Origin of the sequence: Halocynthiibacter styelae (assembly GCF_016123485.1) — a bacterium.
Classification (GTDB): domain Bacteria; phylum Pseudomonadota; class Alphaproteobacteria; order Rhodobacterales; family Rhodobacteraceae; genus Halocynthiibacter; species Halocynthiibacter styelae.
This window is the reverse complement of the sequence record NZ_JADCKQ010000002.1, coordinates 339,666-395,746: the sequence shown is the minus strand read 5'-3', so window position 1 is coordinate 395,746 and position 56,081 is coordinate 339,666. Positions and strand designations below refer to the sequence as shown.

Annotated in this window: 59 protein-coding genes, 1 tRNA gene and 1 riboswitch (2 of these 61 cut by a window edge); of the genes, 25 read left to right on the top strand and 35 right to left on the bottom strand. The window is 55.0% G+C overall.

Features of this window, described 5'->3' with window-relative positions:
* The 3 genes from H1D41_RS04170 to H1D41_RS04160 all read right to left on the bottom strand — a co-directional run.
* Positions 1-621: the beginning of a TRAP transporter large permease gene (locus tag H1D41_RS04170; protein WP_228847723.1), read on the bottom strand. 732 nt of this gene lie to the left of the window's left edge; the window shows 621 of its 1,353 coding nt (coding positions 1-621); its start codon is at positions 619-621; the stop codon falls past the left edge of the window.
* Positions 621-1,121 (bottom strand): TRAP transporter small permease, encoded by a 501-nt coding sequence (locus H1D41_RS04165; protein ID WP_107495798.1) that lies wholly within the window; start codon positions 1,119-1,121, stop codon positions 621-623. Before H1D41_RS04165 ends, H1D41_RS04170 begins: the two co-directional genes overlap by 1 nt.
* Before the next feature lie 83 nt (positions 1,122-1,204).
* Positions 1,205-2,227, bottom strand: coding sequence for a TRAP transporter substrate-binding protein (locus H1D41_RS04160; protein WP_228847722.1), 1,023 nt, complete (start codon positions 2,225-2,227; stop codon positions 1,205-1,207).
* Between the two features lie 171 nt (positions 2,228-2,398).
* On the opposite strand from H1D41_RS04160, the gene paaG reads away from it, so the two are divergent.
* The 4 genes from paaG to H1D41_RS04140 are packed head-to-tail and all read left to right on the top strand — an operon-like array spanning position 2,399 to position 5,577.
* Complete coding sequence (gene paaG, locus H1D41_RS04155; RefSeq protein WP_228847721.1) at positions 2,399-3,196, top strand: 2-(1,2-epoxy-1,2-dihydrophenyl)acetyl-CoA isomerase PaaG; 798 nt, start codon at positions 2,399-2,401, stop codon at positions 3,194-3,196.
* Complete coding sequence (gene paaI / locus H1D41_RS04150; RefSeq protein WP_228847720.1) at positions 3,193-3,648, top strand: hydroxyphenylacetyl-CoA thioesterase PaaI; 456 nt, start codon at positions 3,193-3,195, stop codon at positions 3,646-3,648. Before paaG ends, paaI begins: the two co-directional genes overlap by 4 nt.
* 13 nt (positions 3,649-3,661) lie before the next feature.
* Positions 3,662-4,969, top strand: coding sequence for a phenylacetate--CoA ligase PaaK (gene paaK / locus H1D41_RS04145; RefSeq protein WP_228847719.1), 1,308 nt, complete (start codon positions 3,662-3,664; stop codon positions 4,967-4,969).
* A gap of 14 nt (positions 4,970-4,983) precedes the next feature.
* The gene (locus tag H1D41_RS04140) at positions 4,984-5,577 is read left to right on the top strand and encodes a TetR/AcrR family transcriptional regulator (RefSeq protein WP_228847774.1); all 594 of its coding nucleotides are present in this window, start codon (positions 4,984-4,986) and stop codon (positions 5,575-5,577) included.
* Here H1D41_RS04140 and H1D41_RS04135 read toward each other — a convergent pair.
* Positions 5,572-6,003, bottom strand: a complete 432-nt coding sequence (locus tag H1D41_RS04135; protein ID WP_228847718.1) for a PACE efflux transporter — start codon at positions 6,001-6,003, stop codon at positions 5,572-5,574. The genes H1D41_RS04140 and H1D41_RS04135 overlap by 6 nt on opposite strands.
* Positions 6,004-6,081: 78 nt before the next feature.
* On the opposite strand from H1D41_RS04135, the gene H1D41_RS04130 reads away from it, so the two are divergent.
* Positions 6,082-6,642: a MarR family winged helix-turn-helix transcriptional regulator gene (locus H1D41_RS04130; protein ID WP_228847717.1), complete on the top strand. Its 561-nt coding sequence runs from the start codon at positions 6,082-6,084 to the stop codon at positions 6,640-6,642.
* On the opposite strand, the gene H1D41_RS04125 is transcribed toward H1D41_RS04130, so the two are convergent.
* From H1D41_RS04125 to pcaF, 8 genes are read right to left on the bottom strand one after another with little or no spacing between them, the layout of a single operon-like run.
* Positions 6,625-7,212 carry a GNAT family N-acetyltransferase gene (locus tag H1D41_RS04125; RefSeq protein WP_228847716.1) on the bottom strand — a complete coding sequence of 196 codons (588 nt, stop codon included), beginning with the start codon at positions 7,210-7,212 and terminating at the stop codon, positions 6,625-6,627. The genes H1D41_RS04130 and H1D41_RS04125 overlap by 18 nt on opposite strands.
* 59 nt (positions 7,213-7,271) lie before the next feature.
* Positions 7,272-8,030, bottom strand: coding sequence for a Phenylacetic acid catabolic protein (locus H1D41_RS04120; protein ID WP_228847715.1), 759 nt, complete (start codon positions 8,028-8,030; stop codon positions 7,272-7,274).
* 56 nt (positions 8,031-8,086) lie between these two features.
* Positions 8,087-9,160: a 2Fe-2S iron-sulfur cluster-binding protein gene (locus H1D41_RS04115; RefSeq protein ID WP_228847714.1), complete on the bottom strand. Its 1,074-nt coding sequence runs from the start codon at positions 9,158-9,160 to the stop codon at positions 8,087-8,089.
* 24 nt (positions 9,161-9,184) lie between these two features.
* A complete protein-coding gene (paaD, locus tag H1D41_RS04110; protein ID WP_228847713.1) occupies positions 9,185-9,658 on the bottom strand; it encodes a 1,2-phenylacetyl-CoA epoxidase subunit PaaD in 474 nt (157 codons plus the stop codon).
* 1 nt (position 9,659) lies between these two features.
* A complete protein-coding gene (gene paaC / locus H1D41_RS04105) occupies positions 9,660-10,427 on the bottom strand; it encodes a 1,2-phenylacetyl-CoA epoxidase subunit PaaC (protein WP_228847712.1) in 768 nt (255 codons plus the stop codon).
* Positions 10,427-10,711: a 1,2-phenylacetyl-CoA epoxidase subunit PaaB gene (gene paaB / locus H1D41_RS04100; RefSeq protein ID WP_228847711.1), complete on the bottom strand. Its 285-nt coding sequence runs from the start codon at positions 10,709-10,711 to the stop codon at positions 10,427-10,429. The genes paaC and paaB overlap by 1 nt, the downstream gene beginning before the upstream one ends.
* Before the next feature lie 21 nt (positions 10,712-10,732).
* Entirely contained in the window at positions 10,733-11,725 is a 993-nt protein-coding gene (paaA, locus tag H1D41_RS04095; RefSeq protein WP_228847710.1) for a 1,2-phenylacetyl-CoA epoxidase subunit PaaA, read from the bottom strand.
* Between the two features lie 13 nt (positions 11,726-11,738).
* Positions 11,739-12,941 carry a 3-oxoadipyl-CoA thiolase gene (gene pcaF, locus H1D41_RS04090; protein WP_228847709.1) on the bottom strand — a complete coding sequence of 401 codons (1,203 nt, stop codon included), beginning with the start codon at positions 12,939-12,941 and terminating at the stop codon, positions 11,739-11,741.
* A gap of 236 nt (positions 12,942-13,177) precedes the next feature.
* Between pcaF and H1D41_RS04085 the strand changes: the two genes are divergently transcribed.
* From H1D41_RS04085 to H1D41_RS04060, 6 genes are all read left to right on the top strand, one after another.
* On the top strand, positions 13,178-13,846 hold the full coding sequence (locus H1D41_RS04085; RefSeq protein ID WP_228847708.1) for a Crp/Fnr family transcriptional regulator: 669 nt from the start codon (positions 13,178-13,180) through the stop codon (positions 13,844-13,846).
* Between the two features lie 78 nt (positions 13,847-13,924).
* Entirely contained in the window at positions 13,925-14,137 is a 213-nt protein-coding gene (locus H1D41_RS04080; protein WP_107495785.1) for a YgaP family membrane protein, read from the top strand.
* 68 nt (positions 14,138-14,205) lie between these two features.
* Complete coding sequence (locus H1D41_RS04075; RefSeq protein WP_228847707.1) at positions 14,206-15,090, top strand: MBL fold metallo-hydrolase; 885 nt, start codon at positions 14,206-14,208, stop codon at positions 15,088-15,090.
* Between the two features lie 10 nt (positions 15,091-15,100).
* Positions 15,101-16,774 (top strand): bifunctional protein tyrosine phosphatase family protein/NAD(P)/FAD-dependent oxidoreductase, encoded by a 1,674-nt coding sequence (locus H1D41_RS04070; protein ID WP_228847706.1) that lies wholly within the window; start codon positions 15,101-15,103, stop codon positions 16,772-16,774.
* Between the two features lie 146 nt (positions 16,775-16,920).
* Complete coding sequence (locus H1D41_RS04065) at positions 16,921-18,648, top strand: SulP family inorganic anion transporter (protein ID WP_228847705.1); 1,728 nt, start codon at positions 16,921-16,923, stop codon at positions 18,646-18,648.
* Positions 18,649-18,742: 94 nt separating this feature from the next.
* Positions 18,743-19,585 carry an alkaline phosphatase family protein gene (locus H1D41_RS04060; protein ID WP_228847704.1) on the top strand — a complete coding sequence of 281 codons (843 nt, stop codon included), beginning with the start codon at positions 18,743-18,745 and terminating at the stop codon, positions 19,583-19,585.
* Between the two features lie 168 nt (positions 19,586-19,753).
* Here H1D41_RS04060 and H1D41_RS04055 read toward each other — a convergent pair whose 3' ends face one another.
* Positions 19,754-20,428, bottom strand: a complete 675-nt coding sequence (locus tag H1D41_RS04055) for a hypothetical protein (RefSeq protein ID WP_228847703.1) — start codon at positions 20,426-20,428, stop codon at positions 19,754-19,756.
* A 774-nt stretch (positions 20,429-21,202) separates the two neighbouring features.
* Here H1D41_RS04055 and H1D41_RS04050 point away from each other — a divergent pair.
* Genes H1D41_RS04050 through H1D41_RS04040 form a run of 3 tightly spaced genes read left to right on the top strand, consistent with a single transcriptional unit; the run spans position 21,203 to position 24,545 of the window.
* Positions 21,203-22,759: a recombinase family protein gene (locus tag H1D41_RS04050; RefSeq protein WP_267473581.1), complete on the top strand. Its 1,557-nt coding sequence runs from the start codon at positions 21,203-21,205 to the stop codon at positions 22,757-22,759.
* The gene (locus H1D41_RS04045; RefSeq protein WP_228847702.1) at positions 22,759-23,658 is read left to right on the top strand and encodes a ParB/RepB/Spo0J family partition protein; all 900 of its coding nucleotides are present in this window, start codon (positions 22,759-22,761) and stop codon (positions 23,656-23,658) included. The genes H1D41_RS04050 and H1D41_RS04045 overlap by 1 nt, the downstream gene beginning before the upstream one ends.
* A complete protein-coding gene (locus tag H1D41_RS04040) occupies positions 23,655-24,545 on the top strand; it encodes a plasmid partitioning protein RepB C-terminal domain-containing protein (protein ID WP_228847701.1) in 891 nt (296 codons plus the stop codon). The genes H1D41_RS04045 and H1D41_RS04040 overlap by 4 nt, the downstream gene beginning before the upstream one ends.
* Before the next feature lie 332 nt (positions 24,546-24,877).
* On the opposite strand, the gene H1D41_RS18390 is transcribed toward H1D41_RS04040, so the two are convergent.
* From H1D41_RS18390 to H1D41_RS04015, 6 genes are all read right to left on the bottom strand, one after another.
* Positions 24,878-26,413, bottom strand: coding sequence for an ATP-binding protein (locus tag H1D41_RS18390; protein ID WP_228847700.1), 1,536 nt, complete (start codon positions 26,411-26,413; stop codon positions 24,878-24,880).
* Entirely contained in the window at positions 26,406-27,074 is a 669-nt protein-coding gene (locus H1D41_RS04030; protein ID WP_228847699.1) for a response regulator transcription factor, read from the bottom strand. The genes H1D41_RS18390 and H1D41_RS04030 overlap by 8 nt, the downstream gene beginning before the upstream one ends.
* Positions 27,075-27,122: 48 nt before the next feature.
* Positions 27,123-29,162, bottom strand: coding sequence for a VIT and vWA domain-containing protein (locus tag H1D41_RS04025; protein WP_228847698.1), 2,040 nt, complete (start codon positions 29,160-29,162; stop codon positions 27,123-27,125).
* Positions 29,163-29,180: 18 nt separating this feature from the next.
* Entirely contained in the window at positions 29,181-30,602 is a 1,422-nt protein-coding gene (gene xrtT, locus H1D41_RS04020) for an exosortase T (protein ID WP_228847697.1), read from the bottom strand.
* 169 nt (positions 30,603-30,771) lie between these two features.
* Positions 30,772-30,894, bottom strand: a complete 123-nt coding sequence (locus H1D41_RS18285; RefSeq protein WP_267473580.1) for a hypothetical protein — start codon at positions 30,892-30,894, stop codon at positions 30,772-30,774.
* Positions 30,895-31,549: 655 nt separating this feature from the next.
* On the bottom strand, positions 31,550-32,203 hold the full coding sequence (locus H1D41_RS04015) for a leucine-rich repeat domain-containing protein (protein ID WP_228847696.1): 654 nt from the start codon (positions 32,201-32,203) through the stop codon (positions 31,550-31,552).
* Between the two features lie 190 nt (positions 32,204-32,393).
* Here H1D41_RS04015 and H1D41_RS04010 point away from each other — a divergent pair, with 190 nt between their 5' ends.
* Positions 32,394-33,614 (top strand): TsoY family (seleno)protein, encoded by a 1,221-nt coding sequence (locus H1D41_RS04010; protein WP_228847695.1) that lies wholly within the window; start codon positions 32,394-32,396, stop codon positions 33,612-33,614.
* 98 nt (positions 33,615-33,712) lie between these two features.
* On the opposite strand, the gene H1D41_RS04005 is transcribed toward H1D41_RS04010, so the two are convergent.
* The 3 genes from H1D41_RS04005 to H1D41_RS03995 are packed head-to-tail and all read right to left on the bottom strand — an operon-like array spanning position 33,713 to position 35,924.
* The gene (locus H1D41_RS04005) at positions 33,713-34,513 is read right to left on the bottom strand and encodes a substrate-binding domain-containing protein (protein WP_228847694.1); all 801 of its coding nucleotides are present in this window, start codon (positions 34,511-34,513) and stop codon (positions 33,713-33,715) included.
* Positions 34,510-35,226, bottom strand: coding sequence for an ATP-binding cassette domain-containing protein (locus H1D41_RS04000; RefSeq protein ID WP_228847693.1), 717 nt, complete (start codon positions 35,224-35,226; stop codon positions 34,510-34,512). Before H1D41_RS04000 ends, H1D41_RS04005 begins: the two co-directional genes overlap by 4 nt.
* Positions 35,220-35,924, bottom strand: coding sequence for an ABC transporter permease (locus H1D41_RS03995; protein WP_228847692.1), 705 nt, complete (start codon positions 35,922-35,924; stop codon positions 35,220-35,222). Before H1D41_RS03995 ends, H1D41_RS04000 begins: the two co-directional genes overlap by 7 nt.
* Positions 35,925-36,180: 256 nt before the next feature.
* On the opposite strand from H1D41_RS03995, the gene H1D41_RS03990 reads away from it, so the two are divergent.
* Both H1D41_RS03990 and H1D41_RS03985 read left to right on the top strand, forming a co-directional pair.
* Complete coding sequence (locus tag H1D41_RS03990; RefSeq protein WP_228847691.1) at positions 36,181-36,738, top strand: hypothetical protein; 558 nt, start codon at positions 36,181-36,183, stop codon at positions 36,736-36,738.
* A gap of 292 nt (positions 36,739-37,030) precedes the next feature.
* Positions 37,031-37,342 (top strand): hypothetical protein, encoded by a 312-nt coding sequence (locus H1D41_RS03985; RefSeq protein WP_228847690.1) that lies wholly within the window; start codon positions 37,031-37,033, stop codon positions 37,340-37,342.
* 55 nt (positions 37,343-37,397) lie between these two features.
* Here the strand turns inward: H1D41_RS03985 and H1D41_RS03980 are convergent, their stop codons facing one another.
* From H1D41_RS03980 to H1D41_RS03970, 3 genes are read right to left on the bottom strand one after another with little or no spacing between them, the layout of a single operon-like run.
* Positions 37,398-38,048, bottom strand: a complete 651-nt coding sequence (locus tag H1D41_RS03980) for a GntR family transcriptional regulator (protein WP_107495770.1) — start codon at positions 38,046-38,048, stop codon at positions 37,398-37,400.
* 43 nt (positions 38,049-38,091) lie between these two features.
* On the bottom strand, positions 38,092-38,769 hold the full coding sequence (locus H1D41_RS03975) for a M48 family metallopeptidase (RefSeq protein WP_228847689.1): 678 nt from the start codon (positions 38,767-38,769) through the stop codon (positions 38,092-38,094).
* Complete coding sequence (locus H1D41_RS03970) at positions 38,766-39,653, bottom strand: alpha/beta fold hydrolase (RefSeq protein ID WP_228847688.1); 888 nt, start codon at positions 39,651-39,653, stop codon at positions 38,766-38,768. Before H1D41_RS03970 ends, H1D41_RS03975 begins: the two co-directional genes overlap by 4 nt.
* A gap of 182 nt (positions 39,654-39,835) precedes the next feature.
* Between H1D41_RS03970 and H1D41_RS03965 the strand changes: the two genes are divergently transcribed.
* Entirely contained in the window at positions 39,836-40,159 is a 324-nt protein-coding gene (locus tag H1D41_RS03965) for a TIGR02300 family protein (protein WP_107495767.1), read from the top strand.
* A 139-nt stretch (positions 40,160-40,298) separates the two neighbouring features.
* Positions 40,299-40,374 (top strand) — tRNA-Ala (locus tag H1D41_RS03960).
* A 959-nt stretch (positions 40,375-41,333) separates the two neighbouring features.
* Here H1D41_RS03960 and H1D41_RS03955 read toward each other — a convergent pair.
* The 8 genes from H1D41_RS03955 to H1D41_RS03920 form a co-directional block, all read right to left on the bottom strand.
* Complete coding sequence (locus H1D41_RS03955) at positions 41,334-41,711, bottom strand: hypothetical protein (RefSeq protein ID WP_228847687.1); 378 nt, start codon at positions 41,709-41,711, stop codon at positions 41,334-41,336.
* A 660-nt stretch (positions 41,712-42,371) separates the two neighbouring features.
* A complete protein-coding gene (locus tag H1D41_RS03950; protein ID WP_228847686.1) occupies positions 42,372-43,820 on the bottom strand; it encodes an NAD-dependent succinate-semialdehyde dehydrogenase in 1,449 nt (482 codons plus the stop codon).
* A 66-nt stretch (positions 43,821-43,886) separates the two neighbouring features.
* The gene (locus tag H1D41_RS03945) at positions 43,887-45,569 is read right to left on the bottom strand and encodes a BCCT family transporter (protein ID WP_228847685.1); all 1,683 of its coding nucleotides are present in this window, start codon (positions 45,567-45,569) and stop codon (positions 43,887-43,889) included.
* Positions 45,570-45,659: 90 nt separating this feature from the next.
* Positions 45,660-47,123 carry an aldehyde dehydrogenase gene (locus H1D41_RS03940; protein ID WP_228847684.1) on the bottom strand — a complete coding sequence of 488 codons (1,464 nt, stop codon included), beginning with the start codon at positions 47,121-47,123 and terminating at the stop codon, positions 45,660-45,662.
* A gap of 20 nt (positions 47,124-47,143) precedes the next feature.
* On the bottom strand, positions 47,144-48,181 hold the full coding sequence (locus tag H1D41_RS03935; RefSeq protein ID WP_228847683.1) for an LLM class flavin-dependent oxidoreductase: 1,038 nt from the start codon (positions 48,179-48,181) through the stop codon (positions 47,144-47,146).
* Positions 48,182-48,185: 4 nt separating this feature from the next.
* Entirely contained in the window at positions 48,186-49,103 is a 918-nt protein-coding gene (locus tag H1D41_RS03930) for a flavin reductase family protein (RefSeq protein ID WP_228847682.1), read from the bottom strand.
* On the bottom strand, positions 49,096-49,908 hold the full coding sequence (locus tag H1D41_RS03925) for an alpha/beta fold hydrolase (RefSeq protein ID WP_228847681.1): 813 nt from the start codon (positions 49,906-49,908) through the stop codon (positions 49,096-49,098). The genes H1D41_RS03930 and H1D41_RS03925 overlap by 8 nt, the downstream gene beginning before the upstream one ends.
* Positions 49,880-50,482 carry an amino acid synthesis family protein gene (locus tag H1D41_RS03920; protein ID WP_107495404.1) on the bottom strand — a complete coding sequence of 201 codons (603 nt, stop codon included), beginning with the start codon at positions 50,480-50,482 and terminating at the stop codon, positions 49,880-49,882. The genes H1D41_RS03925 and H1D41_RS03920 overlap by 29 nt, the downstream gene beginning before the upstream one ends.
* Positions 50,483-50,587: 105 nt before the next feature.
* Between H1D41_RS03920 and H1D41_RS03915 the strand changes: the two genes are divergently transcribed.
* The 4 genes from H1D41_RS03915 (at position 50,588) to H1D41_RS03900 (ending at position 53,155) form a co-directional block, all read left to right on the top strand.
* A complete protein-coding gene (locus H1D41_RS03915; protein ID WP_228847680.1) occupies positions 50,588-51,271 on the top strand; it encodes a GntR family transcriptional regulator in 684 nt (227 codons plus the stop codon).
* 1 nt (position 51,272) lies between these two features.
* Entirely contained in the window at positions 51,273-51,560 is a 288-nt protein-coding gene (locus H1D41_RS03910; protein WP_228847679.1) for a DUF1330 domain-containing protein, read from the top strand.
* An 11-nt stretch (positions 51,561-51,571) separates the two neighbouring features.
* Complete coding sequence (locus H1D41_RS03905) at positions 51,572-51,958, top strand: carboxymuconolactone decarboxylase family protein (RefSeq protein ID WP_228847678.1); 387 nt, start codon at positions 51,572-51,574, stop codon at positions 51,956-51,958.
* 375 nt (positions 51,959-52,333) lie between these two features.
* Positions 52,334-53,155 carry a propanediol utilization protein gene (locus H1D41_RS03900; RefSeq protein ID WP_228847677.1) on the top strand — a complete coding sequence of 274 codons (822 nt, stop codon included), beginning with the start codon at positions 52,334-52,336 and terminating at the stop codon, positions 53,153-53,155.
* Here H1D41_RS03900 and H1D41_RS03895 read toward each other — a convergent pair.
* Positions 53,135-54,583, bottom strand: coding sequence for a cobyric acid synthase (locus H1D41_RS03895; RefSeq protein WP_228847676.1), 1,449 nt, complete (start codon positions 54,581-54,583; stop codon positions 53,135-53,137). The two genes, H1D41_RS03900 and H1D41_RS03895, sit on opposite strands and share 21 nt — an antisense overlap.
* 21 nt (positions 54,584-54,604) lie before the next feature.
* Complete coding sequence (cobO, locus tag H1D41_RS03890) at positions 54,605-55,225, bottom strand: cob(I)yrinic acid a,c-diamide adenosyltransferase (RefSeq protein ID WP_107495487.1); 621 nt, start codon at positions 55,223-55,225, stop codon at positions 54,605-54,607.
* 54 nt (positions 55,226-55,279) lie between these two features.
* A riboswitch (cobalamin riboswitch) is annotated at positions 55,280-55,491 on the top strand.
* 87 nt (positions 55,492-55,578) lie between these two features.
* Here cobO and H1D41_RS03885 point away from each other — a divergent pair.
* The gene (locus H1D41_RS03885) at positions 55,579-55,953 is read left to right on the top strand and encodes a DUF1636 family protein (protein ID WP_228847675.1); all 375 of its coding nucleotides are present in this window, start codon (positions 55,579-55,581) and stop codon (positions 55,951-55,953) included.
* Positions 55,946-56,081: the 5' portion of a cobalamin biosynthesis protein CobW gene (gene cobW / locus H1D41_RS03880; RefSeq protein WP_228847674.1), read on the top strand. The gene runs 899 nt beyond the window's last position; the window shows 136 of its 1,035 coding nt (coding positions 1-136); it begins with the start codon at positions 55,946-55,948; the stop codon falls past the right edge of the window. Before H1D41_RS03885 ends, cobW begins: the two co-directional genes overlap by 8 nt.

Here is a 56,081-nt window from a genome sequence, read left to right as displayed (position 1 = left end):
TTTGCGCCAGACGGTGTAGCGCACCGCGAGGAGGTAAAAGAAGATGCCAAGCGCGCCGGGGATGATCCCCGCCATGAACAGCTTACCAATCGAGGTTTCTGTCAGCAGGCCATAGATCACAAGGATCACTGACGGCGGGATCAGGATGCCAAGGGTGCCGCCCGCCGCAATAGACGCAGTGGACAGTTCATCAGAATAGCCATAGCGACGCATTTCCGGCATGGCCACTTTCGACATGGTGGCTGCGGTTGCAAGGGACGATCCACAGATCGCAGAAAACCCGCCACAGGCCGCAACAGTCGCCATGGCAATGCCACCGCGGAAATGACCAAGAAAGGCGTTCGACACCGCATAAAGTTCCCGTGCCATACCGCCTTTGTTCACAAACAGACCCATCAGGATGAACAGGGGCACAACGGACAGGCCGTAATCCTGGGCGGTATCCGTGATTTGGCGCCCGACAACGGACATGGCGGCTTTCATACCGCGTTCGGACAAAAGATCACCGCCGCGTTCCCAGACGATGCCAAAGGTGCCGACAAGGCCCATCGAAAACACAATTGGGATCCGCAGCAAAACAAGGATCAGAACAAGGGCAAAGCCAATAAGTGCAGCAGTCATTACGCGCGCTCCAGCAATCGAGGGGCAAAGAGGGTAAGCAGGCCGGTTCCAACCATCACGATGCCAGAAAGGGCAACGGACAGGGCGATAAACCAGCCGATATAGAATTGCGGGATCGCAAGATATTCGGTGACATCACCGTAATCACGCCAGCGTTCCGCAAGGATCCAGATCCGTTGCGCGGGCCAGTACATCAACGCGCCGCACAGGACATAGCCCAGCCCGTCACGGATATTGTGCAGACGCCAGCGGAAGAACAGGCTGTCCATCAGATCGACGGCAATATGCCCGGCCTGGGCGGACACCTGCGGCAGAACCGAAAATACGACAATCGCCATCAGGATGCGGGTCAGCTCGGTCGCGGCTTCGATCGGGGAATTAAAGACAGACCGCAACACAACATCAAAGAAAGTCATGGTCATCAGGGCAAAAAGCGCCAGACAGGCGAGCACAACCGGAAAGGGGCTCAGCCAGCGGATGGCGGATATAACGGGTTTCATGGGGGCCTCACTGGCTGGCAGGCTGGACTGCGGCTTGGTCGCTCCGGCGGGTTGCGCCGCCGGAGGTGTTCGTTTCAGGCGGCTTAGTTCGCAGCCATCTCGGATTTCACCATCTCATGTGCAGCGGCGGCGTCGATGCCTGCTGCGGACAGTTCTTCGAGAACGGATGCGGTCACGGCTGTGGTGATGTCAGCGAATTGCGCCAGATCAGCTTCGCTTGCGGCGTTGATCGCATTGCCTTCGGTTGTCAGCGTGGCTTCACGGCCCACAGTGTCGATTTCATCCCAGATTGCGCCAAGGGCACGGGACAGCGGTTCGCCGAATACTTCGTCTTCCAGCTTCTGCTGCAGATCTTCCGGCAGGTCTGCGAATGTGTCTTCGTTCATGATGAAAGCGAAAGATCCACGGTACAGGCCGCCTGGCAGCTCATACACATTCTGCGCAACTTCAGTCAGTTTGAAACCACGGCGGCTTTCCATTGGCATAACCACACCGTCAGCGGCGTTAGACGCCAGCGTTTCGTATACTTTCGGTGCAGGCACCTGAATGCCGGTCGCGCCCAGGGCTGCGCCCACGTCACCACCAACGCCGCCAGGAATACGCACTTTCAGACCTGCAATTTCGGACATTTCTGTCACAGGCGTGGAAGAATGCAGCTGTGCCGGGCCGTGGGTGTGCAGGGCGATCAGTTTCACGCCGCGGTGTTCATTCGCAGCGGCCAGATGCGCTTCATGGGTGCGCCAGTAGGCAACAGAAGCAGCCTCAGCAGAACCTTCATAACCCGGCAGTTCGATCAGTTTGGTCGCAACAAATCGACCAGGCTGATAGCCGTGGAAGATGATAGAAACGTCCGCAGCACCATCCTGGATCAGGTCCATCTGCGCAGGCGGCGGGGCCAGGCCCATTTTCAGTTCTGCCGTCACCTGACCGTCGGTGGCTTCTTCTACCATCTCAACAAATGTCGGCCACATGCGGGCGTTGATGCCATGTGTGGGCGGGGCCCAGCTGGAAATGGTCAGCGTATAGTCAGCCGCGAAGGCAACGGTGCTGGTCAGTGCCATTGTTGCACCTGCAACGATGCTGGCGAATTTAGTGAAATTGGTCATTTATTCCTCCCAAATGTGGTCAGGTGGTTCACCCGTCTGTGGCAAGTGACTGCCGTAGAATTCCGTTCCGGGTCATCGAAAGATTCTCCCGTTTCGATGGCCTGAGGAATTTATTGACCAACCGTTCGGTTTATGCAAGAAAATTATCAAATTCAGCTTGCGGAAGACATAATGAACCTCTCAGACAGCCAGACCGTCCTTGTTGAAACCCATGAAAACTGGGTTGAAATCACACTGAACCGCCCCGATCGCCTGAACTCCTTTAACGAGGAAATGCACCTTGCTTTGCGCGCCGCACTCGAATCAGCGCGGGACGGTGGGGCACGTGCGGTGCTGTTGACAGGCGCGGGCCGGGGCTTTTGCGCCGGGCAGGATCTGTCGGATCGTGATCCGTCAAAGGCTGACAAACCCCGCGATCTGGGCGAAACCGTTGCAACCTTTTACGCGCCGCTTGTGCGCCTGATCCGTTCGCTGGAATTTCCGGTGGTTTGCGCGGTGAATGGCGTGGCGGCGGGGGCGGGCGCGAACCTCGCCCTGGCCTGTGACATCGTTCTTGCAACGGAAAGCGCGAAGTTTATCCAAAGCTTTGCCAAAGTCGGCCTGATCCCGGATACCGGCGGGTCCTGGCATTTGCCGCACCTGGTTGGCGAAGCCCGCGCCAAAGGCCTGGCTTTTACCGCCGAGCCATTGCCCGCGAAAAAGGCTGAAGACTGGGGGCTGATCTGGAAAGCCCTGCCAGATGACAGCTTTATGGACACCGCCCGCGAAATGACCGCGAAGTTTGCCAATGGGCCGACCCTTGGCCTTGGCCTGACAAAATCCTGCATTCAGGCCGCCTGTGTGAACACGCTGTCTGATCATCTGGATCTGGAAACAGAAGCCATGCGCACCTGTGGTAACTCTGATGATTACCGCGAAGGCGTGGCCTCTTTCCTTGAAAAACGCGCACCGGAGTTCAAAGGAAAATGACCTTAACACCAAAGGAACGCGCTGAAAAATCCGCGCAGGCCATGTGGTCCGGTGATGGGGCCAGCACGTGGATCGGGATGGAACTTGAAGATGTTGATGAAGGCTGCGCCCGTCTTGGCCTGACCGTGCAGCGTCACCACACCAACGGCCATAAAACCTGCCACGGCGGCGTCAGCTTTTCCTTGGCAGACAGTTGTTTTGCCTTCGCCTGCAATTCCCGCAATCAAGCGACTGTCGGGCAGCATGCGATGATCAGTTACCTGAAACCCGCGTTTGAGGGCGACCGTCTGACTGCGGAAGCGCGTGAGATTTCCCTGACCGGTCGTTCCGGCGTTTATGACGTCCGGGTTCAGAACCAGAAAGGCGATGTGATCGTGGAATTCCGGGGCATGTCCCGCGCGGTCAAAGGCCAGTTGTTTGAAGAAATAACCGATGAAGCCCGTCAGGGCTGATGAGGAGAGAGTGATGAAAGACCTGACCCCAAAGAAATCCGATCTTGACCCGATTGAGATCGCGTCGCGTGATGAAATCTCTGCGCTGCAGTTGGAACGCCTGAAAAAGACCCTGCGCGCGGCGTATGACAATGTGCCGATGTATAAGCAGCGTTTTGATGACGCGGGCGTGCATCCGGATGATCTGACCGATCTAAAAGATCTGGCGAAGTTCCCCTTCACCTATAAAAACGACCTGCGCGACAATTACCCGTTTGGCCTGTTTGCTGTGCCGCGTGAACAGATCGTGCGTCTGCACGCATCCTCCGGCACCACCGGCAAGCCGACCGTTGTGGGTTACACCGCCAATGACATTTCCAACTGGGCCGATCTGATCGCACGCTCCCTGCGGGCCTCTGGCGTGAAGCCAGGTAATATCGTGCACAACGCCTATGGCTACGGGTTGTTCACCGGCGGTCTTGGCGCGCATTATGGCATTGAGCGCCTTGGCGCGACAGCGGTGCCTGTATCCGGTGGCCAGACCGAACGTCAGGTCAACCTGATCCAGGATTTCCAGCCTAATGCGATCATGGTGACGCCGTCTTACATGCTGAACATTCTGGAACAGTTCCACAAAGCGGGCCTTGATCCGCGTGAATCCTCGCTTGATGTCGGTGTGTTTGGGGCGGAACCCTGGACCAACGCCATGCGCCAGGAAGTGGAAGAGGCGTTTGATATGCACGCGGTTGATATTTATGGTCTGTCCGAGATTATGGGGCCGGGCGTGGCCAATGAATGTGTGGAAACCAAAGACGGGTTGCACATCTGGGAAGATCACTTCTACCCCGAAATCATCAACCCAGAGACCGGCGAAGTCTGCGCCGATGGCGAGATGGGCGAACTGGTCTTCACTACGCTGACCAAAGAAGGTCTGCCGATGATCCGCTACCGCACCCGCGATCTGACACGTCTGCTGCCCGGCTCTGCGCGCTCCATGCGTCGGATGGAAAAAATCACAGGTCGGTCTGATGATATGATCATCCTGCGCGGCGTGAATGTCTTCCCAACCCAGATCGAAGAACAGTTGATGGCCACCGGTGGTCTTGCCCCGCACTTCCAGATTGAGCTTTACAAATCCGGCCGGATGGATGCTATGCGCGTTTTTGTTGAGGCGGAAAAGGGCGCAACCGACAATCTGTCCAAAACCGCTGCGGCACGCATGCTGACCAAACGCGTGAAAGACATTGTCGGCGTATCCTGTGAGGTCGTTGTCGGGGAACCTGGTGAAGTCGCGCGTTCCGAAGGCAAAGCCAAACGTGTTGTCGACAACCGCAATCAGTAAGAGAGGATAGTTCCCTGGCCCGTACCATCGCAAAAGACCATGATCAGAAACGGCTTTCTATCCTGAAAGCCGCGGCGAAAACCTTTGCAACTGAGGGGTTTGATGGCGCGTCCATGGCCCAGCTTGCGCGGGAATGCGGGATCTCCAAGGCCAATATCTATCACTATTACGGCAGCAAAGATGCGATCCTGTTTGACGTGCTGGATGCTTATCTGACCGATCTGCGCACGCGTATCTGTGATTTCCCGCTGGAAGGGGCACCGGCGGAAAATCTGCGGGCGCTGATCGGGGAAATCCTGATGGCTTATCAGGGTGCCGATTATGAACACCAGGTTCAGGCGGGCGGCATGTCTTCCCTGCCTGAAGATCAACAGACCCTATTGCGGGGATATCAACGTGATATGGTGCGCAGCCTGAACAACGCGATTTGCGCGGTGAACCCGGCGGCGTTTGAGGGCGACAAAGAAAAGCTGCGCAATATGACCATGTCGGTCTTTGGTATGCTGAACTGGTATTACATGTGGAATTCCGGTGCAGGCAGTGATGCGCGCGAAGCTTACGCCCGCCACGTGGCGGACCTGACCCTGGGCGGGCTTGAAGGCCTATGAAGCCAGGGCCTGTTGCGCAGGCACAGGGAAGATCTTGTCGTAAGCCAGGTTAAAGACATAGGCATAGACTAGGAAAAACGCGGCAAAGCCCAGATCCAGCAACAGCGCCTGAAGCAAAGTGATTGAAAGCCACCAGGCCACGACGAAGATCCCAGCGATCAATAACCCGCCTTCAAACAACAATGCGTGGATGATGCGGATCTTCACGCCGCGTGGCGCCATGTTGCGATACTTCATATCCCATTGATCAAACATCCAGTTGTAAACCAGGTTCCAGGCCATGGCGAGCAGGCTCATCATCAGGCCAAGCGTACCCATTTCTGCGGGTGAATGCCCGGTAATCCACGCACCGAAGATCGCAACCAGGGTCAGTGCAATCAGTTCAAACAGCAACGTGTGACGCAGACGGTCCTTGAAGGTGCGCATGAATTTACCTTTCCAGAAAGATATTTTAATTTATGTAGAGATCACTTATCTTTCTGGCAAGTTAAATGTGGTGCTGTGATGGAAAAAGCTTCGATCTCTGAAATTCAGGCGAAACTACAGGAAAACTGGCCAGAGGCCCTGACACCGGCCTGTCGGGTGGTCTTGGGTGCTTACCGGTTGAGTGAAATTGTCGAGGCAAAAACAAATCCGGTGCTGGCGGCGCATGGGCTGACGGATGCAGGGTTTGAAACCCTGGTGGCCCTGCGCGCGGAGAAAGGACGTCAGATGACGCCGTCGGAACTTTGGCGGGCAGTGCTTATCACCTCTGGGGGGATGACGAAGCTGCTGAAGCAGTTTGAAGAGGTCGGTTATGTTATCCGCGCAGACAATCCGGAAGATAAGCGCAGCCGCTTTGTGCAGTTGACGGAAAAGGGTGCCGCGCATATTGAAGCGACGATGGCAGCCGTGGCCGACAATGACAGGGACATTTTTGAGGGCGTGATGAGTGATGCCCAGCTGAACGATCTTGCCGACGCGCTGCAACTGGCGCTGTCGCGGATGGAGGGCGGTGAAACGGATTCTTTGAAAGAATCCGGCCCTGTTTCTTTCAAAGAAACAGGCTCAGCCGACAGGGTGTAATCTGTGTTTCAGATTCATTTTTACCGCAGGCCATTCCCCGGAAATGATCGAAAAACAAACCGTATCGCGTAGGCTGCCATCGGGGCTGATCATGTGATTGCGCAGGATGCCATCCTGTTTTGCACCAAGACGGGCAATGGCGCTGCGACTGGCGTGGTTCATGAAGTGGGTGCGGAACTCCACTGCGATGCAATCCAGATCCTCAAAGGCATGGGTGAGCAGCAATAGCTTCGCTTCCGTATTCAGCCCACTGCGCTGCACGGATTTCGCGTACCAGGTGGATCCGATCTCAACCCGGCGGTTGGCGGCGTCAATGTTCATGAAGGTTGTCATGCCCACAGGTGTGCCATCGGGCGTCATCACCGTGAAGGGCTGCATGTCAGGTTGGGACAGGCGACGTGTGATTTCCGCGTCCATTCCGTCGGGCGTGGGCACAGAGGTATACCAGAGCCCGGGGATTTCGGCGCAGGCGACTTTCAGCCCATCTGCGTGATCATGCGACAAGGGTGCGAGCAGAACATGATCGCCTTTTAGCGTGACGGGGGCGGGCCAGAAGCAGGCAGAGGGCATGGAAATTCCTTATTTGGTCAGGATCAGCCAATCATTCCTGCCCGCCTCTGGCAACCGGTTTATCCGGCATGCAGCCCGATTTGTGTCAGCACAACTTTGGCTTCCGCTTCCCAGCGGGTGCGCATTTCATCCGGGCTGCTGCGGCGCAGACCCATGGCTTTCAACGCATCAATGCGACCCGCATCGGCAGTGCCAAAACTGGCAGAAACCCGTGGCCACCAGTAATCGACTGAGGCCTGAAGTTCTGCGGCATCTGTGTCTGCAATCAGGGCCACAAGCCCTTCTTCTGCCAGTTCCGCATGGCGGGTCTCAACCAGGGAAATTGCGCGGAAAGCCTCTGCCAGGGGCTGATAAGACAGCGTCTGAAAATCCGCGAGCTGTACCCCAACGGCACGCCCCATCAGAAGGTTCATCACCACAGCATCCGCCCATGTCGTCAGCGGGTAGTTAAAGACTGCAAGGCGCATGTCCTGTTCGTGGCGCTGTGTGCCGATGGCGGCCTCACGATCAAGGCGGGCGGTCCAGGGGTGGTGTGCCGCGTAACGTTCCGCATCCACGCCAAATTCGGCCATGATCTTCAAGACCTTGTCCGCATGATCCGTCTTTTCCAGAACGATCCTGGCCGCCGCAATCCGGGATTTGATGCCCGGCCCAAGGTTGATGATATCCGCAAAGCCGGCAGCCCCCGCCAGTTCACTGTCAACAAAACTGGACATCAGTTTCAACAGTTCCGCGCGGTATCGGGATGGCACGTTATGTGGGTTGCTCAGAACGCCGCCCTGGGCGAGATAGCTTTCAATGGACATATCTTCGGTCATCTTTTCCCTCATTCCTTAAAGAAAAAGCCCGCCGGAAGGGGCGGGCTTTCTGAAATTTACTGGTCGTAATCCACGACAACCTTATCGGTCACCGGATAGGCCTGGCAGGACAAAACATAGCCCTTTGCCACCTCGTAATCTTCCAGTGCATGGTTTGCGGCCATCTCAACCTCGCCTTCCAGAACCTTACAGCGGCAGGTCGAACACACACCCGCCTTACAGGCCCAGGGCGCATCCATGTTGTTGTCACGCGCCGCGTCCAGAATACTGGTGTCGCGATCCATGGTGATAGTCTGTGTGGCACCATCCAGCGTGATCGCAGCAGATGTCGCGCCTGCGTTGCTTGTTGCACTGCTTGCAGCTTTCTTTTTCGCGCGCCCCGGCTGTGAAGATGCAAAAAGTTCAAACTTGATCTGCGCATCCTCAAGGCCAGCACCGCGAAGCGCAGAGGCAATGCCCAGCATCATCGGTTCAGGACCGCAGATAAAGGCCGTGTCCACATGTTCAATGTCGATCCAACCTTTGAACAGCTCGGCGCATTTTTCTTCCGTCACAAGGCCTGTGAACAGATCAATGTCCTGGGCATCACTTTCCAGAATATGAATGACGTTGAAACGGCCCATATAGGTGTTTTTCAGGTCTTCGATTTCCTCGCGGAACATGATCGAAGTCACGGATTTATTGGCGTAAACCAGTGTGAATCGGCTGTTCTGTTCGGCTTCCAGGGTGGTCTTAATTATCGACAGCACAGGTGTGATGCCAGAGCCACCCGCAAACCCCAGGTATTGTTTCTGGTTTGCTGCATCTAGCGGCGTAAAGAAACCACCCATCGGGGGTAGGGCTTCGATTTTATCGCCCTCTTGCAGATCTTCATTCGCCCAGGTGGAAAACGCACCACCATCAACGCGTTTTATACCAACCTGCAGCAGACCTTCATCTTTGCCGGCACAAATCGAATAGCTGCGGCGCAGTTCTTCGCCTTCAAAATCCTGGCGGAATGTCAGGTATTGGCCCTGGGTAAAATCAAATTCACTGGACGCTGCATCATTGGCAGGTTTCAGCGTTACGACCACCGCATCGCGGATGGTTTTGTGAATATCGGTAACGATCAGCTCGTGGAAACGGGCCATAGTATCCTCCCTGTCAGCACCGCATTAGATGCATTTGAAGTAGTCAAAAGGTTCAAGACAGTCGGTGCATTTCCACTGCGCCTTGCAGGGGGTCGAGCCGAACTGACTGAGTTTTTCAAGATTTGCACCGCCACAATGGGGGCAGCGTTTAGGCCCACCCGCCGCTGTGGGTGGGGCGATGCCGTATTTTTCAAGCTTTTCCGCGCCCTCTGGTGTCAGCCAGTCGGTGGTCCAGGGTGGGAAGATCTGCTGTTTCAAACGGATGTTCTGTATGCCCTGATCCCGCAACGCAGTTTCGATATCAAGATTGATGATTGATGTCGCCGGGCAGCCGGAATAGGTGGGGGTGACGGTGACAACCAGCGTGTCGCCATCATAGGCCACATCGCGGATGATCCCCAGATCGGTCAGGGAAATCACAGGGATTTCCGGATCGGGAACAGCGTGCAGCCAGTCCCAGATCTGATCAATAGGGGGATGTTCCGCCAGCTGTGTCATATCACCAGCTCGCATCCGGATAGACACGTTGCAGCCATTGCATAGACGTCAGCAGATGACCCAGATGTTCTGTGTGGATAGATCCATCACGCCCGCCTTTGTGGGCAAATGCGCTTTGTGGAATATCCAGGGTGGCCTGGGTCAGAACGCGGGTGATGATCGCATCATATTCTGCACGTAAGCTGGCCGGATCAGGTGCGATCCCGGCGGCAACCATGGCTGTATCCACATCGTCAGAGACAAACATTTCGCCCACATAAGGCCAGAGATATTCAAGGGCCGCCTGCATGCGTTTGTGGCTTTCTTCGGTGCCATCGCCAAGACCAACCACAGTGTCTGCGGAGCGTTCCAGATGATACGCCACTTCTTTAGACGCTTTGGCCGCGATGCCCGCCACACGTTCATCAGATGATGTCTGCAGATGGGCAAGGGTGACAGAAGCCCATGCATCAAACAGAAATTGACGCATCAGCGTTTGTCCGAAATCGCCATTTGGCATTTCGCAGATCAAGAAATTGCGAAAATCCCAGACGTCACGGCGGAAAGCCAGCGCATCAGCATCCTGACCTTTGCCTTCAACTTCACCCGCAAGACCCAGCCAGAACTGTGTCTGACCGATCAGATCAAGTGCGGTGTTGGCCAGAGCGATGTCTTCTTCCAGCACAGGCGCATGCCCGCACCATTCTGATACGCGATGCCCCAGCACCAGCGTATTGTCACCCATGCGCAGCAGGAACTGGAACAGGGCCTGTTGATCAACGGCGGACATTACATAGCCCCCACTTCTTCAGGGATATCAAAGAAGGTCGGGTGGCGGTAAACTTTGCTTTCGCTTGGTTCAAACAGCGGGCCTTTTTCACCAGGCGCAGTGGCGGCAATGTGTTTTGCCTCAACCGCCCAGATCGACACGCCTTCATTGCGGCGGGTGTAGACATCGCGCGCGTTTTTAATCGCCATTTCAGCGTCAGGTGCATGAAGCGATCCGACGTGGCGGTGGCTCATACCGTGTTGGCCACGGATAAAGATTTCCCAGAGGGGCCATTCGTTTTGCATTTGATTTCTCCTCTAATCGACTTACTCAGCGGCCATTTTGGCTGCGGCTTTTTTTCGTGCATTCGCCATCAGACCATCACGCACCCAGGCACCATCGTCCCAAGCTTTGTTACGTGCGGCCAGGCGGTCGACATTGCAGGGACCATTGCCCTTGATCACGTCAAAGAACTCGGACCAGTTCGGATCGGTGTAGTCATAATGACCGCGTTGGGCGTTCCATGTGATGCCCTCATCCGGCAGATCGAGATCCAGATATTCAATCTGTGGTACGGTCTGATCGACGAATTTCTGGCGCAGCTCATCATTGGTATTGATCTTGATCTTCCAGGCCATGCTTTGTGCGGAATGCACTGAATCTTTATCAGAGGGGCCGAACATCATAAGCGACGGATACCAGAGGCGGTTCAGCGCATCCTGGGCCATTTTTTTCTGTGCAACGGTGCCTTCTGCCATCTTGCGAATGGCGTCATACCCCTGGCGCTGGTGGAAGCTTTCTTCCTTACAAATGCGGATCATCGCGCGGGAATAGGGCCCGTAGGATGTGCGCTGCAACGGCACCTGGTTCATGATCGCAGCCCCATCCACAAGCCAGCCCACCGCGCCAATATCGGCCCAGTTCAAGGTTGGATAGTTGAAGATGGAGGAATATTTCATCCGGCCATCCAGCAACATTTCTGTCAGTTCATCCCGGGTCACACCAAGGGTTTCTGCGGCGGAATACAGATACAGACCATGGCCCGCTTCATCTTGTACCTTAGCCAGCAGAATGGCCTTGCGTTCCAGTGTCGGGGCGCGTGTGATCCAGTTGCCTTCGGGCAGCTGTCCGACGATTTCGGAATGAGCGTGCTGGCCCATCTGACGGATCAGGGTTGCGCGGTAATCATCGGGCATCCAGTCGCGCGGTTCAATCTTGATATCCGCATCAATTTTGTCTTGAAACTCACGTTCTTGATCCGACATGTCTTCGCGGGATTTAACGCCGGTTCCTGCGGATTTTACCATTTGTGCATACATTGGTGATCCTCCCTTATACGCGTTCAATAATGATGGCGGCACCCTGGCCGACACCCACGCACATGGTGCAAAGCGCATAGCGCCCGCCTGTGCGTTTCAGTTGATAGGCGGCGGCCATCACAAGGCGCGCGCCGGACATGCCAAGTGGGTGACCGATCGCGATCGCCCCGCCATTTGGGTTCACATGTTGGGCGTCATCAGCCAAGCCAAGTTCGCGCAGGGTAGCGATGCCCTGGCTAGCGAAAGCTTCATTCAGCTCAATGACATCCATGTCTTCAATGCGCAGACCAGCGCGCGCCAGAACCTTACGCGTTGCAGGGACCGGACCGATGCCCATGACGCGAGGTTCAACACCTGCGGCAGACATGCCAACAATACGCGCCATTGGCGTCAGACCGTTCTTCGCAACGGCGGCTTCTGACGCCAGCAACATCGCAGCCGCCCCATCATTCACACCAGACGCATTACCTGCCGTTACAGTCAGGTCCGGGCCGTTTACACCTTTAAGCTTACCCAGTTTCGCCGCATCCGTGCCCGGGCGCGGGTGTTCATCGGTGTCCACAACCAGGGGATCACCCTTGCGCTGTGGCACTTCCACCGGGGTTATCTCATCTGCAAAAACGCCGGCCTCATGTGCCGCCGCCCAGCGGGCTTGCGAGCGGGCGGCAAAAGCATCCTGATCAGCGCGGTTTACATTGTAATCCGCAGCCACATTATCCGCAGTTTCCGGCATGGAATCCGTGCCATACATTTTCTGCAGCTTCTTATTGATAAAACGCCAGCCAATGGTGGTGTCAAACATCTGCGCCGCACGCCCAAAGGCGGATGTCTGCTTGCCAACCACAAAGGGCGCGCGCGACATGCTTTCCACGCCACCGGCAATAGCCAGATCGTAATCACCCGCTTTGATGCCACGGGCCGCCATACCAACTGCATCCATGCCAGATGCACACAGGCGGTTCACGGTGGTACCTGGCACATCAACCGGCAGGCCCGCCAAAAGTGCTGCCATACGGGCGACATTGCGGTTGCTTTCACCGGCCTGGTTCGCATCGCCAAAGATCACGTCATCAACGGATGCCCAGTCCACCTGCGGGTTGCGGGCCATCAGGGCTGCGATAGGGTGTGCTGCCAGATCATCGGTGCGCACAGAGGACAGCGCCCCGCCATAGCGGCCGATCGGCGTTCTCGTTGCGTCGCAGATAAATGCGTCCATTTTTCTGAAGCTCCCTTCATTCCGGTGGCGAATTTCGCGCGGATCAATAGCCGACCGCATGGTCGGGATAAGTGGTTATCAGATTCGTTGCAAGTTAAATGTTACGAAATTGCGCGTTACTGCAGATATCGTAACACATTATGTGGCGTTGCGTCGTAATATGCAGTTTCCCCATGGACGCCGGGCAGGGGGCTGCCTATTCTTTCTTCACAGCCAGAAACAAGCGTAGAGAAATAATGGATTATTCAAACTGGATTGACCGGTTCATGGGCCTGTCCCAACTGAAACCTGAATTGCGCGAACAACTGGTTTCCCGCAGCAAGGTTGTGACGCTTGCGCCCGATACAGTGATTTTCGGTCCGGATAAGACGCCGGAAAACCTGCTGCTTCTGTTGGAAGGTACTGTGCGCGTTCAACAACTGTCCGAAGGCGGGCGTGAAATCGTGCTGTATCGGGTCAATGCCGGGGAAAGCTGCGTCATGACCACCGCCTGTCTGCTGGCTTACGATGATTATTCCGCTGAGGGGATTGCTGAGACCGAAGTCACCGCCGCCGCCATCCCGCGCACGGTGTTTGAAGAACTGATCTCAACCTCAGAAACTTTCCGCCGTTTTGTTTTCACCGCCTATTCCCGCCGCATCACCGATCTGTTCCAGGTGATCGAAGACATCGCCTTTCAGCGCATGGATATCCGCCTGGCGCAACGTCTGCTGGAATTGTCGCGTGAGGGGGATGTGATCAAATCCACCCATCAGAAAATGGCGGCAGAGCTTGGCACTGCACGCGAAGTGATTTCCCGCCAGCTTCAGGAATTCCAGCGCCGCGAATGGGTGGCGCAAAGCCGGGGCACGATCACTTTGCTGGATAAAACAGCGCTGGGCCAGCTTGCGGAAACCGCCGCTTAACCCGTTTGGTGACAATGTCACCGAACCGACCGGATGGTCGGGTTATCTGGTAAAGATCACTGAACCGGAGATCCCGAAATGAACGCTAATGTTGGCGGCACTGACCGCATGTTTCGCCTTATCGCAGGTGTTGCCCTGATCCTTCTGGCCTGGCTGTCGGGACTTGCACTGTTTGACAGTGGGCTGGTGAAAACCATCGCGACCATCGCCGGATTGGTCTTTGTCGGCACGGCCCTTGTGCGTTTCTGCCCGCTCTATACACTCTTCGGCATTAAGACCTGCCGCCGCTGAACGCACAATACCATTACACGCGCGGGCCATTGCCTGCGCGTTTTCATTTTCTCAGGAGGAGACCCGCGATGAGCCAGTATCCGATTTCCATGGAAGTAACCCCCGAAGTCACAGCGTTCTTTGACCCGGCGACAAATACCATCAGCTATGTGGTGAAGGACCCGGCCAGCAAAGCCTGTGCCGTGGTGGATTCTGTGATGGATATTGATTACGCCGCCGGGCGGATCACTTCTGAGAATGCCGATAAGATCATCACCTTCATTCAGGACAGCGGCCTGGAACTCGCCTGGCAGATCGAAACCCATGTTCATGCGGATCACCTCTCTGCCGCGCCGTATATCCAGGAAAAGCTGGGCGGTAAGGTTGGGGTGGGCCAGAACATCACCATGATCCAGGATGTCTTTGGCAAGATATTCAATGAAGGCACCGAATTTCAGCGCGACGGCAGCCAGTTTGATCGCCTGTTTAAAGAAGGTGACGTGTATCAGGTGGGCGAGATGACATGTTTCGCCATGCACACCCCGGGCCACACGCCTGCCTGTATGGTGCATGTGATGGGCAATGCGGCCTTTGTGGGCGACACGCTGTTTATGCCCGATGGCGGCTCTGCCCGTGCGGATTTCCCCGGGGGCTGTGCTGCGGAACTGTACGACAGTATTCAGCGCGTCCTGGCCCTGCCAGAAGATATGCGCCTGTTTATGTGCCACGATTACGGGCCCAACGGGCGCGAAATTCAGTGGGAAACCACCGTTGCGGAAGAGAAGGCCGCGAACATCCATGTGGGCGGTGGCAAATCCAAGGAAGAATTTGTGAAATTCCGCATGGAACGCGATGCGGTTCTGGATATGCCGAAACTGATCATCCCGTCGCTGCAGGTCAATATGCGCGCCGGTGAGGTGCCGGTGGATGAGCACGGAGATCCGATGCTCAAAGTTCCGGTTAACAAGATATAAGAGAGACATCATGGAAACGCGCAGAATTTCAGACGCTCTCAGCGTCAGCCCACAGATCACAGCAGCGGATATTGATGACCTGGCGAAAGCCGGGTTCCGGGCGATCATCTGTAACCGGCCCGATGGTGAGGGTGCGGATCAGCCTCTGTATGAGGAAATTGAAACGGCGGCGAGGAGAGCCGGGATCGAAGCCCGCTATGTGCCTGTCACCTCGGGCAAAGTCACAGATGAGAACGCGGACGATTTCGCCACCGCTATGCGTGAGTTGCCCGGTCCGGTCTTTGCTTATTGCCGCACCGGTACCCGTTGCGCCACCCTCTGGTCTCTCAGCCAGGCAGAGATCCTCGACAGCGCTGAAATCCTCGCGGCAACGAAATCTGCCGGTTACGATATGGCGGGCGTTGTGCGCCGGATCGTCAATGGCGGCAAAACCCCGACCGATACCGGGGATGCCTCTTATGACATCGTGATTGTCGGCGGTGGTGCCGCCGGTATCGCCGTGGCCGCCAGTCTGAAATCCCGTAAGCCAGACCTTGATGTTGCGATCATTGATCCTGCGGATATTCATTATTACCAACCCGGCTGGACCATGGTTGGTGGCGGCATTTTTGATGCGGCGACAACAGCGAAAACCATGGGCTCCCTCATCCCGAAAGGCGTGCACTGGGTGAAATCCGCAGTGGCGGCGTTCGAACCTGATGACAACGCTGTGGTGCTGGATGGCTGTCGCGTGGTGAAATACCAGCGCCTGATCGTCTGCCCCGGCATTAAGCTGGACTGGCATGCTGTGGACGGTCTGGTGGAAACCCTTGGCAAAAACGGCGTGACTTCCAATTACCGCTATGATCTGGCCCCTTACACCTGGGAACTGGTCAGTGGTATGAAGCAGGGTCGTGCGATTTTCACGCAACCGCCCATGCCGATCAAATGCGCTGGTGCGCCGCAGAAGGCGATGTATCTGTCAGGCGACCACTGGCATAAAACCGGTTCCCTCAAGAACATCGACATCCAGTTCAACAACGCTGGAGGTGTCCTCTTTGGCGTGAAGGATTACGTGCCTGCGCTGGAAGAATATGTGAAGAAATATGATGCAAACCTGAACTTCTTCCACAATCTGGTTGCGGTCGACGGGGCCGCGAAGAAAGCCTGGTTTGATGTGGCGAAGCCCGACACAGAAGTCACGCGCGTCGAGATGGAATTTGACATGATGCATGTCTGCCCGCCACAGGTCGCGCCGGACTTTATCTGGGTTTCTCCGCTGGCTGATGCCGCAGGTTGGGTCGATGTGGATCAAAGCACCCTGCGGCACGCCCGATATGATAATATCTGGTCACTGGGCGATGTGATGAATGCGCCAAACGCCAAAACCGCCGCCGCCGCCCGGATGCAGGCACCGACCGTGGCGGATAACATTGTCGCTGACATCGCCGGAAAATCCCCGGTCTCTGCATACAATGGGTACGGGTCCTGCCCACTAACGGTGGAGCGCGGCAAAATTGTGCTGGCAGAATTCGGTTATGGCGGTGTTCTTCTGCCGAGTTTCCCGAAATGGGTGATCGACGGAACCAAACCCACCCGCGCGGCCTGGCTTCTGAAAGAAAAGCTGCTGCCGCCTGTCTATTGGCGTGGCATGTTGAAGGGCAAGGAATGGCTGGCGAAACCTGAAAAGGTTTCGGCCCGTTAAAGCCCGGATCATTCCCCGAACAGGTCCGTTTTTTGCCCTGGTTTGAACTAAAATTCAGGTAAATTTAAACAGGTAAGCGGTTAAACGGTAATGGTAGGGGCGTGCCCCTGCCGGTTTACCTGGGCCGCTGAAACTCCGGTACATCCATGAAATCTTCACGCTTGTCGCGCTTTGTCCCAATTCTGGCCTGGGGGCGCAGTTATGATCGTCAGTTGCTGTCTGCAGATCTGCTGGCCGCCCTGATCGTGACCATTATGCTGATCCCGCAATCGCTGGCCTATGCGTTGTTGGCGGGCCTGCCACCGGAAATGGGGTTATACGCGTCCATCCTGCCGATCGTGCTTTATGCCATCTTCGGGACAAGCCGGGCGCTTGCCGTCGGGCCGGTGGCGGTTGTGTCGCTGATGACGGCGGCCGCAGTCGGGCAGGTGGCCGAAGCGGGCACCGCAGGGTACGCGATTGCCGCGATCACCCTCGCGGGCATGTCCGGTGCGATCCTGGTTCTGATGGGCGTGTTTCGTCTTGGCTTTCTCGCCAATTTTCTCAGCCATCCGGTGATCGCAGGCTTTATCACGGCCTCCGGCGTATTGATCGCCACCAGCCAGCTCAAGCACCTCCTGGGCGTCGCTGCCCATGGGCATACACTGCCGGAAATGTTGCAGTCTCTTGTGGCGCATCTGGATGAAGTGAACTGGCTCACCTTCGTGCTGGGCGGTGCCGCGACGCTGTTCCTGTTCTGGGTGCGCAAAGGTATGAAACCTTTCCTGATGCGTCTTGGGGTTGGGGCTGCGCTTGCCGGGAACCTGACGAAAGCCGGGCCTGTTCTTGCGGTTGTTGTGACAACGGCGCTGGTCGCGGGGCTGGGGCTTCAGGCGCATGGTGTGAAAATCGTGGGGGAGGTTCCCCAAAGCCTGCCACCTTTTACCCTGCCATCCCTCAACATCACCCTGCTGGGGGATCTCCTGGCGCCTGCGATCCTGATTTCCGTGATTGGCTTTGTTGAATCCATCTCCGTCGCGCAAACCCTCGCCGCCAAAAAGCGCCAGCGTATTGATCCGGATCAGGAGCTGATCGGTCTGGGCGCGGCCAACCTTGGTGCTACCTTCACCGGCGGCTTCCCTGTCACCGGGGGCTTTTCCCGTTCCGTCGTGAATTTTGACGCCGGTGCCGAAACCCCCGCAGCCGGTGCTTTCACCGCCATCGGCCTTGCCATCGCCGCGCTGTTCCTCACGCCTCTGATTTTCTTTCTACCCAAAGCCACCCTTGCCGCCACCATCATCGTGGCTGTTCTGTCGCTTGTGGATTTCAGTATCCTGAAATCCGCCTGGAGCTATTCCAAAGCCGATTTCACCGCCGTCGCCGCCACCATCCTGCTGACCCTTGGCATGGGGGTAGAGGTCGGCGTCTCTGCCGGGGTGATCCTGTCCATCGCCCTGTTCCTTTACAAAACCTCCCGCCCGCATATCGCGGAAATCGGCCTTGTGAAGGACACGGAGCATTTCCGCAATATCCTGCGTCACGACGTCGAAACGCACCCGCATTTCCTGGCCATCCGCATTGATGGCAGCCTCTATTTCGCCAATGCGCGTTTCCTTGAAGACTATCTGTTCGCCCGCCTTGTGAAGGATGACTCCATTCGCGATGTGGTGATCAACGGGATTGCGATCAATGAAATCGACTTCTCCGCATTAGAGAGCCTTGAGGCCATCAACACCCGCCTGAAAGACATGGACATCCGCCTGCATCTATCAGAAATGAAAGGCCCGGTGACAGACCGGCTGAAACGCAGTCACTTCCTGGATGATCTGACCGGACAGCTTTTCCTGACCCACTACCAGGCCCATTGTCACCTGCGAAATCTGCCCACATCGTAACGCACCTGCATTCTCCTGTTGCCACCCGGCCCACAAATGCGCCATGGATTGCGTGAGGATCCGATCAAGCGCGCAAAAGGGAGGCCGCGGGACATTGAACAACAAACTTCTGCTACTGATTATTGATGGTGTGCCATGGCGCAACTGGCGCAGTCTCTTTGGCAATCTCGAAGGCTGGGTCGACTCGGGTGAAGCCCGGGTCTGGAAAATCCGCGCGCCCCTGCCATCCACATCTGCGTCCTGCTATGCCTCGATCCACACGGGCGTTGTGCCTGCTGTTCATGGGGTGACAGGCAATGACAATGTCTTCCGTGTGTCCCAACCCGACATCTTTTCCGAGGTCCGAAAAACGGGCGGCGTAACCGGCGCTGTGACCCATTCCTTCTGGTCCGAATTCTTCCAGCGCGCGCCTTTTGATCCGGTGCGTGATATTGAATATGACGAAGCCGACAGCGCGGGCATCAACCATGGCCGTTTCCACACAATGACAGGCTATGGCCATCCCAATCAGATGACCCCCTGTGATGCGGATCTCTTTGCAACCCTGACTATGCTGACCGAACGCTTTGGCCTCGATTACGGCATCCTGCACACCTGTACGCTGGATAGCATGGGGCACCGGTTTAAGCACAGCTGCGAAGAAATGGATGACGCCTGTTTCACACTGGATGCCCAGCTCGCCCCCTTCATCCGCCGCTGGCGCGATGCGGGCTATGAGATCATGGTCACAGCCGACCACGGCCAGTCTGAACGTGGCCACCACGGCGGACGCGGCGAAGATCAGCAGGATGCGGCGCTTTATTACTTTGGCGATGCCGAAGGCCCGGCCCCCGACACGCTGCTGAAACTCACCCAACTCGCCCCGACCATCCTCACACGTCTTGGCGTTGAGGTGCCGGAAAGCATGACCGAAGGCAGCTTCCTCACCGCAGGTTAAAGCTTACAGCCTCCGCGCATCCGCGCGGGGGCTATGCACTGAGTGGCGCAGGACCGGCATATCCGGGGCAATTCAATCTGATGACGACAGAATAAATTTCACGGAATAACATCTGGAAAGTCCGGTTTGCGAACTTTCCAGACCTTTACATATGTCGCCGAAAGGCTGCTAGCGGTCCTCAAAGAACGCTTGAAGTCTTAGCTGCCCTTGAGATGACGATGCAAGGAAACCACTGAATTTATTATCCCAATATAAGGCAAGCATGTCTTCATCTGAGTTGGTTCTCAGTTGGTGACTGGGCGTTTCATATTTGTCCCCATAACCAACCGCATTGTAGTATCGGCCAGTCCAGACCGGGCGATTACATTTGGCTTCCAGTACATTTGCCTCGTCGGGTGAAATTGAACCGAAAAATACAGTCTCTGTCAGAATCGATGTAATAAGGAGATCAGACAAATTGCAACCAAGCGCAACAAAACCAGTTCCGCCAATTTCTTGTTCAAGGAAATCGGAAAACACTTCCGGATCAGATGCTTGATCTCCTTGCCTATAACCGATCGACCAGTTTCCCTGATTTTCCGAAACGACTTGGACATACCCACCCCGCTCAACGAGAATACTGGGCGCGACAAAGCCGTCTTGGCAAGCAAGAGGTGACGGTGTCCCTGTCCGAAGCCATTCATCATATCCGATGGAAAGACGTCCAAGGCTCATCCATGTGTTAAGCAATGTATCTGGGACGGCAACTTTTGTCGGGAGCTTTTCAGTTGCGAAGCTTAAGTCGTCGACACCATACCACTTTGCTAGAAACGCTGACAATTCATCAAGGTTTGATACTAGCATTGGTATTAGCCTCACGATTCGTAGCCAATTCATACACGAACCATGTCCCTCGTGAAATATTTGTAGATTTGGGCCGTTCGCGCAGATTTACACCAGATCACTGTCGAGTAGCTGAATTTGGATGTGGCTTAAAGCATATCTAAATCCAGGATGTATTCTAACCAGTACTGGGAGGTTTCTTTTCGTTTTCGAAAGACTGGGCCAGTTGCTTGACGGAAAAGTCAAAGATGCCTGACGTTTCATAAAATGTCAGGTGTCACATAGTTCTTCCGCTCACCAGAAATCGTCGGGCGCTGGAAATCCCTTTTAGGTTCCTCTTCCGTCGTCACTGGCCTCAAAGATCGCGTCCAGTTTTCTCAGAATGTTTGCCACTTCGGTCCGAACACTCTTGAGACGACCGGCTGTCATAACCTCTCCTCGCCCTGCCAATTCCAACACGACCGCAAGCACAGTGTCTGAATGCCGCATGAGTTCGATGAGATGCTCAGCGGTTGGCGCATATGATCCCGACATCCAATTCTTTGCTGTGCGTTCGCTTGCCCCGGTCCATCGGATCGCAACCTTTGCTGCACTCCCCGCGCCGCCAAGTTCCTGGGCTAGCGCAGAACGGATGGCCTGCCTGTATTCTGACGCAGAAATACGACCTGCACATTTCCGATGAAACGACTTGCCCTTTTTATGCAACATATTTCGGTCACTCCCTCGCTAAGATCAAAAGAAGAATCGCTAAGTGGCGGTACGGAAATGCAAATTTGATAATGGAGGGCCATCGCGTTGAATTCGCCAGACGACGATCATGCACAAAATGGCCACCGCAAGGCTGCACAATACATCCGCATGTCAACAGAGCATCAGCGTTACTCGACTGAAAACCAATCAGACGCCATTGGTGTTTATGCGGCCGAGCGCGGCTACCAGGTTATCCAAACTTACTCTGATGCAGGTAAAAGCGGTTTACAGATTAAAGGGCGGGATGGTCTTACACAAATGCTTGACGACATTCAGGCTGGGAAAACGGATTTTAATACTGTTCTGGTGTACGACATCAGCCGTTGGGGGCGCTTCCAGGATGCGGATGAAAGCGCCTATTACGAATACATCTGCAAACGTGCAGGCATAGAGATTGAATACTGTGCCGAACAGTTTGAAAATGATGGCAGCCCTGTTTCGACCATTGTTAAGGGTGTCAAACGCGCGATGGCGGGCGAATACAGCCGCGAACTTTCACAAAAGGTCTTTGCGGGTCAATCACGGCTGATTGAGATGGGTTACCGTCAAGGTGGTCCACCTGGCTTTGGCCTGCGGCGGATGTTGATTGATGAGGCGGGTAACCAAAAAGGTGTATTAGCCAGAGGCGAACATAAAAGCATTCAGACGGATCGCGTGGTGCTCGTACCGGGGCCTGTGGATGAAATCGCTCTGGTTAACAAGATTTTCCGCAGCTTTGTAGAGGACAGTCAATCCGAGGCAATGATCGCCGCTGAATTGAACGCAAAGGGTATCAAGACTGATCTGGGCCGCAACTGGACGCCGTCAGTGGTGCGTCAGATTCTCTCAAATGAGAAATACATTGGTAACAACATCTGGAACCGCCGTTCCTTCAAGCTGAAGAAGCATCACGTGCGTAACAATCCGGACAATTGGGTCCGGTCCGAAGGCGCGTTTGCAGCGATCGTAGATACAGGTTTATTTGCCGCCGCCAAAGCTATTTTTGCTGCAAAAGCACTGCGCTATTCTGACGAAGAAATGCTGGATGGATTACGGGGTACGCTCAAAGCGCATGGCTTTCTATCTGGCATTGTTATCGATGAAGCCAGTGCCTTGCCCTCCAGTGGTGCGTATCAAAGCAGGTTCGGCAGCTTGCTGAGGGCTTATAAATTGGTCGGTTTCACCCCAGACCGGGACTATCGATACATTGAAATCAACAAGCGGCTGCGAAGAATACATGCGGAAATCGTCGAGAGCACCATTGGCGGGATCGAACAGATTGGCGGGCAAGTCGAACTCGATACAAAAACAAACCTTCTGACCATCAATCATGAATTTTCCGCATCTGTCGTCATTGCCAGATGTACGCAAACCCGTGCTGGTGCGTATAGGTGGAACATTCGGCTGGATACAGGCCTTTTACCTGACATCACTGTCGTTGTGCGCATGGATCAGACAAACGAAACACCACTGGATTATTATCTGTTGCCGACAGCCGATATGACACGTCCGAAAATACGTCTTTCGGAAAGCAACGGCCTGTCGCTGGACGCTTTTCGGCTTGATAGCCTCAAACATTTCTTCGCCCTATCCAGGCGTATTTCAATTCTGGAGGTCGCGTGATGTCTGATACGCCCAAAGAACACACCGAACTCATTGCAGTGGATACGATCACGGTGATCAATCCTCGTATCCGCAATCAAAAGGTCTTTGAAGAGATCGTTGCAAACATCGCTGAGCTTGGCCTTAAACGTCCTATCACCGTTGCAGTGCGCAATAATGAAACAAGCGGCGAGCTGGCATATGAACTGGTCTGTGGCCAGGGGCGTTTGGAAGCCTTCAAGGCTCTGAAACAAGATAAGATCCCTGCTGTTGTGATCACGGCAAGCTCTGAGGACTGTCTTGTCATGAGCCTCGTCGAAAACCTGGCACGCAGGCAGCATCGCTCGCTCGATTTACTGCGGGATATCAAGCGTCTCAAAGACAGTGGATATTCCACACGTGAGATTGCGACGAAAACCCATCTTTCGGTCAAATATGTGCATGGTGTCATTCGCCTTTTGGAAAGTCATGAACATCGGCTGTTGCGTGCCGTTGAAAGTGGAAAAATCCCCGTAAGCGTCGCCGTTGATATTGCCGAAGCGGATGATATCGGCGTGCAAACCGTGTTGCGTAAGGCCTATGAAAGCAAGGTTTTGCGCGGAGGCCGCCTTATGGCCGCAAAGCGTTTGGTTGAGGCGCGTGCGCAATATGGCAAAGGGCGCGGCAATTCTGAACCAGGGGTTCGTAAAAACCTCTCTGTTGAAACCCTTTTGCGGACGTATCAAAATGATGTTGATAAGAAGAAAATCCTGTTGCGTAAAGCTGGGGCGACGCGCAGCGAAATGCTCTTTCTCACACAATCGCTGAAAACGCTCCTGTCGGACGAGAACTTTGTCACGCTCCTGCGCGCAGAAGGGCTGGCCAATATTCCCAGGACGATTGCGGATCGATTAACCCATATTGAAGAGGCGAAGGCATGAATGATGACCAGGTTGTTACAGCTGCATTTGAACGTGAGTTGCTACGCATTCCATTTGACCAGATCGCGCCCTTGTATGTTGTGTCCGCACAGATAAAATCGACAATCAAATACAAACGTATCGCCGCCTCTGTCGCGGAAATCGGGTTGGTCGAACCTCTTGTTGTCACGCGTGATCCAAATAACGCAGACCAATACACACTGCTTGACGGGCATCTGCGGCTGGACGTGTTGCAGAACCAGGGGGCGACTGAAACACAATGTATCATTTCCACCGATGATGAAGCGTTCACTTATAACAAGCGCATAAGTCGACTTGCGACCATCCAGGAACATAAAATGATCCTGCGCGCCCTGACCCTTGGTGTGCCGGAAGAACGCCTGGCAAAAGCGTTGGATGTGAACATAAGAACGCTTCAACAGAAAAGGCGTTTGCTAGATGGCATTTGCGGTGAAGCTGCCGAAATGCTGAAGGACAAGCAGATTGCTGTGACGGGGTTTCAGATCCTCAGGAAAATGAAACCCATGCGTCAGATTGAAGCCGCGCAACTGATGATGACTATGAACAAATATACCATAAATTATGCCCGATCGCTGCTGGCGGCGACCCCCGATAGTCAGCTGGTCACAGGGGCAACGCCTAAAAAATTCAAAGGTATTTCCCGGGAACAACTTGATCTGATGGAGCGCGAGTCTTCAAATCTGGAGCGCGAAGTTCGTTTGGTCGAGGACAGCTACGGGATCGATCATCTCGATCTTGTTTTGGCACGTGGCTACGTCGCGAAATTGTTAAACAACGAACGGATCGTGAAATATCTTGGTCTGCACCACGAAGAGTTTCTGCCCGAATTTGAGAAGATCACTGAGCGAGAGGTGTTTGCGCCTTAACTTTGCCTGACTGAAGACATGAGCATTGGGGACCCGGCCCAATTAAGTGCGGGGACCACAGGAGACGCCGCATTGTAGGGCGGGTCCAACGTGGTGATGGGAATAAGGGCGATCCCGTTGGGCCCATCATGCCGGACCAAATGTCCGGCGCAGACAGCCGTTGGATGAAATTCTTATCCATTCCGAAGAATGAACGTCGACCAATGAGGTTTACGTAAAACTACTTATGCAATCGCTCTGAACCTGAGAAATGATGCAAAGCGATTGCATTAGTAGTTCGATACACTTTGAGGATTGACCATGGGGCGCAAAAATCAATCTGGCAGGGTCATCTAACTCTGATTTGAGAAGTGGATCGCAAACGACGCGCCGGTATTACATGGAAGGCATGTGATCGTCGCACCATAATTTTCAAGAATGGCGGAAACAATAGCAAGGCCCATACCAGTCCCGCCTTGTTCACGCCGGGTGGTGAAAAACGGATTTGTGACGCGTGGGATGTCACCTTCTGCGATGCCATCACCATTGTCAGACACATGCAGAATGCGATCCGCATAAGACAGCTCTAATTCCGATGCACCGTGCGACAATGCATTCTGTCCCATATGAAGCAAAATCATTGCACCGTGTTCTTCTGATATTGGTAGGATAACCTCAGGGTCGGCCCGCGTGACCACTTTCAAACCATCGATGTTAGGAAGCATCCGTGCCAGCTTCCCGGGATCCCCTTCCAGGCTGCCCCGCAGTCGTGTCATCTCGCGCAGACGTCCAAGAAGATGGTTCATGCGTTGGCTTTCGGTTTCGATATTTTGCAAAAGCGTATCGCGATCCTGCGATTTTAATCCGTCCGTCTGCAAAAGTTCAGCCGCGCCAATCACAGAGGTGACAGGCGACTTCAGTTCATGGGTTACGTGATCCGTATAGGTGGCAATCTCTTTTGATCGCCGCATTAAGGTCATTGCCATCGTCGACACACTGTCCCCCAAATCCGCCAATTCCCGCAGGCCGTAATGTTGCAGAGGATCGGCATTTGGATTTTTTCCTGCAGCAATTGCACGGGATCTGTCACGCAATGCATAAACAGGCCGTGAAATCAGCCGCAACAGCAATAGCCCGACAAAAGTGGCCGATAAAACAGTCGCGATCAGCATCGTCAAAAGCGCATATCTTTCGCCAAACAGGAACTTACCAAGGTTCAGGGGCGTGCGCGAAAGGTATATCGCGCCTATGACACGATCATTTACAATAACCGGATAGGTCACAAACACACGAAACCCTGTGTCGCGGCTTAAAGAAGAAAATGCATGTCGTTCGTAATCCTGTGTCCGCGCGCGCAGGATTGCACCGACCTCACCGTTCAATGCAGTCTGAACTTCGGGAAGTGCCGCTAACGACCTGGCTGTTTCCGTGTTCAGATTTCGCCCATGATGATCAAGAAGAACGATGCCTGCGAGGGTGGTCTTCCGGGCCCCCTGGGCAATGCTGATAAGGTTCTCTGCTACAGCCAGGTGACGCGGATCGGGTGGCGTCGCAATGACATCGCCGTCCGGGCGCGGTGGGGCAATATCATCCTGGCGCACATTCAGTTGGGATCGGGCCGGATGCAGGTTGGCGTTCCAATGTTCCTTCTGATCTTCAGTCAGCTCGACGCCTACCAGAGGGCCATCTTCCCGTTTGAATTCCCGGGCATAAATCTGCGCATAAATTGCCCCCTGCTGGATCAGGGACTGTTCTGTTTCACGGACAAACTGGTTTGATGTCAAACGCACTGACAACATTGCCAGCAGAGGAATTGAGATCAAAATCACGCAGACTGCGGCGATAACCATCGCGATAGACGGGCGCCATTTTTTGCGAATGTTATTCACAACTGCATGCCCCAAGTTTCACCCCGACCCCATGCACTGTCACGACAATATCGTGGCAGCCCAGATCCGCAGCCTTGTGGCGGATATTGCGTAAATGACTGTCAATCGTACGGCCGGAAAGCGCGTTATTTCCGGCCAGTTGATTGCGATCCAGGACATGTTCCGGGCGCGACAACAGGATCTTCAGTAATGAAAATTCAGTTGCCGTCAGATTTAACTCCTGGTCCAGGATACGGCAACTGTGCCGCGTGCTGTCTATGCTGAGAACGCCATGCTGCAATGATGGGGTCTGCTGTGGTTTGCCCCGTGCCAGAATGGCTTTGATGCGCAAAACAAGTTCGCGGGGGCTGAAAGGTTTGGAGACGAAATCATCCGCCCCCAGCTGAAACCCTGAGACACGATCAATCTCATCATTCTGGGCGGTCAGAAACAGGATAGGCACATTTGATTTTGCCCTGATCTGTCGGCAACATTCAAACCCATCCATCTGTGGCATACCAATATCCAACACGACAAGGTCAATGTTTTCGCGCCCGATATGGGTCAACGCAATCTGACCATTTGCTGCTTCGATCGTTTCAAAACCAGCTGCCTCTGCAGCGATGCGCACATTGACGCGGATTTTGGGTTCATCATCGACAATAAGGATACGTGTTTTCATACTTTCTGTTTGGCAATACAGGCCAGATTTGTCCAGCGCGCTAAACATTTATACGATCCTCCGGCGGAAACCTAACAAGGTCATTGCTGCCAGCATCAGAAAACCCAGAATTGCTTCAGGCTCCGGCGAAGAAGACCCTGCAAAAGCCTGCGATGTGGCCTGGGCCTGATTTGACATGCCTGACACCTGCGGCAGGGGAACGCTTGCCGGGGTTGCAGTCTGATCTGTGGTGTTCATAACAGTTTCAGAGACAGCAACGAAGGATGTGTTTTTCGTTTGCAACGAGAATTCCAGACCCAATTCGGTTATTTCCCTGTCGGCCGCATCAGGATTTGATCCCACCGCCACCATGCGGGTCAGATCTGAAATCCGGTTGCGCGCCCAGATCAAAGGCAAGGCCGCTTCATCTGCGGTATCTGTCAGTGTCAGATCAACAGGCATTTCTGCCATATGACCGTTGACCAGACCTTTCAGCGTGACCCGCACATCGGATGCCCCGTTGTGACGGGCATAGATACGCAGATTGTTGCCTGCGAACAGATCAGGAATGCGTGCAGGCGTGACACCGTGAACCTCAAGATCACCCCAATCAATTGTGATATCTGTCAGCAGGGGCGATTTCAGATCATCGGCTAAAGCCTCTGCAACCTCAGTGGCATCTTCATCAACGCTGACATAACGCGCATATCCACGCCCTTCATCCGCCATGGCGTCCAGCAAATAGCGGTTCACAGAGTTGCCTACACCAAAGGCGTAAATGCGTGCTGCACCAATTTGTTGGTTAATGGTGCGCAGAACACTGGCTTCGTCCCCGATATACCCATCGCTTAAAAACACAACAATGCGCATGGTGCCCGCAGGCTGTTCGGTGCTGAAAGCTGTGCGAATAGCGTTGTCAATTTCGGTGCCGCCACCTGTGAGCAGACCATCAACATAGTTGCGTGCCCGGCGAATGTTACGGCGCGTTGCCTGTGTTGAACCGTTGGAGAACCTTTGCGCGGTATTGGCAAAAGGAATGATGCGAAAATAGTCATCAGGGCGCAGGTTCTTAAGGGCCGCATCCATGAACACTTTGCTTGCGTTCATGGGATCCCCGCCCATCGACCCGGATGTATCCAGCACAAACACCAGTTCACGCGGTGTGATCATGGCATCGTCCGGAGCAGCCGGTGGTTCAATCATCAGCGACACAAAACCACCACGGTCATCCTGATGTGACAGGCTTGCAGCCTCAAGCGTCTCCCCCCCAAGTGTGAACCGGATCACCAGATCGCGATTGTCCAGAACTTTACCTCCGGCAAACCGGGCGTTTAAACCTGTGTCATGTTCCCGGATCGCCAGCGGATGTGTATCACTGCCAAATCCTGCGATGGACAGGCCGCTGATCAGGTTCAGATCAAGCGAGACACGCTCGGGGGAAAAGCTGTCAGGCAGGTTAATACCCGCCACTGCAGGATAAGCGGGCACATCACTGATCGTCCAGCTGTTCGCAGGCTTTGGCGCGTCATCCGGCAAGTCGTCAGGCGCGATATCTGCCAGTTGTACGTCATAGCCTTCATAACGCGGCCCAACGATCATGGGGATGACCAATTCATATTGCGCATCAATTTTCGGGACCATCTGCACATAGCGAAGGGTCACATCTATCGGCTGCCCGGGCATGAGGTTTGCGATGCGTTGCGTGAACATATTCGGGCGATGTTGCGTCAGCAAAGCTGCGGCTTTACCCTCTTGCGCGGCCTGTTCAAATTCGGCCACCGCAACCTCTTTTTCACGTATCACAGCCTGAATGATCTCATCCCCGACACGCATTTCCATTCCGTAAATTGCAGCATGTTGGTTCAGCGGAAACAGATATTCTGCTTCCAGTGGCATTTGTCCATCGTTGAGAAAGCTTTGGGTGATCTCAACGATGGCCATATCACCTCCGATGTTTACGCTGATCTGGCTGTCAAGCATGGGCAGATCGTAAGATACACCGTTCGCCTGCGCGACGACGCGTCCGGCGATATCTTCGGTTTCTGTGGCCCAGGCCGCAGTCACAGTGCTGATTGAAAACAGGGGGATTAAAAGGAAAGAAAGTCGCATGATGGTCCTCGTGTTTGGTTACAGGTCAAGGGCTGCCAAAGCAGCGTTTTCAAAGGAAATCCGGTCTTGTTCCGGAAGGGATTTCAGGGTGACGCGCTGGATCGACTGCCAGCTTCGGGAAGATCCATTGAGCCAGCTCCAGACGGCTTCACCAACGCTGGCCGTCTGCTGACCGTCAGCGGAAACAAAGCTGACAGCGACAGTCCAGATCTGCCCGTCCGGGCTCGTTGCCTCATACACAGAGGTTGGAAGCGGGTCATATGTGGTGCCCTGAAATTTCACACTAAATCCCATGCCCAACAGACAGGCCTCGGGTGAGTGAAGGTGGCGTAAAGGCGAAGTTGTGCGCACAACATTTATCCCCATCGGGCCGTATTGCACCTTCTGGGCGTGCCCGCCGTAAGCCGTGAAATACTGCTGTTCTGTAGGGCTCAGGGCAATGGGGTTAGCCCGTGCACCAAGCAATTGCATCGGCAGGCGCGCGGGGGATACAGGCGCAGACAAATCCATGGGGCGCTTGGGGGCGTTTACAATTGCAAGGGCGGCCAGCAATGCCATCACAGTTACCGGTACCCGCAGTGCTTTTGGAAGGTTTGTGACCGGTTTTCTGATCTGGGGCAGGGGTTTTGTTTGCGGACGATAGAACATCAGAACAGGCGCAGCCGTGAACACCAGCGTGAACAATCCGATTGCACTGTGAAGCATGGGTTCCATCGTGTCGACACCAAGCCCAAGCCCCCCCGCCAACAGGCTGATCCGCAAGGCATTCCCAATGATGCTCAGCCCGACAATGATCACACCCCCCAATATCGCCCGCATGAAATATGGACGGTAAATGATGTTCAGAAACGTCCAGAGGCTGACCAGCAACAACAGTCCCGTGGCGCCTGAACAGGGCAGGTCCACCATCACATCAACACCGTTCAATTGCAGCCGGACACCTTCACAGATCAGATCTGCAAACACCGGAGACATCATCTGGCAGGCAATCTCTGCTGAGATCATCTGTAGGGGAAACCCCGCAACCCGCTGCAAAATCGGTGCCAGAGGCAGAGCAAACAGAAAGAAAATCGCCATCCATTCCGGCGAAAGCGCAATCTTGCGACTTTCGAGCCGCAATACCGCAGCAATCGCGAAGACATCCAGAGACAAGGCAAGTGCGCTTAGTATGTTGATGGCCAGGAATTGACCCGCCAGCCGAATGACCGCAGCGACCAGAAACAGCATGAACACGCGCCCGGCAACAGATGTGCCTCTGGCAGGGCCGCTTTTTACCGACAGTCCAATCAGTCCCAAAAGCACGATACAATACACTGCACCGTAAGATTGATAAGACGGATCACGCCAGCTTGTGACAAGCCAACGCAGGGGCTCAAAGGCCAACATCACTGATGCAGTGGTCAGGCCAATCCAGAGAAATTTATCATGTGTCTGTTCCATATCACCTGATCGCAAAACAAAGTGCAGAGGATCAGTGCAGGTTGTGCAGAATTTGTGCAGAGCAGCCGATATTGAATAAAAAAGCCCGCCAAAACAAATCAGTGTTTTGGCGGACTTAGTTTCAGCAGAATAACAGAAAAATGGTTAAATTAACTTTTGATATTGTGTTTTACTTCTTTGCTGGGTTTGCGGCAGCGCGCTGGGCACGTGCTGCATGGCTGTCTTTTTCCACTTTTCCCTCAATTTGTTTCGCGCTGGCAGCTTGAATACGAGCAGCTGCGGATTTGGTCATTGGGCTGGTTCTTTTGGTCATTTTATACCTTCTCTGAATTATCATGCGGCGTAATATGCCGCAGGGTTACCGATTTCGGGAACGATCCGATGCCTGGTTGACCTGTTTGGTTTCATCCAGGCGGGGTTGTATGGCGCGTTCCCTACGGCGTTTTCCCATGAAGATGTGCAGACGACCTGAGTAAGATGTGCAGATTTTGTGCAAATCTTACTTAGCCCGGCCTGGTTGAATGCACTGCAAGGCGGTGAACAGCACTATGGCGCCCGGCGAGAAATACGCTTTAATCACGGCCAAAATAATCAACAAAAGAAGCTCGTTTCTCTGCGGCAGGATCAGGCCAGAACTGCCCGTTTGAGGTCCACAGAGTTTGCCCCTCATACAACTGTCTTCCGTCGTGCCCAGAGGGTTCTATCAGTTTCACATTCAGAGTTTCCTGAGAAAAAGTATAGTTCCATGTTTCGATCAGGCCGGGGCCACGGCTTTTAAGCCGTTGCGATATCTATTGAACTCTGTCTGTTCCAACGTGAAATGCAAATACAACAAGCGGCACGGTTCCCGCAGCTTGCCGTTAAAGCTTTCGATAAAGACGTTCTGCTGTAGCTTGCCCCTGCGCCACAGTCGTGGGGGCGAATTTTGCAAAAATTCTGGGCTGCCGTCAGATTTCGAATAGTTCTCTCAGGCGGGACAGGCGTTGCATGGCGTTATACTGCCAGCCCGGCTGATAATTCTGGCGAAAAGTACTCCCGCCTGTCAGTTCCAGAAACGGGCGTTCCTGCAAAGCCGCAAAATGGTCCCCGGACCCATCCAGGGCATGGCTTTTGTAAAGGTTCAGCCAGGTCAGGTTTTCGATCTCTGTCACTGGAAGAAGGGTTTCGATCTGTGTCTTACCAATATCAAGGCGTTCCAGCGAAGGAAGCGTTGTAAGCGGCGAAATGTCAGAAACCCAGGTGTCATGAAGATAAATCAGTTTCAGATTGGGCAATCCCTCCAGGGGGCTGAGGTCAGAAACCCGCGTCATATTCACATCAAGCTGTTCAAGCGTTGTGTTTCCTTCCAACCCGGACAGATCGCTCAGATTGGTGTCGCGCGCACTCAGATATCTGAGGTTGGGAACGTCACCGATATTCGGAGGCAGTTTGCGCAGTTCAGTCAGACCGTCCAGGGTAACGCTGTTGGCTTGGGCAGAAATGACATCTGCAACCCGCTGTTCTGCGACCACAAGTTGCTGGTTCGCGGTTCTCAGAAGTTTGTACTGCCAGGCGCCTGATGTGACTGAGGCAACAATCAGGAATAATAGAAATTTCTTCATAGGGTGTGTGGGTACCCAGCGAATGCGGCCAATTTGTGACTGCGCATGTGATGCCGACAGGAGGCGCTTCGCAGCCTTCAGGTTTTCCGCAGCGGGGTTCTTTGTAACAATATCACCGACAGCGCCGACTGTTCCCGGCAAGTTCCTCTCAAAGACGGGTTTTCCGTCGAATCAAATGAGGAGACTGATCATGTCTGCACATACGCAAACCGCCGCGGCCCGGAACTGGTCGCCGCCTTATTTCCTCGCTGCGCTGGGCGCGGGCGGGTTGTCTGTGACGTTCTTCATGTATCTCATGTTCTGGGTGCCCCATCCCGGCCAGCCGGTGCCGGTGTTTGAGGATCTGATGTCTTTCTTCGCCACATCCGGCGCGGCGGGCAAGTTTACCGTTGTCTTTGCTATGGCCGGAATCGCGGCGATGACTGCGCTGCATATCTCGCTGATGGTGTTTAACCTGCGTCAGCTGGCAGCCTTTAAGAAATCCACCGCTTACACCGCACTGATGGGCACCAATGCCGAAACACAGCTGCTGGCCGCCCCCCTGGCTGCGGCCATGACGATCAACGCAGGCTTCATCGCCGGTCTGGTCTTTGTGCCGGGATTGTGGGGCATCGTGGAATATCTTTTCCCGCTGGCGCTGATCGCCTTTGTCCTGGTCGGGATCTGGTCTTTCAGACTGCTGGGCGCATTTCTGGCCCGCGTCTTCTCTGAGGGCGGCTTCAACCACAAAGCCAACAATTCCTTCGCGCAGATCCTCGCTTCTTTCACCCTGTCCATGGTGGCCGTCGGCATGGCCGCACCTGCCGCAATGTCTGAAACCCCATGGATCGTGGCCACATCCCTGACCCTGTCCAGCTTCATGATGATGACCACAGTGATCGTCGCCGCTGTCGCCCTGGTTCTGGCCGTGCGTTCGATCCTGGAACATGGCATCGCGGAGGAGGCCGCACCGACCCTGATGGTCATCGTGCCCCTGCTGACCGTCATCGGGATTGCCCTGCTGCGCATTGATCACGGGTTGCATACCACCTTTGACGTGCATGCGGCCAAAGGCGCGACCTTCCTGATGCTGACCCGCATCCTCGCGGTGCAGATCCTCTTTCTGATGCTGGGCATGGCGGTGCTGAAACGCATCAGCTACAGCGCAAAATTCATGACATCCGAAGGCAAACGCTCCGCCGCTTCCTACGCCCTGGTCTGCCCCGGTGTTGCGCTGTCTGTGATGCTGCATTTCTGGGTGAACAAAGGGCTGGTTGCTAACGGTTTGATCGAGAAATTCTCAACCGCTTACTGGATCGCCAACACACCGGCCCTGATCGCACAATTCGCGATGATTGCGCTGGTTGTGAAATTGCATCGCCTGCATTTCGCCAAAGGATCCATGACAGGCGCGGCAATGCCCGCCGAATAAACCCCGAGATTTCTGTGTCCCAACTGGCTGGCGGGCACAGAAATGCCGTCGCGACGGCGCCCCGGTTCGCATCAGCGGGCCGGGGTTTTATTTGGGGGTTATCTGACCGCGTTGAAAGTAAACAGTTTCTGCCCGTCGATTTCATAGCCATCAATCAGTTCCGCCGCGCGATCTGACACCAGCCAGGCTTCAAGCCGCGCCGCTGTCATCGCCTGCACATGGTCATGCAGTTCGGGGCTGACCTTCAGATAGGCGTATTGATTGAACAGCGCTTCATCGCCCTCAAAAATCACCATCAGCCCGTCTTTATTGCCAAAATTCAGCCAGCTCGCGCGATCCGTCAGAATATACGCACCCATGCCTGCCGCCGTGTTCAGGGCCGCGCCCATGCCGGAACCGGTCGCACGATACCAGTCTGCATTCACCGGGTTCATGCCCGCCGTGTCCCAGAGGTTCAGCTCGCGTTTATGCGTTCCGCTGTCATCCCCGCGCGACACAAAAGGCGCAGTGCCACCAGATATAGCCCAGAGCGCGTCCCGAATGCTCGTCGCCTGACCAGCCTGTGCCGGATCGGCCAGCGGCCCCACCAGAATGAAATCATTATACATGATTTCGCGTCGGGCGGTGCTGTATCCGGCCTCAACAAAGGCTTCTTCCGCGGCACGCGAATGCACAAGGATTGCATCGACATCTCCGGCTTCGCCCAGGCGCAGGGCCTGACCGGTGCCAACCACCAGCAGCTGCACTTCAATGCCAGTATCTTCCGTCAAAGCGGGCAAAAGAATATCCGACAGGCCCGAGTTGTGAAAAGACGTCGTGACCGCCAGTTTCATGTCATCCGCAAATGCAGGTGCCGCCAGAAAAACGGCGGCGAGAGAAGCAAAAATGCTACGCTTCATTCCAGAATGTCTCCGTTAAGGAAGGCCCGTGCTTCGGGCGTTGTCGCACTGGTAAAAAACACATCGGCCGGGCTGTGTTCAATAAGCCGGCCGCGATTCATGAACAACATATCCCGCGCCAGGCGTTTTGCCTGACCAATGCTATGCGTGCTCATAATGATGCCTGTGCCACGCCCCGCAGCCGCCTGCAACAGGGTTTCGATTTCGCGTGTTGATGCCCCATCCAGATTGGCGCAGGGTTCATCCAGAAACAGCACCTGCGGGTCGCGGATCAGGGCGCGCGCAAGCGCTAGTTTCTGCTTTTCACCACCAGACAGCCGCGTCGCCCGCTGTCCTTCCTGGCCCGCCAGCCCAATCATCGCACAGGCGTCTTCCGCACGTTTCCGGGCCGCAGCCTTCGCAACACCCGTCAGACGCAGGGGATACATCAGGTTCTCCAACACAGACCGCCGCATGATCACCGGGGTCTGAAACACAAAACTTTGTGCAGCCCGCGCCGTTTCTTCATCCGCAGCCCAGGTCACGGTGCCGCCGGACAGCCGTTCAATCCCGTGCATCATGCGCAACAGCGTGGTCTTACCCGCCCCATTTGGTCCCATCAGAATGGTCACGCCGTCGCCCGTCAGGTCCAGATCAACCGGCCCGGCCAGCATCTTGCCGCGCCGTTTCACAAAGGCCCTATCCAGGCGCAGAGGCAGAATAGATGTCACCATCGTCCCGCCCTTTCTGTGCCCGTCAGCCAGTGGATCGCCAGGTTCACCGTCACCGCCAGCCCGATCAGAACCATGCCAAGACCAAGCGCCATGGCAAAATCACCCTTCCCGGTTTCCAGCGCAATCGCGGTCGTCAGAACGCGGGTCGCATTGTCAATATTGCCGCCCACCACCATGATCGCGCCGACCTCGCCAATCGCGCGACCAAAGCCCGCAAGCGCGGCGGTCAACAGCGTGCGTCGTCCGTCCCACAGCAGCGTCCGGACGCGCTGAAAAATGCTGGTGTTCAAGGAAATCAACAGATCGTGATATTCGCTCCACAATTCCCGCAGCGCCTGATGGGTGATCGACGCAATCAGCGGCGTGATGATGATCACCTGGGCGATCACCATCGCCGTGGGCGTGAACAGAAGGTTCAGCACCCCAAACGGGCCACTGCGCGACAGCATCAGATAAACGATCAGCCCCACCACCACCGGCGGCAGACCCATCAGGGAATTGAGCAGGGCAATCACAAAGCGTCGGGCCCAAAAACGCCGCAGCACCAGAAGCGCGCCCAGAGGCATGGCAATCACACAGGCAATCAGCAGGGCCGTCAGCGTGACACGCAAAGACCGCAGCGTGATCTCCCAGAGATCCGCATCAAAGCTGATCAACAGCCAGGCCGCCGCCCGCAATCCTTCCCAGATGTCACTCATGAATCATCGCGCCCTTTCGCACTCAGGCTGCTTTAGCCTGAAACAGGCGGGCCGCGAAAGCAACAAGGCGACGGTCCTGTGATGATTGCGTCGCTATGCACTACCCTTTGTCTGGAGACGTTTATCTTTCAGTTGAGAATATTTTCATAGCCGGCGAGTCTGAGTGATGATAATGATCAACCATACTCAGGGTGGCTCCTTACGGTTGTCTGACATCGTGCTCGTTAACCGGACGCAAATTTAGAAAGCACGCGTGATGCAAAATCTTCATCAAAAATACCCTTATGCGATCTGCTATCCTTTAAATAATCGTGCGGTAGGTACCTCTCAGGACGTTCTTGCGTTCTTCTCTGCGATTGAACTGTGTTCGGAAGATGCAAAGACGGAATTTCCCATTATTTCAAAATTTTACCGTTACCCTACTGTTGGCGCTGAAATTCTCGAATTGTTCCAGGAAGTAAAGCTGCTGAAACAATGTCTGGGCGACATAAAAGCAAATGCAGAGATCCTGCAGAAAATAGGGGTGGATCTGTCACATACTGGGCTGAATATAAAATCTGTGCATTTAGCCCAGGCATTCGAAAAAATCCTTCGTATTTTGACAGAAAATGCACCCGAGATGGCCAGGCTGGATATCGAAGAATTTGGTTCGGATATTCTGAACACACAATCTGTCCTGATCTGCCCCGCAGAACCACTGGTCATTGAGGGGATGTTTAACCAACTTCCGCTTTCGGTTTTTGATGAATGTGACCCGCCGATGTGGTTCCGTGATGAGATATTCGACGAGCGTTGGTATATCGGTAAAATTTAATTTTGAGGATCAGGTACGGGCCGCTGGATATCGCGCCCGGAAAGTTAACGGATTTTTACTCCCCCGTTCCTCGCGTATGCATAAGATGTGCATAGAAAATGCATATGTTGTGCATGCCATATTCACTCGAATTCCCTTGTTTCAAACGCTCACAGCCCTGTGTGCATGCGTGAACAGACCTCACGGTTCTGTGTCTTGAAGGTGATCTGAAGCACCCCCAAATCAATCACATCGGAAGCACAAAGACTTCCTCCAAAATTCGAAACACCCAGACCCTTGAAAGGTTAACGCTATGAAAACTGTAATCGCATCCATCCTCGCCCTGACTGTTGCTGCTCCTGCTTTTGCTGGTGCCAAAGATGTTGAAGCTCACTTCGCCCAGGACAACACCGGTATTGAAAGTGTTGTTGTTGAACGCTCAAGCCCCGTCACTGCAGAAGCTGTTGAAATCTTTGCAGACCTGGCGGCTGAAGCCGGCACTGGCATCGAGACACAAGCCAACCCATCTGTCGGCGCTACCCTGTCCTCCAAAGGTGGTGTGAACCCGGTAGCAGCCGCATGGTTCGCAGGCCAGCTGGCATCCGAGAATGCATCTGACCGGTAAGGTTAAAAGTTAATAACACGCTGCAAATGAAACCCCGGGGCCATGCTTCGGGGTTTTAGCTTGCCAACATCCGCAAGCCCTGGGTTGCATCTGCCCGTACGGCCAAACGCAGGCCAGGCTCATCCCCCGCCCGCAGCGCCGCAATAATCAACCGGTGATTTGCCGGCGGCTCCGCCCGTCTCAACCGCCCATAAAGCGCCCGCATCGTCGGCCCCATCTGCAGCCAGACAGTTTCTGTCATGGCCAGCATTGCAGGCGCATGTGCCCGTAAATAAAGGGTTCTGTGGAATTCAAGGTTGGTGCGGATATAGGCCACGGCATCCTGTTTTACGACGGCTTCTGCGACGGAAGAATTGATCATCTGCAGCCGGTCAATCAATGCCATATGCGCCCGGGGCAGGGCGCGTGATGCCAGTTCAGGTTCCAGCAATGCCCGCAAAGCCGCCAGTTCTTCGATCCTGTCATTGGACAGCGTGGGTGTGGAAAAGCGCCCGGACGCCGAAACAGTTAACGCCCCTTCCGCAGACAGCCTGCGCAAAGCTTCCCGGGCGGGTGTCATGGATACATTCCACTTTGCCGCAAGACCGCGCACGGTCAATGCTTCGCCCGGACCAAGTTCACCATGCATGATTTGTGTACGCAGGTTGCGATACAGCAGATCATGGGTCGCGGAATGTGTGTCAGAGGTTTTGACGGTGCTTTGCATATCAGACTGTGATCACAAAAGATGTGTCCGGGTCAAGGGATGTTCAGAATTGCCAGGCGTGCAGTTGATTGCCACTTTCACGCAGCCAGGCACGGGGGGCTTCATAACCTGGGCAAATCTGATCAACCAGTTTCCAGAAGGCAGCGGAGTGGTTCATTTCACGCAGATGGGCAACTTCATGGGCAGCAACGTAATCCAGCACTTCGGGTGGGGCCATGATCAGACGCCATGAATACATGAGCTTCCCCTGGGATGAACAGGACCCCCAGCGAGACCGTGTGTCACGCAGCTGAATGGCGCTGTAATCGGTGCCAAGAGCTGCGGCATAATGATCAGAGGCCGCAATAAGGCGGTCGCGGGCCAGAAGTTTCAGGAGTGCGGCAAGCTTCTTTGCTGCGGTCTCTGCCGCGCCAGGCGTCACAAATTGGCCGTCCGTCAGTTTCGCAACCCGCCCTTTGCCAGCCACGACCGGATACAGTTCCCCCTGATACAGCAGATGCCCCCCGATAACCGGTGTCTGCAGGTCAGGTTGCGTCGCCAGCTGCTTTCGGATCCAGGGGGCCTTTTCTTCGGCAAAGGCACGGGCCTCAGCTTCCTTCAGACGTTTGGGGACAGACAGGGTCACCCGCCCATCGAGGCGCGACACACGCAGAGTCATCCGCCGGGCGCGGGCATTGCGTTTCAGGTCAATCGTAACAGGGGGATCACCGGGCAGGATCATGTGCCCATGCTCCGGAAGAATTCGGCCAGCAGGCGTGCGGTTTCTTCTGGTTCTTCTTCCGGCAGGAAGTGACCGCAGGGCAGGGGCGCGCCGCGCACATTTTGTGCCACGTCTTCCCAGGCGTTGATCACGTCATATAACTTTGCGACCAATCCTTTTGCCCCCCAGAGCGCCAGCAAAGGCTGTTGTAGCTTGCCGCCGACTGCGCGGCCATCATGTTGCAGATCAATTGTAGCGGATGCGCGGTAATCTTCGCAGCTGGCGGCAATCATTTCAGGGGTAAAGCAGCGTTCATACTCTGCCAGGGCTTCCGGGGTGAAAGCCGCATCATTGCCCTTGCTCCAGGCGTGCAGTTTGCTTTTCAGATAAAAGGCAGGATCTGCGCCGATCAGTTTTTCGGGCAGGGGCACGGGCTGGATCAGGAAGAACCAGTGATAATAGCCGCTGGCAAATTCCATATTGGTGTTGTTGTACATATGTGCGGTTGGGGCGATATCCAGAACCGCCAGTGCGCGCACAGCATCCGGATAATCCCGCGCCATGCGATGGGCCACACGTGCACCGCGATCGTGACCTGCGAGAAAGAAGCTTTCATGACCCAGCTGACGCATCAGGGCGATCTGATCTTCGCCCATGGTACGTTTGGAATAGGGGCTGTGATTTGAATCACTGTCAGGTTTGTCAGAATCGCCATAGCCACGCAGATCTGCCAGAACCACATGAAACCCGGCAGCCACCAGTTGCGGTGCGACTTTGTGCCAGCAAGTATGGGTCTGCGGATAGCCGTGCAAAAGCAACACCGCCGGACCTTCACCGGCTGTTCGTACACGCAGGCTGACACCTGTGGAAACTTCGATGGCCTGATCGGTGAAGCCTGCAAACATTACATTCGTCTTTTTGTTGATTTCTGCCAGTTTACAGGGTCGACGGATAGCCTACAACCTGGACAACGCGCCAAACCGCTGCAAATTTGCAAGCTTTACGTAAAAGCCTTTGACCTTTATCCTCGCTTGTGGCAGTTCATCGCGACTCTCTTAAGCAGACTCGCAGAGCGAAGGGAAAATTGATGCCCAAAGAAGAATGGGGTGTAAAACGTCTTTGTCCGACCACCGGGAAGCGTTTTTACGATCTGAACAAAAATCCGCCCGTCAGTCCTTATACTGGCGAAGCCGTTAATATCGATACCTCTGGTAAAACCCGCAGCCTGTCTGCGGATAAAGCAGAGACAAAAGAAGAAGATCTGGTCGATGACGCAGATGTTGTTCTTGAAGATGATGAAGACGTAAGCACCGATGTAGATCTGGGTGATGACGTGCTGGACGATGAAGATGACAGCAATGTTTCCCTGGATGAGATTGCTGACGTTCCATCTGACGACGAAGAAAACTGATTATAATACCGGTCCTTGTGGCCGGTAGAAAAAAATCTGAAAAAAATGCGTCGGGGCAGCGAAATCCGCTTGAACTGCCCGGACGAACCTTCTAGATACCGGCACACAGATTCAGATCTGATTTCCAGTATCTGAAGATGGGGCCTTAGCTCAGCTGGGAGAGCGCCTGCATGGCATGCAGGAGGTCAGCGGTTCGATCCCGCTAGGCTCCACCAAACATCACATATGTGTCATTGGAGCATAAGAGTGCAATTTTGAGCATAACTTTGCAAGTTACGTGTCAATTCTGTAAATCTGCCACAACGCCCCTCTTTTTAAATAGTGAAAACGCACATAGCCTTTAAGCCAGACACGTTTGACGTGTTAGATGTTCATTTGGCTGTGAGGTTTGATCCATGTTATTCGGATCTATATCTAAGTCTCCGTTTGAAGAAATTTCCTGCCTTGAGCTACAGCACAAACAGCTGCTGGCCGCTGGCGTGCCTCCTGATTTGATATTTTCAGCCTCCCTTCGAAAGAAAACCGATACCCGAAGCAGTTTGCGTAATTGTCTCAAGGTCATGCGTCCTCAGAGTACATTGATCATTTTGACGCTGGATCGCTTAGGAGATCGCCCACTTGATGTTATCCAACTCGGTGATTTCTTCCCGCGTCGCTAGGCCGGTCTGAACGTTCTATCTGGCATTGGATCCGACCTTGATCGCACGTCGGACTCTGGTCGTAAAGCACTTGAGATTTGGGCGCTTCTGTCCGATTTTCAAAAGAGATGTCATAGCGATAAGATATTAAGAGGACTTGCTGCAACGCGTGCGCGCGGGATCACTGGCGGTCCACGTTTCAAGCTGTCTAAGAAACAGGTCATACGGACCCAAAAGGTTGTGGCCAGTGGAGAAATTACGATCAAACAGCTTTGCCTAGAACTTGGAATTGGAACTGTAACGCTGTATAGATACGTCGACCCATATGGCAATTTACGCGAATATGGTCGGCGCATACTAACTGAATAAGTCGTGCGAGCAAAATTTGACGAAAATTCACTATCACATCAGGTGCTTAGGAAAGTTCATGCCTACGAGGAGCTTGCCAATAGGCGACGTTGTTCTCGGCCCAAACCTGCCGTCCAGCTGTGAAGCCCAATGCCGCAGTTGCAGTCCGCTTTGCAGACATTCGTCGTTCACAGGCCGACCCGTGATGAGAATTCGTCGGATTGATCAAAGAACTGTTGCTTCAAGACAAAGGCTGCGGAGGCATTCCCCACAGCCTTCAGTTTTCTTGTCGTTGGTAATTCGACGGAGTTGTCAGCGCGCTGGCTAGCATAAGCTTTGAGCATCATTTCCGTGTACTCAACAGTGCTGAAAGTATGCTCGCCCAATCCTGGCCAAGCGAAAGGCAATTCCCGAAAATACATTTCCTGCTCAACTCTGATACCGAGAAGGGTAGCCACTGCCAGTGCGGACACTGGTTCTTTACGCTCTGGCCAGAGGTCTTCATCAAAGGTGATCCGGACTTCACTGCCCTCATGAACATTGATATCTGCAAATAGGGCACCCAAGCGCGCTTCTTATTAGGAGCGTTATTTTTTCGGCATCGATCGCGAACTTCAGCCGCGTGTCTGCAAAGTCAATCACCAGGTCAGTCTCCCTTGAATGTCTTTATCCGCAAGTGTTTTGAAACTAGCGTCCCCATTTTTAAGCGACCAAGAACTTTCATGGATATCGAGGGGGGAGGCGTCACAATTCGGACAATGCCAAAGGCTCTTCGCAACCTGTTTGCCCGTCATCGATATCTCGCAGTGCAGGCAGTACCATTTATCCGCGTCAACACCGCTTATCGGATGGCGAACAAGACCGTCCTTGTCTGGCTTGGTAGATCGTCTTGACCAATCTGATGCGATACCAGCGCGAACCTGATCCGCACGTTTGAGTGCATTTTGTAGTGCCTGAGACTGAAATCTCGCTTCGTAAACAGGAGCTTCACTTGCGATCTGCTTCGCGATCTCAAGACGAGGTGCTTTGTTTGGTGCCTCTGGCCAGCGAGGCTTGTGTGGGGGCGAGACGTATCAGTACAAGTGGCCGGTGGCATTGGCACGGGCAAGAATGTTATGAGGAACACCCGACAGGTCACGTGTGGTCACATTTGATCAGGCACAATGTGTAATACATGTGAGATTGCCCGCAGCGCTTTTGCGCTACGGGCTGCGCTTTTCAGACGCTCAGACGCTCAGACAGCAGTATTTGATTTCGAGGTAGTCTTCGATCCCGTATTTAGACCCTTCACGCCCCTGACCGCTTTCTTTGACGCCACCAAAAGGGGCGACCTCGGTTGAGATCAGGCCGGTGTTTACACCCACCATGCCGTATTCCAGGCCTTCCATCACCTGCCATGTGCGTTTCAGGTCGTTGCTGTAGAAATAGGATGCAAGGCCGAATTCGGTGTCATTGGCTGCCGCCAGAGCCTCTTGCGTGGTGGAAAATCGGAAGACAGGGGCAAGCGGGCCGAAGGTTTCTTCTTTCGCGACAGCCATGTCAGAGGTCACGCCTGAGATCAGGGTTGGCTGGAAGAACGTGCCGCCAAGATCGTGGGCGTTGCCCCCGGTTGCGATGGTTGCACCTTTCGAGGTCGCATCTTCGATATGTTCCCGCACTTTCGCCACGGCAGAGGGCGTGATCAGCGGACCGATCGCCACGCCATCATCCGACCCATTTCCAACCTGCAAGGCGGATACGGCAACAGAAAGCTTTTCAACAAAGGCGTCATAAACCCCGTCCTGCACGTAAATGCGGTTGGAACACACACAGGTCTGGCCCGCATTGCGGAACTTGGAAATCATCGCGCCTTCCACGGCGGCATCGAGATCCGCATCATCAAAGACGATAAATGGTGCATTCCCGCCCAGTTCCAGCGACAGTTTCTTCACCTGCGCAGCCCCTTGCTGCATCAGGATCTTGCCCACACGCGTTGAACCGGTGAAGCTGATCTTGCGCATCACAGGGCTTTCACAGAACGCTTTGCCGACGCCAACACTGTCGGTCGACGGCAGTACCGAAAACACACCGGCAGGCACGCCGGCCTCGTGCGCCAGAACGGCCATCGCAAGGGCGGACAGCGGCGTTTCACTGGCGGGACGCACGACCATGGCACAGCCAGCAGCCAGCGCTGGTGCGGCCTTGCGGGTGATCATGGCGTTGGGGAAATTCCAGGGGGTAATCGCGCCGACAACACCAATGGGTTGTTTCAGCACCAGAATACGTTTGTCGCGCTGATGGCCGGGGATCGTGTCGCCGTAAACGCGTTTCGCTTCTTCTGCGAACCACTCAATAAAGCTGGCACCATACATGATCTCGCCCTTGGCTTCCGCCAGAGGTTTGCCCATCTCAGCCGTCAGGATCGCCGCCAGATCATTGGCGTGTTCCACCATCAGTTCAAACCAGCGGTGCAGGATGCCAGCGCGTTCTTTGCCAGTGCGCGCGGCCCATTCCTTTTGCGCAACTTCGGCTGCATCAATCGCGCCATTCACATCAGCAATCGTGCAATCCGTGATCTGGGCCAGAACGGCACCTGTGGCGGGGTTCTGCACGTCAAAACGGGTGTCGGATGAAATCCAGGCGCCATTAATATAGGCGCTTTCAGTCAGCAGGTCTTTGCGGGTCAGGTTTAACATGAGGTGTCTCCGGTCATTAAAAAACGGGCGGGAAGTACCCCGCCCGTTTTGTTTTATTTCAACAGGTTAGCCGTGCAGGTCACGACTGTAGGCCGTGCCATCGGGGGCGGTGCCGCCTTTGGCGCTGTCCTCAATGTGGACCGCAGATGAATCCTCCATCAGGGATTTGATCACGCCCCAGGCCATCAGAACCACCAACACCGAGATCGGCAAAGCGGCTGCGATAGCGGCGGTTTGCAGTGCGGACAGGCCACCGGCCATCAGCAGAACTGCCGCGACCAAACCTTGTGCGCCACCCCAGATAATCCGGTGGATTTTGGGAGGGTTCGCGTTGCCCATAGACAGGATCGTGGTCACAACCAATGTGCCTGAATCGGAACTGGTGATGAACCAGGTCGCCAGCAGGAAGGTCGCAAGCGCGGATACGATCCAAGACAGAACACCGCTTTCGGTCAAACGATCAATCGTGCCATACAGCGTGCCGCCAAGGTTCCAGTTGTTCACCTGGTCAATCAGACCTGCCGTGCCAACACCATCAACCGCGTTCATCTCAAGATACAGCGCGTTGCCACTGAAAATCGAAATCCAGATGAAAGCCATGGTGGTTGGAACAAACATCGCGCCCAGCATGAATTCACGGATGGTACGGCCTTTTGAGATGCGCGCAACGAACATGCCCACGAACGGTGCCCAAGACAGCCACCAACCCCAATAGAACAGCGTCCAGCCGCCCTGCCATTTCACGTCACCTGCTTCAGATGCCGTCCAGAAACCCATGGACCAAAGCGTGGTCGCATAGTCACCCATCGCGTTCAGGAAGAACCCGATCAGCCATTGTGTCGGACCCGCAAACAGGAAGAACAGAACCAGCAAGATGGACAGAATGATGTTCCATTCAGACAAGATCCGAATGCCTTTGCCGATGCCGGATACCGCAGACATGGTCGCAACGATTGAGATCACGATCACCAGGCCAACCTTCAGCGTGGTGCTTGTGCCGGTGCCGAACAGCACGTTCAGACCCTCAGCCATCTGGGTCACACCCAGACCAAGCGATGTCGCGATACCAAACACGGTGCCAAAGACCGCCAGCAGATCAACCGCGTGACCAGCCGGACCATAGATCTTGTCACCCAGGATCGGGTAAAGCGCAGAACGGAATGTCAGGGGTAGTTTCTTGCGGAAGGCAAAATAACCCAGTGCCAGACCGGTCATCGTGTAGATCGCCCAGCCATGCAAACCCCAGTGGAAGTTCGTGGTGCGCACCGCATCCACCGCACGTTCCATGTTCATTTCCGTGTGACCGGCTGCATCTGCAAACGGGTTGTTCGGATAGCCCCAGGCAGCTGAATTATCGAAATAAAACAGCGGCTCCGCAATGCCAAAGAACAGAATGCCGATGGACACACCAGCAGAGAACAGCATCGCAAACCATGAGAAGTTTGAAAACTCAGGCCGTGAATCATCGTCGCCCAGGCGGATCGATCCAAAGCGGCTGAACATCAAAAACAGGCAGACGAAGAACAGGATTACGACGGAACTGATATAATACCAGCTCAGCGCGCCCTCTACCCCGGACCGGATCCCGCCATAAAGTTTGCCCGCATATTCTACGTTCAGAATTGTGAACAGCACAAAGACGGCGATCATTGCTTTTGATGCAATGCTCATCCCGTTGTGCAGCCCCTTGAACAACCCTGTATCAGAGACCAGATGATCCCCTCCTGAGGGTTTATTTTCCTGTGTCATGACGCGTTTCCTCCCATCATTAAGTTCAGGACTTCCGTAGGGTGTCGCGAAACGACACCCGGTGAATTACTTTGAAACTGGTGAATTTACTCAGCGCATAACGAATGGATCCGGGATCGGATCATCGCTGGTGCGCAGCCAGACGGTTTTGATTTTGGTGTAGTCCAGCACCGCTTGCAGACCGCCTTCACGCCCATGCCCCGACAGACCGTGCCCGCCAAAAGGTGCGATTGGACTGACGGCGCGATACGTGTTGACCCAGACAATGCCGGACCGAATGCGGCGGATCATGCGATGGGCGCGGGTCAGGCTTTGGGTGAACACACCGGACGCCAGCCCAAATTCCGTATCATTGGCCAGACGCACAGCTTCCGCTTCGTCTTCAAAGGTGACAACAGACAAGACCGGGCCAAAGAATTCGTTGCTCAGACTTGGGGCGTCAGGGGCGTCGGAGCAATCCAGAATGGTCGGAGGGAAAAAGAAACCATCACGGTCGATCGCTGCGCCCCCGGTGACCAGTGTTGCGCCCGTTTCAACCGAACGCGCAATCAGATCTTGTGCATTTTCACGCTGACGCAACGTGCAAAGCGGGCCAACCTCGGTCGCCATGTCATCCGGCGCGCCAATCACCACTGCTTCGGCTTTTTCCTTAAGACGCGCGAGGAACTTATCCTTGATCGAGGCCTGAACCAGCAGACGGGAACCAGCAACACAGCTTTGGCCAGTGGCGGCGAAAATACCAGACACCTGGGCGTTTACGGCGCTTTCGATGTCAGCATCGTCAAAGACAATGAAGGGGGACTTCCCGCCCAGTTCCAGTGAAGTAGATGCCAGGTTTTCCGCAGAATTCCGCACAATATGGCGCGCAGTTTCCGGCCCGCCGGTGAATGCGACATGGTCGACGCTTGCGTGGCTGGTCAGGGCGGCACCTGCTTCTGGCCCGCCGGTAATCACGTTCAGAACACCTTTCGGGAAACCCGCCTGATCAAAGATCTTTGCGAATTCCAGCATCGGTGCAGGCGCTTCTTCCGAGGCTTTCAGAACCACAGTACAGCCCGCAGCCAGGGCTGGACCGATTTTAACGGCAGAGAGGAACAGTTGCGAATTCCAGGGTACAATCGCTGCGATCACGCCAACGGGTTCACGGCGCAGCCAGACTTCCATATCGGGTTTGTCAATTGGCAGATGTGCCCCTTCGATCTTATCTGCAAGCCCGGCGAAGTAACGGAAATATTCCGCCACATAGGCAATCTGTGCACTGGTTTCGCGGATGATCTTGCCCGTATCACGGGTTTCGATTTCCGCCAGGCGTGGGGCGTTTTCAGCCACCAGATCCGCAAGGCGTGACAAAAGTTTCCCCCGCGCCGTTGCTGTCATATCTGCCCAGTCAGGTGCGAAAAACGCGTCTTCCGCAGCATCGACGGCGGCGTTCACATCGGCAACACCGGCTTCTGCCATTTTTGCCCAGGGCTGGCCCGTGGCCGGATCAAGGCTTTCAAACTGCGTGCTGCCGTCTGAAAATTCACCGCCGATATATTGCTGAAAAATCTGCATTTTCCGCTCCCTCATCTGCCTTATTGAAAGGCTGGCATTACGTCGTTGATAAAGCGTTCCAAGGACGCTTTCTTGCGCTCAAAGCTCATGGAACTGTCGATCCAGAAGGCATATTCATCATAGCCCAAAGATTCGTATTTTTTCAGGCGATCAATCACCGTTTCAGGCGTTCCAATCACCAGATCCCGTTCCATCGCCTCGGGCGTATAGAACGGATGCGCTGCGATTTCTTCATCAGACAGCGGATCAATCAGGCCCTGTGAGATCTCACGTTTGTTCATGAACCACGCACCGAAATAACAATAGAAACGGTTCAGTTCCACTGCGCCAACCTTGGCATCGTCATCGCTGTCGGCCACATAAGTGTGTTGCAGCAGCATGATTTTCGGACGCGGCTGATCTGAAAACTTTTCACAAGCGTCGTTGAACTTGCTCATCAGGCTTTCGATCTCGCCATCGCCATTCCACAGCGGCGTCACCTGGACGTTGCAGCCGTTTGAAACCGCGAACTCATGGCTGTTCGGATCACGCGCGGCGATCCAGATCGGCGGGCCATCTTTCTGTACCGGCTGCGGTGCAGAGGTGGTTTTCGGGAACTGATGGAATTCGCCATCATGTTCATAGTCACCCTTCCAAAGCCCCTGCACAACAGGCACCAATTCACGCATACGCTGACCCGCTTCCCAGGCGTCCATACCCGGCATAAGGCGTTCATATTCAAAAGAATAAGCCCCGCGCGCAATGCCCAGCTCCAGGCGACCTTCGGTGATGATATCGGTCATCGCGGCTTCGCCCGCCAGACGGATCGGATGCCAGAACGGCGCGATCACAGTGCCGGTGCCAAGACGCACATTTTTCGTGTGACGCGCAATGTCGATCAGGTTCAGCATCGGGTTGGGCGCGATGGTAAAGTTCATACCGTGGTGTTCACCGGTCCAGACCGCATGCATCCCGCCTTCATCGGCGATTTTGCACAGCTCGATGAATTCATCATACAGCTGTTTCTGATCCTGATCGGGCGAAATACGCTCCATATGTGCGAAAAGCGAGAATTTCATGTCTTTAGCTCCCTGATGTCAGCGGGCGCACTTCGCCACTGACCTGGTTTCCATAGTATACCCCAAAATTGCCCATCTGGCTTTCCTGTGCGAACCGTTCCAGCATCGTGCACACTACGGGGTCTGCGATATCCATCAGGGTTGTCTCAGTCAGCTCAGTGAACATGCCCTGGCTGGCGGCATCACCGCTGGCCTGACACAGAAATGAGATATGTTGCGTTTCGCGCGCTTCATCTTCGTAAACGGAATAGATAAATCCGGGCTCCGCCGTGACGCCGGAGGCGGCGATCAGACGTTTCAGGGTCTCGGTCGCCCCTTCTTTCCCGACTTTCATCTCAGGCAGGGCCAGCTTGCCAGCGTCATTGCCCGCCAGCAAAATCTTACCTTCATATTCGATCAGCGCGGAAACCATCAGGTTTGCACTGTTGCTGAGGGCTTCGACCTCTGCCGCAGGGGTGACATATGCACCTCGCGCATAGCCAAGGCCGGGATGTGTGTTGTTCTCAAACGCTTTGACTTCGCCGATCAGGATCAGGTGATCCCCGGCTTCCACGCGGTTGAACATGGAACAGTCAAACCAGGCGGATACACCTTCAAACACTGGCGATCCCTGTGGGCCGTTTTTCCACTCAACGGCGGCAAAGCGATCATCCACGGGACGCGCAAATGTGTTGGACACTTCTTTCTGGTCTTCCGCCAGAATGTTCACTGCAAAACCATCCGCATCGTTAAACGCGTCGTAATTGCGGGACGAATTGGCAAGACAAACCAACACCAGAGGCGGCTCAAGCGACACAGAGGTGAAGGAATTTGCCGTAAATCCCAAAGGGTTGCCGTCTTTGTCGTGGGTGGTCACAACAGTCACACCTGTCATGAAGGCACCAAAGGCATTGCGCAGGGCGCGTGGATCGATATCAGTCATTTTGTCCTCCGCTTACAGGGGTGTTCAGCCAGTCTTTCAATATGTCGTTCACCTGATCCGGGGCGGTCAGGTTGACCATATGGCGGTGATCTTTGATGATGACCGCGCGCCCCTTTGGGGCAACTTTCGCCATGGCGTCGGACATCTCAGGGCTGGAATTCAGATCCCCATCCCCGGTCATCGCCAAAAGCGGACATGTGATGTCCTCAAAACGATCCGCATAAGTCGCATCGCCGCGTGCAAATGCGCCGTATGCCGTGGCATACCCATCCGGGTTCACGCCGGACAGCCAGCCAGACACCAGCGCACAGGCGGCTTTGTCCGTATCACTGTCACCAAACCAGCGGGTCAGCGGTGTTTCGAGATCAAAACTGCCCTGGCTGATTTCATCCGCACGGGCCACAACAGCTGCACGGGCGGCATCAGAACGGCGATACACACCGTTCAAAAGCGCGACACGTGCCACCATATCCGGGTGCGAAATCGCGTAACCACCCGACACAAGTGCGCCCATGGAATGCCCTGCAAGGTTCACGGGCCCGACGTTCAGCGCTGTCAGAACCGCATGCAGCCAGGCGACAAATTCAGGCAATTGCGCACCGGTTGGCAGGGCATCACTGCCGCCATGGCCGGGCATATCAATTGCAAACACGCGGTGGGTTTTCGACAGGAATTCCACCTGCGGCGCCCAGGCCGCGGATTGCATGCCGACCCCGTGGATTAAGACCACAGGGTCGCCTTCGCCCGACGTGTGGACAGCGGCTTTGCCGTATGGCTCAGACAGCTGCAGGGTTGTCAACGTCATGACCCAGTTCCTTCAGATCCTGATAACGGTCACCAATACGGTGATGCGGACGGCCACCGATAGATGCGCCGAGGGCGATCACGATCTCATCCGGTGCAGGGGCATCCGCGATCTGTGTCTGGATGGTCAGGTAGTGGCTGCGTTTGCCGCCATCGTTCTTATCCATCAGCGGGATTTGGAGGGATGCATTCGCAGGACCACGGGTGTTGGTGAATGACAGGTAAGATTTCGCGCCAACGGCATTGCGATAGAAATTCCCGAACTGCAGCGTGTGGATCAGGGCAGAGCCGTGCTCAACCTCGCCATTCACACCGACAATCGCGGATTTGCCGTAACCTTCAACTTTGTCACCGCCACCGGTCACGTCCAGGATCATATCCGTCAGCAGCGATCCAAGGCCCGGTGCGCAATCCAGAATGCCCGGTTTCAGGTCTTCGACAAAGCCCTTCCCCGCCCATGGGTTCGTGATCACAGCAATCGCAGCAATCATCTTCAAAGGGGTTTCAGCAACCTTACCACCTTCAATCAGGGTGTTTTCAACATGGAGCAGGGTTTTGCGGATTTCAGCGGGCATAGCGGCACCTTACAGTTTCGATTCGTTGAGTGTCTTATGGTATACCATATGACCATATGTCAATCCCGCCTTGCTCCTGGCGCATAGCACTGCTATTCCCGCAGCATGGACAAAACAGTACTTTCAAAGATCAAACACCCGCCTGCGACCCTGCGTGACATGGTTCAGGAACGTATGCGCGAAGCCATAATAGAAGGGCATTTCAAGCCCGGAGACCGTCTGGTGGAACGTCCCTTATGCGAACAGCTGGGCGTCAGCCGCACGGTCATTCGCGAAACCATCCGTTACCTTGAGGCCGAAGGTCTGGTGGAAATCCTGCCTGGCCGCGGCCCGATTGTTGCATTGATGAATTGGGAAGACGCGCGCCAGATTTACGAGATCCGCCGTATGCTGGAAACCGCTGCCGCCCGCACCTGTGCGGCCCAAATCACGCCAGAACGCGCACAATCCCTGCAGGCCGCTCTGACCCACCTGAAACAAGGGTTTTCCGATAAAACCCCGGGTGCTTTGTTCCGCGCCACCGCTGATTTCTACTCCGAGATCTTTGAAGGCGCCGGTCATCACGTGGCATGGGATATCGTGCAACGTCTGAATGGCCGCATCAGCCGCCTTCGCATGCTGACCCTTGCCACATCTGATCGCGCGAAACCTGGCCCTTCGCATATGCAGGCGATCTGTGATGCCATTACCTCTGGCGATGCCGACGCCGCCCAGGCCGCCGTACACGCCCACCTGAAAGACACCGCCACCATCGCTGAACGTGTGCTGGCCGAAGAAGAAAGCAGCTGAGATGCCCAAAGCCTATTGGATCGCCAATGTCACCGTCACCGACCCGGACGCCTATAAAGGCTATCAGGCGATTGCGCCCGCAGCCTTCGAACAATTCGGCGCGCGCTTTCTGGCTCGTGGTGATGCGGAAACTCTGGAAGGGAATGCGTGGGAACGCCGCGTGATCATTGAATTCCCCGATATGGACGCCGCCCGCGCCTGCTACGCCTCTGAAACATATCGCAAAGCCCGCGCGGAACGCGCAAAGGCCTGCACAGCAGATATCGCGCTGATCGAAGCGCTGGACTGAAAGGACATCCCATGACCGACACATTCGAAAAAGGCCTCGCCAAACGCAAAGCAACACTGGGCGCAGAATACGTGGAAAAGAACCTCGCCGCCGCAGATGAATTCAACCGCCCTTTTCAGGAAGCCATGACAGAATGGTGCTGGGGCTTTGGCTGGGGTGACGAAGCAATTGACGTCAAAACACGGTCGCTCATGAACCTGTCGATGATCGGCGCGTTGGGCAAAATGCACGAATGGGAATTGCACCTGAACGGCGCGATCACCAATGGCTGCACCATGGAAGAAATCCGCGCGGCCATCCACGTGATCGCGATTTACTGCGGCGTGCCCCAGGGCGTCGAATGTTTCCGCATCGCCCGCAAAGTTCTGGAAGAACGGGATCTGCTTGCACCGAGTTAATGACAGCTTCCGGGGGAAATGGCCCCCGGTTTTAGCAAACGTGTTTGCATCTGATGCAGTCTTGTGACCAAACCCCGGCCTTTCCTGGGGTCAGCAACCAGGAAAGGTGGGTTTCCGGAATTAACCGGCCCGGTGACAAAGATCATCAGGCGGAAGCGAACCACAGGAATACCAGGAGTGGTGGCGGTTTCATCACCGCTGGTCTGCGGGTGAGGAAAGGCAGATCAGTGGGAGGTGGTTGATCTGTGTGTGAAATTTTTGTTGAATTTGCCTTTTCAGGCAGGGTATCGCGAGTCAGCGCAAATTTCTCCAGGCAAACAGACCTGGAAAAGACTGGCAATGAGGCCTGCTTGCGTGACAGTCGCGAGGGCATGCATGGCGGGCATAATCACAGTTGATGGTCATTTCGGAGAGCTGCTGCAGGGGGTGGTGGATGGCCGCGTTGTGCTGACTTCTCTGCCTTGTCCCGCCCTGAAGGTAGCGCTGGAATATAAGCGCGCAGCTGCACTGAGCCTGTCATTTGTTGCTGAGCCTGTCCTGTCAGAAGCTGATTTTACAGAGTTGGCCGATCGTTCGGATTTTGATCCGGTGGGGCGGCATGCGTTCCGTCTTGATATGCCTGCAGGTGGCGGGGCAGGGGCATCTACGGCGACGCGGGTTGCTGTGTTGAAGCAACATTGCCCAGATCTGTCAGCCGGCGAGGTCGCCAGGATTTGCCTGGATTGCGAAGGTGCTGTTGATCCTCTGATGTTTGACGGGGCGGAGAAGATGCTCTGGGCATCCCGGGACGCAGAGATCGTTGAGGCACGCGCGTCTTTGCCGGAAGGCCGTGTGATCGGTGGATTTTACGGGGCTCCGATACGGACCGACGCACAGGATGCGGAATTTGCAGATATATCGGATTTGCTGCCTTTGTGGCGGACGGCCGACACATTGCAGGACATCGCGCATATCAGCACAGAGTCAGCGCAGCGCAATTTTGCACTGCGTGGCACAGGAGAAGATCCGATCTTTGACCTTGCTCAGACGCATGGCGCGATGGGGGCGATTATTGCACATACGGGATCTGCACGGGGGCTGATCTTTGACCCTGCGGCAGAGGTGGATGCGGAGGCGCTTAGGGATCATCTCAGCGCGCAGGGTTTCCAGCGCCTTGTGGATTTCCGTTTTGGCGGGTCACCGCGCACAGGCGAATAACCCGTCCAGATCCAGGTGTTCTTCCATATGTGCAGCAAGCGCATCGAGCGTTTCCTCAACCCTTGTGCCATAGTTCATTTCCGAGGCCACACCAAAGCCAGATAACCAGGTCTTGCGGAATTCGTCCGCTGCGAACAACCCGTGCAGATAGGTGCCGCAGATACGCCCGTTTTCTGAGGCCGCGCCTTCAGACGTATTGCCGATATTTGCAAAGGCACGGTCACGGTCGGGGCCATCGGTTTCCCCGATATGAATTTCATACCCGGTCATTTCACTGCCTGATGCCTGGTGTCGGGCGGTAACCTGTGTCAGGGTTTTCTCAGGTGACATCACGGTTTTTACATTCAGAAGCCCAAGTCCGGGGCTGCTGCCTGCCGGGCCTTCGATGCCGTGAGGATCGTCAATTTCAGTGCCCAACATCTGATAGCCGCCACAAATGCCCAGCACATGACCACCCCGGCGCACATGGGCCTGAATATCAACATCCCAACCCTGCGCGCGCAGAAAGGTCAGATCCTGGCGGGTGGATTTTGTGCCGGGGATGATCACAAGATCTGTATCCACAGGCAGGGCCGTGCCCGCCTTCAGGATGGTCAGGCGTACGCCGTCTTCCATGCCAATCGGATCAAGGTCGTCGAAATTCGCAATACGGGACAGTCCCAGGCAGACAACATGAAAGCCGTCAGTATCACCATTGCCCCGCAGATCAAGCGCATCCTCAGCAGGCAGAAAGCCAGCTTTGTCAAACCAGGGCAGAACCCCGAAACCAGCCCAGCCGGTTTTGTCGCAGATCATCTGATAGCCATCGTCAAACAGCCGGGGATCGCCGCGGAATTTATTGATCATGAAGCCGGCAACCTGGGCTTCGTCTCCTGCATCCAACACAGCCTGAGTGCCGACCATCTGGGCAATGACGCCACCACGGTCGATGTCGCCAGCCAGGATCACGGGGACATCTGCGGCACAGGCAAAGCCCATATTCGCGATGTCATTGGCACGCAGATTGACCTCAGCCGGGGAACCTGCACCTTCAATGATCACAAGGTCGCATTCTGATTTCAGGCGGTCAAAACTGTTCAGAACCGCCTGCATCAGATCCGGCTTTAACCGGGCGTAATCGCGGGCACGACAGGTGGTCAGATGTTGGCCATTCACAATGACCGCAGCGCCCTGATCGCTTTCTGGTTTCAGCAGGATCGGGTTCATATCCACATGCGCCGGCACGCCACAAGCCAGAGCTTGCAAGGCTTGAGCGCGGCCGATTTCACCATTGCCACCAGCCACCACAGCAGCGTTATTTGACATATTCTGTGGCTTAAACGGGCGGACATTCAGCCCGCGCCTTACGGCAGCCCGGCACAGCCCGGCCACCAGCATGGATTTCCCCACGTTGGAACCGGTGCCCTGGATCATCAGTGCCTTTGTCATATCCTGCCCGCCTGTGAGATCTTAGAATTCAACGCCCTTCTGGGCCTTGATACCGGCGCGGAACGGGTGTTTGATCTGTCCCATTTCTGTTGCCAGATCAGAGATTTCCAGCAGAGGTTCCTTCGCATTGCGCCCGGTCAGAACGACATGGGTCATTTCCGGTTTGTGATCGCGCAGGAAGGCTACGACGTCTTCCACATCGATATAATCATAGCGCATGGCGATGTTGATCTCATCCAGCAGAACCATGGAAATTTCAGGGTCCAGGATCAGCTCTTTCGCTTTTTCCCAGGCGCGTTTTGCGGCCGCGATATCGCGTTCTTTGTCCTGGGTTTCCCAGGTGAAGCCTTCGCCCATGGTGTGAAACTGGCACAGCTTTGAGAAATTTTCCTCAATCAGCATGCGTTCACCGGTCTGGGTGTTGCCTTTGATGAATTGCACAACCGCACAGGGCATGCCGTGGGCGATATGGCGGAAGATCATCCCAAAACCAGCAGAGGATTTGCCCTTGCCCGGCCCCGTGTTGACGATAATCAGGCCTTTTTCGCCGTCTTTCGTTGCCATGATCTTGTCACGTGCAGCTTTCTTCTTTGCCATCTTCTTTGCATGGCGTTCAGCTTCTTCCGGAGTTACGTCTGTCATGGTCGGATATGCCTCCCGGGTGTCGGTTTCGCAGCTTGCTGCACTGGTTTTTTTCCCGTAAACGGGGATTCTGGTGTCTGTAGTAATACAGACGAAGAGGGAATACGACAGGCGCAAGCGACATTTGATTGTGCCCAAGCGAAGCCGCCCCCGCGACCGTGATCGGATCAGGGTAATCTCCACTGGCAATTGCCGGGAAGGATCTTACCCGCCGGGCCTGGCCCGAAGCCGTAAGCCGGGAGACCTGCCAGACATGATATGCAAAGCGAACGGGGAGTGTCGCTGTCTGCAAGGATGGATATCCTTTCAGCGTTCCCCCCTTAGCAAAACCAGAGCCGGGAGGGGTCTGACGAATGACGACGAAGGCAACACTTTACGTGTGCACAACCTGCCGTGCCGGGCAGGAAGCACTTGAAGACGAAAAACGTCCGGGCGAAATCCTGTATGAACGCCTGACGGCTGCTGAGGCACCTGAAGGAGTCGAGATTAAAGGCGTGAAATGCCTTTCCGCCTGTTCCAGCGGTTCAGCCGTTGCGCTCGCCCAGCCCGGAAAATGGACTTATGTTTATGGCCGTCTGAATGCCGATGAACATGCCGCAGACATCCTTGAAGGTGCCGCTGCTTATGCCGCCACAGAAGATGGCATCATCCCCTGGCGTGAACGATCCACGACCTTCAAGAAACACACGCTTTCCCGTATTCCCGCTTTTGGAGCAGACGATGAATGATCTGAAGAAAATCCCCGTCACCGTAATCACCGGCTTTCTTGGTTCCGGCAAAACCACACTGGTCCATCACCTGATCCGCAATGCTGGCAACACACGCCTGGCAGTGGTGGTGAATGAATTTGGCACGC

Excerpts from the sequence above, each read along its gene's own strand:
- H1D41_RS03915 (WP_228847680.1), top strand. The coding sequence starts at position 50,588 with ATGGACAAAACAGTACTTTCAAAGATCAAACACCCGCCTGCGACCCTG.
- H1D41_RS04025 (WP_228847698.1), bottom strand. The coding sequence starts at position 29,162 with ATGCGACTTTCTTTCCTTTTAATCCCCCTGTTTTCAATCAGCACTGTG.
- H1D41_RS03990 (WP_228847691.1), top strand. The coding sequence starts at position 36,181 with ATGCAAAATCTTCATCAAAAATACCCTTATGCGATCTGCTATCCTTTA.
- H1D41_RS03940 (WP_228847684.1), bottom strand. The coding sequence starts at position 47,123 with ATGCAGATTTTTCAGCAATATATCGGCGGTGAATTTTCAGACGGCAGC.
- H1D41_RS04065 (WP_228847705.1), top strand. The coding sequence starts at position 16,921 with ATGAAATCTTCACGCTTGTCGCGCTTTGTCCCAATTCTGGCCTGGGGG.
- H1D41_RS04005 (WP_228847694.1), bottom strand. The coding sequence starts at position 34,513 with ATGAAGCGTAGCATTTTTGCTTCTCTCGCCGCCGTTTTTCTGGCGGCA.
- H1D41_RS04085 (WP_228847708.1), top strand. The coding sequence starts at position 13,178 with ATGGATTATTCAAACTGGATTGACCGGTTCATGGGCCTGTCCCAACTG.
- H1D41_RS04075 (WP_228847707.1), top strand. The coding sequence starts at position 14,206 with ATGAGCCAGTATCCGATTTCCATGGAAGTAACCCCCGAAGTCACAGCG.
- pcaF (WP_228847709.1), bottom strand. The coding sequence starts at position 12,941 with ATGGACGCATTTATCTGCGACGCAACGAGAACGCCGATCGGCCGCTAT.
- H1D41_RS03935 (WP_228847683.1), bottom strand. The coding sequence starts at position 48,181 with ATGAAATTCTCGCTTTTCGCACATATGGAGCGTATTTCGCCCGATCAG.
- H1D41_RS04015 (WP_228847696.1), bottom strand. The coding sequence starts at position 32,203 with ATGAAGAAATTTCTATTATTCCTGATTGTTGCCTCAGTCACATCAGGC.
- H1D41_RS03925 (WP_228847681.1), bottom strand. The coding sequence starts at position 49,908 with ATGACGTTGACAACCCTGCAGCTGTCTGAGCCATACGGCAAAGCCGCT.
- H1D41_RS03950 (WP_228847686.1), bottom strand. The coding sequence starts at position 43,820 with ATGTTAAACCTGACCCGCAAAGACCTGCTGACTGAAAGCGCCTATATT.
- H1D41_RS04135 (WP_228847718.1), bottom strand. The coding sequence starts at position 6,003 with ATGCGCACCTTCAAGGACCGTCTGCGTCACACGTTGCTGTTTGAACTG.
- H1D41_RS04120 (WP_228847715.1), bottom strand. The coding sequence starts at position 8,030 with ATGACCGAAGATATGTCCATTGAAAGCTATCTCGCCCAGGGCGGCGTT.
- H1D41_RS04000 (WP_228847693.1), bottom strand. The coding sequence starts at position 35,226 with ATGGTGACATCTATTCTGCCTCTGCGCCTGGATAGGGCCTTTGTGAAA.
- paaI (WP_228847720.1), top strand. The coding sequence starts at position 3,193 with ATGACCTTAACACCAAAGGAACGCGCTGAAAAATCCGCGCAGGCCATG.
- H1D41_RS04045 (WP_228847702.1), top strand. The coding sequence starts at position 22,759 with ATGTCTGATACGCCCAAAGAACACACCGAACTCATTGCAGTGGATACG.
- paaB (WP_228847711.1), bottom strand. The coding sequence starts at position 10,711 with ATGCAAAACGAATGGCCCCTCTGGGAAATCTTTATCCGTGGCCAACAC.
- H1D41_RS04040 (WP_228847701.1), top strand. The coding sequence starts at position 23,655 with ATGAATGATGACCAGGTTGTTACAGCTGCATTTGAACGTGAGTTGCTA.
- H1D41_RS03975 (WP_228847689.1), bottom strand. The coding sequence starts at position 38,769 with ATGATCCTGCCCGGTGATCCCCCTGTTACGATTGACCTGAAACGCAAT.
- paaK (WP_228847719.1), top strand. The coding sequence starts at position 3,662 with ATGAAAGACCTGACCCCAAAGAAATCCGATCTTGACCCGATTGAGATC.
- H1D41_RS03945 (WP_228847685.1), bottom strand. The coding sequence starts at position 45,569 with ATGACACAGGAAAATAAACCCTCAGGAGGGGATCATCTGGTCTCTGAT.
- H1D41_RS03985 (WP_228847690.1), top strand. The coding sequence starts at position 37,031 with ATGAAAACTGTAATCGCATCCATCCTCGCCCTGACTGTTGCTGCTCCT.
- H1D41_RS04130 (WP_228847717.1), top strand. The coding sequence starts at position 6,082 with ATGGAAAAAGCTTCGATCTCTGAAATTCAGGCGAAACTACAGGAAAAC.
- H1D41_RS03900 (WP_228847677.1), top strand. The coding sequence starts at position 52,334 with ATGGCGGGCATAATCACAGTTGATGGTCATTTCGGAGAGCTGCTGCAG.
- H1D41_RS04055 (WP_228847703.1), bottom strand. The coding sequence starts at position 20,428 with ATGCTAGTATCAAACCTTGATGAATTGTCAGCGTTTCTAGCAAAGTGG.
- paaG (WP_228847721.1), top strand. The coding sequence starts at position 2,399 with ATGAACCTCTCAGACAGCCAGACCGTCCTTGTTGAAACCCATGAAAAC.
- H1D41_RS04030 (WP_228847699.1), bottom strand. The coding sequence starts at position 27,074 with ATGAAAACACGTATCCTTATTGTCGATGATGAACCCAAAATCCGCGTC.
- H1D41_RS04080 (WP_107495785.1), top strand. The coding sequence starts at position 13,925 with ATGAACGCTAATGTTGGCGGCACTGACCGCATGTTTCGCCTTATCGCA.
- H1D41_RS04160 (WP_228847722.1), bottom strand. The coding sequence starts at position 2,227 with ATGACCAATTTCACTAAATTCGCCAGCATCGTTGCAGGTGCAACAATG.
- cobO (WP_107495487.1), bottom strand. The coding sequence starts at position 55,225 with ATGACAGACGTAACTCCGGAAGAAGCTGAACGCCATGCAAAGAAGATG.
- H1D41_RS04165 (WP_107495798.1), bottom strand. The coding sequence starts at position 1,121 with ATGAAACCCGTTATATCCGCCATCCGCTGGCTGAGCCCCTTTCCGGTT.
- H1D41_RS03895 (WP_228847676.1), bottom strand. The coding sequence starts at position 54,583 with ATGACAAAGGCACTGATGATCCAGGGCACCGGTTCCAACGTGGGGAAA.
- H1D41_RS04070 (WP_228847706.1), top strand. The coding sequence starts at position 15,101 with ATGGAAACGCGCAGAATTTCAGACGCTCTCAGCGTCAGCCCACAGATC.
- H1D41_RS03980 (WP_107495770.1), bottom strand. The coding sequence starts at position 38,048 with ATGCAAAGCACCGTCAAAACCTCTGACACACATTCCGCGACCCATGAT.
- H1D41_RS03920 (WP_107495404.1), bottom strand. The coding sequence starts at position 50,482 with ATGCCCGCTGAAATCCGCAAAACCCTGCTCCATGTTGAAAACACCCTG.
- paaA (WP_228847710.1), bottom strand. The coding sequence starts at position 11,725 with ATGTATGCACAAATGGTAAAATCCGCAGGAACCGGCGTTAAATCCCGC.
- H1D41_RS03995 (WP_228847692.1), bottom strand. The coding sequence starts at position 35,924 with ATGAGTGACATCTGGGAAGGATTGCGGGCGGCGGCCTGGCTGTTGATC.
- paaC (WP_228847712.1), bottom strand. The coding sequence starts at position 10,427 with ATGTCCGCCGTTGATCAACAGGCCCTGTTCCAGTTCCTGCTGCGCATG.
- H1D41_RS03930 (WP_228847682.1), bottom strand. The coding sequence starts at position 49,103 with ATGACTGATATCGATCCACGCGCCCTGCGCAATGCCTTTGGTGCCTTC.
- paaD (WP_228847713.1), bottom strand. The coding sequence starts at position 9,658 with ATGACACAGCTGGCGGAACATCCCCCTATTGATCAGATCTGGGACTGG.
- xrtT (WP_228847697.1), bottom strand. The coding sequence starts at position 30,602 with ATGGAACAGACACATGATAAATTTCTCTGGATTGGCCTGACCACTGCA.
- H1D41_RS03910 (WP_228847679.1), top strand. The coding sequence starts at position 51,273 with ATGCCCAAAGCCTATTGGATCGCCAATGTCACCGTCACCGACCCGGAC.
- H1D41_RS03905 (WP_228847678.1), top strand. The coding sequence starts at position 51,572 with ATGACCGACACATTCGAAAAAGGCCTCGCCAAACGCAAAGCAACACTG.
- H1D41_RS03885 (WP_228847675.1), top strand. The coding sequence starts at position 55,579 with ATGACGACGAAGGCAACACTTTACGTGTGCACAACCTGCCGTGCCGGG.
- H1D41_RS04115 (WP_228847714.1), bottom strand. The coding sequence starts at position 9,160 with ATGGCCCGTTTCCACGAGCTGATCGTTACCGATATTCACAAAACCATC.
- H1D41_RS04010 (WP_228847695.1), top strand. The coding sequence starts at position 32,394 with ATGTCTGCACATACGCAAACCGCCGCGGCCCGGAACTGGTCGCCGCCT.
- H1D41_RS03965 (WP_107495767.1), top strand. The coding sequence starts at position 39,836 with ATGCCCAAAGAAGAATGGGGTGTAAAACGTCTTTGTCCGACCACCGGG.
- H1D41_RS03970 (WP_228847688.1), bottom strand. The coding sequence starts at position 39,653 with ATGTTTGCAGGCTTCACCGATCAGGCCATCGAAGTTTCCACAGGTGTC.
- H1D41_RS04125 (WP_228847716.1), bottom strand. The coding sequence starts at position 7,212 with ATGCCCTCTGCCTGCTTCTGGCCCGCCCCCGTCACGCTAAAAGGCGAT.
- H1D41_RS18285 (WP_267473580.1), bottom strand. The coding sequence starts at position 30,894 with ATGACCAAATCCGCAGCTGCTCGTATTCAAGCTGCCAGCGCGAAACAA.